The following is a 57,671-nucleotide window of genomic DNA, read 5'->3' as shown; positions in this document are numbered from 1 at the left end:
TCCAGCCTGCCGGGCACCGTGGCGAAGGTGCAGTAGTGGCAGCGGTCCCGACACAGCCGGGTCAGCGGGATGAACACCTTGCGCGAGTACGTGACCACGCCGGGGCGGCCGGCGTCGACCAGGCCGGCGTCGCGCACGGTCGACGCCGCCGCGAGCAGCGCGTCGAGATGCTCGCCGCGCGCGGCCAGCAGGACCGCGGCCTCGTTCACGTCGAGCACCGCGCCGTCCCGGGCGCGCCGCAGGGCGCGCCGGATCGCGGAGTCCGCGGGCGCCTTCTCGGCGGGGGCGGGTGGGACAGGCGCAGGGAGCGGCTCGGCCATCCGTCCAGACTAGGTCGGGTGTGGGCCCCGGTCGACCAGCGATCATCACGTCGATCCGGGGAATACTCTGCGACCGCCACGCGGGACACTGCTCCTGATGCGCCGACTCCTCCCGTTGCTGCTCCTCCTCGCCGCCTGTGCGCCCGCCCCGCCCGCGCCCGCCCCGCCCGCGCCCGCCCCGCCCGCGCCGGACCCGGGGAACACGGTCACGCTCACCCGTCCGGAGGGCGCGCGGCAGGCGATCGTGGTGCGGCCCTCGTCGGCGGGCGCGGGGGCCCCGCTCGTGCTGGTGCTGCACGGCAGCGGCGGCACGGCGCAGGAGATGCAGGGCCTCGGCTTCGATCCGCTCGCCGCCCGGGACGGGGTGGTCACGGCCTATCCGCAGGGACTCGACGGGACCTGGAACGCGGGCGGCTGCTGCGGCTCCGCGGTGCGGAACGGGGTCGACGACGTGGGCTACCTGACCGCGCTCGTGGCCGATCTGGTCGCGCGGGACGGCGTGGACCCGCACCGCGTCTACGCCGTCGGCTTCTCCAACGGCGCGATGATGAGCTACACGTGGGCCTGCGCGGGCGGCGCGCTCGCCGGGATCGGGCCGGTCGCGGGCGCGCTGACCGGCCCCTGCCCGAGCCCCGCCCCGGTCTCGGTCGTGGCGCTGGCGGGCACCGCGGACGACCGGGTGCGCATCGAGGGCCGCCCCGACCGGGGCTGGGCCTCGCTCGACGCCACCCTCGCCCCCTTCGTCGCCGGCTGCGACGCCCCCGGGACGCGGACCGCGATCACGTCCTGGGCCTGCCCCGGCGGACGCACCGTGACCCGGGAGATCCTCGACGGGCAGGGGCATTCCTGGCCGGACTCCGCGACCGCGTTCCTGTGGGAGCGGTTGATCATGGGCCACACTGGGTCCTGATGCGCCGCCTGCTCCCGCTGTTGTTGCTCCTCACCGCCTGCGCCCCCGCCGAGCAGGCCGCCGTGCCGCGTGCGGGCGAGCGATCGCTGAGCATCCCGACCCCCGACGGCACCCGCACCGCGACTGTCGTCCACCCGGCCGCCGCGGGCCCGGGCGCGCCGCTGGTCGTGGTGCTGCACGGGCACGGCGGCACCGCGTCGGCCATGCGGTCGCTCGGTTTCGACGACCTCGCCGCGCGCGACGGCGCCGTCGTCGCCTATCCCCAGGGCGTCGGCCGGAGCTGGAACGCGGGCCGCTGCTGCGGCACCGCCCGGTCCCAGGGGGTCGACGACCTCGGCTTCCTCGACACCCTGGTGGCCACCCTCGTGCGCGACGACGGCGTGGACCCCCGCCGCGTCTACGCCGTCGGCTTCTCGAACGGCGGGCACCTCAGCTACGCGTGGGCCTGCGCGGGCGGGGCGCTCGCCGGGATCGCGCCGGTCGCCGGGGCCCTGACCCGGGAGTGCCCGGACCCGACACCGGTGTCGGTCGTCGCCGTGGCGGGGACCGCCGACCGGACGGTGCCGGTGGCGGGCCTGGCGTCGCTGGGCAAGGCCTCGCTCGACGCGAGCATCGCCCCGTTCGTCCGGGTCGGCGCGTGCGGGAGCCCGGTGACCCGCGTCGACGGCGACGCCACCCTGACGACATGGGACTGCGCCGGCGGGCGGACCGTGACCAAGGACGTGATCACGGACCAGGAGCACGCCTGGCACCCCGGCACCCGAGACCTGCTGTGGGCGACCCTCCGCATCGGCGCCCCCGCCTGATGGGTGCTCGTGCCGGGGCGGGGCGCAGGGCGTCAGGGGCGCAGGGCGTCAGGGGCGCGGGGCGTCAGGGGCGCAGGGAATCGCAGTGCGATCGGCGGTCGTCGCGCTCGTCGACGGCCCTGGACCACCAGGCTCAGGTTCCTGACGGTCCAGGGCACCGACCATCCGAGCCCCCTCCGACCCGACACCGGCATCGCCGCGCGAAGCTCAGCTTCCTGACGGTCCAGCGGCCGCACTATCCGAGCCCCCTCCGACCCGGCTGCACCATCCCGGCACCACGCTCAGGATCCTGACGGTCTGGGGCCCCGACCGTCCGAGCACCCTCGGACCCGCGAACAGCGTCCCGGCACGGGGCCCAGGTTCCTGACCATCCCGCACCCGAACCGTCCTCGGCCGGATCGATGGACTGCCGGACCATCAGCAGCCTGAGCTTCACGCCGCCCCTCCACGAACCGACGCAGCGCCGGACGATCCGCCCCGCGGACCGTCAGGAACCTGAGCTCTTCGCGTGAAGCCGCCTCCGGATCGGCCCGCCACCGGACCACCAGCACCCTGGACCATCAGGACCCTGAGCTTCGCGCCACGACACCGCTGCCGGGTCGGACCGCACTCGGATGCTCGACACCCCGAACCGTCAGAAAGCTGAGCCACGCGCCGCCACCCGTCCGTCAGGTCGTCCCCCCTGCCGATCACCAGCACCCCGGACCATCAGAAAGCTGCGCAACGTGCCGCCACCAGGCACCCCACTCGAGCACAGCAGGGCGCGGCTCAGCGGGTCGTGCCCCGGCGTCCTCCGTCTAAGCGCGTCGGAAGCCGAACCAGGTCCGGCGCCGCTCGCCCGCCTCCTCCAGCTCGGCGAGCGCCTCCTGCACGGTCGGCGGCTCGGCGGAGCGCAGCCGGTCGACGAGGTCCGCGAACGGCGGCTCCAGCGCGGCGGTCCGGGCGAGGGTCTCGCCCAGGCCGCGCAGGTCGTCCGCGGCGCTCACGGGTCCGCCGGTCGGGTCGACGGCCAGCCGCGCCCGGGCGAGCCCGGTGTCGGTGAACGCGATCCGCCCGCCCTCGGCGAGCACGACCGCCGCGGGCCGGATCGCCCCGTGCACCAACCCGACCTCGTGGGCGCGACCGAGGGTGCCCAGCAGCCTGCGCGCGAGGTCCAGGGCGTCCTCGTAGGACAGCCGACCACCGGCGGAGGTGTGGTCCGAGAGCCGGACGCCGTCCGTGTACTCCGTGACGAGCAGGTCGAGCTCTCCGTCGGAGAGCACGTCGTGCACGGTGAGCAGGCCCGGGTCGCGCAGGGCGCCGACCAGCCGCGCCTCGCGAAGCAGGGCGTCCCGGAAGCGGGTGTGGTCGGCCGCGGTGGGGCGGCCGGGCAGGTGCAGCTCGCGGACGACGACCGGCCTGCCCGTGACCTTGTCCTGGGCCCGCCAGACGGGTCCCATGGCGCCGGCACCGAGGCCGTCGAGCACGAGGTAGCGACCGCCGACCAGGCGGGAGGGGATCATGCGAACGCGACCAGGACGGGGGCGTGGTCCGACCAGCGGGTGTCGTAGCTCGCGGCCCGCTCCACCCGCGCCTCGACGGGGGTCAGCCCGGGGGTGGCCAGGACGTGGTCGATGCGCCAGCCCGCGTCGTTGTCGAAGGCCCGGCCGCGGTAGGACCACCAGGTGTACGGGCCCTCGACGCCGGGGTGCAGGGCGCGCACGGTGTCCTGCCAGCCTGCGGCGTGCAGGTCGGCGAGCCAGGCGCGCTCGTGCGGGAGGAACCCGGAGTGGGCGAGGTTGCCCTTCCAGTTCCGGATGTCCGCCTCGGCGGGGGCGATGTTGAAGTCCCCCGCGACGACCGTGTGGCCGCTCGTACCCGCCAGGTGTTTGGCGAAGGAGGCGAGGAAGCGGTCCTTCTCCTCCTGCTTCGGCGTGCCCGCCGCACCCTTCGGCAGGTACAGCGACCCGACGGTGACCCCCGGCAGGTCCACCTCGACGTAGCGGCCCTGCTCGGCGAACTCCGGGTCACCGATCCCGGTGCGCACGGCCAGCGGCTCGTCCCGGCTGAGGATCGCGACGCCGTTGCGCCCCTTCGACAGCGCGCCCCGCGCGGGCTCCACCGTGAGGTGCCACCCGGCACCGGGGAAGTCCGCGGGCAGCTCGTCGGGCCGGGCCCGCACCTCCTGCAGGCAGACCACGGTGGCGGGCGTGGTGACGAGCCAGTCGAGGAACCCCTTGGCCGAGGCGGCTCGGACGCCGTTGACGTTCGCCGTGGCAAGAACCAACACGGTCTAGCAGGTGCTCCCCTCGGTCGCCGCCAGCCGCTCGTTGACCGCCCAGCGGTTGTCGCCGAGGAGCTTGCGGAACCCGTTCTCGATCAGTCCGGGCTCGGCGTCCACCCGGGCGCCCGGGGCCAGCTGGTCGACGGGCTCGAACTGGGTGCTGGCGCTGCGGTAGACGTCGAGCGGGGCGGCACCCTGGACGGCCATCACGCAGCCGGTCTCGTTCGTGGTGCCCGATCCCTGGGTGAACATCGCGACGACGGCGAGCACCGTGCCCGCGATCAGCACGAAGGTCCACCCCTTGAAGGACGACGCCTCCAGCTTGGGCACCGTGAACTTGGGCCGCAGCGCCATGATCGCCCCTCCCCGTGACACCGTGGGTCCCCACCGTAGCCCAGTGCGATGTCGGCGACCTCGGGATGAAACAGGACGCGCGTACGGTATAGCGTGGGCGCCGAGAGAAGTCGACGGAGTCTGCGGAGATTTGGAGCGGCGTGCAGTGAAGGTCATCTACACCTATACCGATGAGGCGCCTGCCCTGGCGACCCACTCCCTCCTCCCGGTCATCGAGGCCTACGCCGGAAAGGCGGGGATCGACGTCGAGACCCGGGACATCTCGCTCGCCGCCCGGATCCTCGCGCAGTTCCCGGACCTGCTGAGCGACTCGCAGCGGGTGTCCGACGCGCTCACCGAGCTGGGTGAGCTGGCCAAGACGCCCGAGGCCAACATCATCAAGCTGCCGAACGTCTCGGCCTCGATCCCCCAGCTCAAGGCCGCGATCGCCGAGCTGCAGGCGGCGGGCTACGCGGTGCCGGACTACCCGGAGAACCCGCAGTCCGAGGCCGAGAAGGCCGCCCGCGCCGCGTACGACGCCGTCAAGGGCTCCGCCGTCAACCCGGTGCTGCGCGAGGGCAACTCCGACCGCCGCGCGCCCGCCTCGGTGAAGAACTTCGCCAAGAAGCACCCGCACTCGATGGGCGCCTGGTCGCCGGAGTCGAAGTCCCACGTCTCGACCATGAGCGACGGGGACTTCCGGCACTCCGAGAAGTCCGTGACGCTCCCCGCGGCCACCACGCTGCGGATCGTGCACACCGCCGCCGACGGCACCGAGACCGTGCTCAAGGACGGGCTGAAGGTCCTCGAGGGCGAGGTCGTGGACGCCGCGGTCATGAGCGCGGCCGCGCTGAACACCTTCCTCGCCGAGCAGGTCGCGGACGCCGCCGAGCAGGGCGTGCTGTTCTCCGTGCACCTCAAGGCCACGATGATGAAGGTGTCCGACCCGATCCTGTTCGGGCACGCCGTGAAGGCGTACTTCAAGGACGTCTTCGCGCAGTACGGCGAGGACCTGGCCTCGGTCGGCGCGTCGCCGAACGACGGGCTCGCCTCCGTGCTGACCGCGCTGGACAAGCTCCCGGCCGACAAGAAGCAGGCCATCAGCGACGCGATCGAGGCCGGCTACAGCTCCGGCCCGCGCCTCGCGATGGTCGACTCCACGCGCGGGATCACCAACCTCCACGTGCCGTCCGACGTCATCATCGACGCCTCGATGCCGGCCGCCATCCGGTCGTCGGGCCAGATGTGGAACGCCGACGACGCCCAGCAGGACACCAAGTTCGTCATCCCGGACTCGTCCTACGCGCCGCTCTACGCCGAGACCGTCGACTTCTGCCGCGAGCACGGCGCCTTCGACCCGACGACCATGGGCACCACCCCCAACGTGGGCCTGATGGCGCAGAAGGCCGAGGAGTACGGCTCCCACGACAAGACCTTCGAGATCGAGACCGCGGGCACCGTCCGGGTCCTCGACGGGGACGACGTGCTGCTCGAGCACGCCGTCGAGCCGGGTGACATCTGGCGTGCCTGCCAGACCAAGGACGCGCCGATCCGCAACTGGGTGGAGCTGGCCGTCGGGCGGGCGCGGGCCACCGGCTGGCCCGCCGTGTTCTGGCTGGACGAGACCCGCGGGCACGACGCGGAGATCATCGAGAAGGTACGGGCCCAGCTCGCCGAGCTGGACACCGACGGCCTCACGATCGAGATCCTCCCGGTCGCCGAGGCCACCCGGTACACGCTGCAGCGCGCCAAGGCGGGCGAGGACACCATCTCGGTCACCGGCAACGTGCTGCGCGACTACCTCACCGACCTCTTCCCGATCCTCGAGCTGGGGACCTCGGCGAAGATGCTCTCGATCGTCCCGCTGATGAACGGTGGCGGCCTGTTCGAGACCGGCGCGGGCGGCTCGGCGCCGAAGCACGTGCAGCAGCTGGTCAAGGAGAACCACCTGCGCTGGGACTCCCTCGGTGAGTTCCTGGCGCTGGCGGTCTCGCTGGAGTTCCTGGCGGAGAAGACCGACAACGAGCGGGCGAAGATCCTCGGGGCCACGCTGGACGCCGCCACCGGCACGCTGCTCGAGACGGGCAAGTCGCCGTCGCGCAAGGTCGGCGAGCTCGACAACCGCGGCTCGCACTTCTACATCGCGCTGTACTGGGCGCAGGAGCTGGCGCGGCAGACCGCCGACCCGGAGCTCGCCGCGATCTTCGCTCCGCTGGCCGAGAAGCTGGCCGCGGACGAGTCGACCATCGTGGAGGAGCTGAACGCGGTCCAGGGCTCGCCCGTGGACCTCGGCGGCTACTACTACGTCGACAAGGCCAAGACCGACACGGTGATGAAGCCGAGCAAGACCCTGAACGAGGCGCTCTCCTCCTTCTGAGCCGCCGCTCCGCGGCCCGTGAGTGGTAAGTGGTGCCAGAGCACCACTTACCACTCACGAGCGCCGGAGGCGCCGCTCAGCCGACGGTGAGCGAGCCGCGGGTGATCGTGAGGGCGAGCAGCAGCACCGCGATCCCGAAGCCCGTGTAGCAGACGACGTCGACGATCCGGCCCCGGATCGCGAGCAGTCCCGCCCGCGGGGGCGGCAACACCCCGCGCAGCACCGCGGCGACCAGCAGCGACCCGCCCAGCAGGGCCGATCCCTGCCGCCAGTGCTCGGTGAGCACCTGCACCATGCCGAACGCGGCGATCAGCAGCACGATCAGCAGCGCGCCGTGGGTCTCCAGCCACGCCCGCGGCCCGACCCGGGTGGGCGTGGTCCGCGGCACGTCGGCGGAGTGCGGCCCGGCCGCCCCGAGGGTCGCCGCCTCCGGCGGCATGGGCGTACCGGTCCGCCGTTCGGCCGCGGACCGGACGACGGGGGTCGGCTGGGTCCGGGCACTCGGCCCGCCCGCCCCGACCTCCGGCATGACGGGCGACGGGTTCGGGGGCGGGCTCGGGACCCTCCACGGCGGACCGGCGGGCGGACCGGCCGCCTGGGCGGCGGGCCGCGCCGTGGGCGGGCCGGGCGGCGGGCCCGACGAGGCGTCGGGTCGGTCGGCGGGCGGGTCGACGGGCAGGGCGGCGGGCTGGGAGGCGGGCGCGGCGGCGGACTGCGCAGCCGGCCAGGGCCTGCGGGACCAGCCGGGACGGATCGCCGCGTCACCTCCGGAGGGGTGCGGCGCCGAGGACTGATCGCTCGCCGCCCGGCGGTCCCGCTCGGAACGGGCGGGCCAGGCGTCGGCCCGGTCGGGGCGGTCCGGCTGGTCGGGCTCCTCCTCGGCGCGGCTCACCGCGTCGCCCCCGCGGCGGCGGGCAGGGCGCACCGCGTCGCCGCCGTCCGTCTCGCCGTCACGGGGCCATCCTCGCAGAACCGCCGGGACCGGGCCGGGGCGCCGCCCGCGCACCCCGTTCACCGGGTCGTGGCTGCCCGAACGGTCAGCTCACCCCGCCGACCGAGACGGTTGCACCGAGAAAGTCGAGGTCGGGGTCTGCCCGTTCGTAGGGTCCGCCGAGTCTGTGACGCCGCGCACAATCGCTGCGCCGGCGCTGACGTCCCGTCTCCGGGGCAAGCCCTGCCGGCTGACTCGACGAGGAGCATTCATGACTGTCGAAAGCGACGTGCAGACCGGGGCGCATGCCGCACCAGAGGCCCCGGCGGCCCCCGCTCCGGCGGGCAACCCGGCGCTGCTGGGCCTGATCACCTTCCTCCCTTCGGGCGTCACGCTCGGCCTGTGGTTCCTCGGCTACCTGGACACGGCGGCCCTGCCGGGCGGCATGATCCCGATCGTCAGCCTGTCCGCGGGCCTGTTCCTGATGATCTCGGCGGTGTGGGCCGCGCGGCTGGCCGCCAACACCGTGGCCGCGATCTTCGGGGTGTTCTCGGCGTTCTGGCTCAGTTTCGGCGCGCTGCTGACCGGCCTGACCAGCGGCTGGTGGGGGGTCGCCGACGCCGCGGCCGTGGCGAACGTGCAGCGCACCTACCTACTGTCGTTCACCCTGGTGTTCATCCTGCTCACCCTGGCGACGCTGCGGCTGCCGATCGCGTTCACGGCCGGGTTCGTGTTCGTGGACATCACGTTCGTGCTGGCCTTCCTCGGCGTGAGCACGGGCAACGCCGGGCTGTTCCCGATCGCGGGCATCACGACCCTGGTCTTCTGCGCGATCTTCGCCTACATCCTGTTCGACGGGTTCGCCCAGGACCTGGGAGGGAAGGCGATGCCCCTGGGCAACGCCCTGGTGAAGTAGCCCCCGCACCCCGACGACGAGCCCGGGCACCCGCCCGGGTTCGTCGTCGTGTGTCAGATCGAGACAGCGGCACCGCCCGATGTGGACGTTAATACGTGTGACGGAGCACACAGCACACCCGCGCCCGTGCTCGCTCCGCGCTCGGATCAACGACGTCTGGAGCGTGTCATGACCACTGAGAGCCCCGCGAGCCCCGCGAGCACCGCGACCACGAGCCCGGTGGAGGCGCCACCCGCAGCGCCGACCGGCAATCCCGCCCTCCTCGGCCTGCCCGCCTTCCTCGTGGGCGGGATCGGCCTGACGCTCTACCTGTTCGGGTACCTGCCCGCGGCGGCGGTGGGCACGCTCGTCCCGATGACGCTCGTCGTCTCGGGTCTCGGCCTGCTGGTGGCGGGCTGGTGGGCGATCCGGATCGGGCAGGGCGCCGTGGGCGCGATCTTCACCGTGTTCGCGACCTTCTGGCTGAGCTACGCCTACCTCGTCCTCTCCCTGGTCAACGACTGGTTGAAGATCCCGGCGGACGACACGGCCACCGCGCAGGCGACCTTCCTGATCGGCTGGCTCGCCGTCTTCGCGGTGCTCACCCTGGCCACGCTGCGGCTGCCGCTGGCCTTCACCGCACTGTTCACCCTGGTCACGATCACGGTGGCGCTCGTCCTGGTGGCCACCCTGACCGGGAGCACGGGCCTGCTCACGATCGCGGGGATCGGCGCGGCGCTGTTCTGCCTCGTCGCCATCTACATCTTCGTGGACGGCATGACCCAGGAACTGGGCGGCCCGGCCCGTTCCATGGGCAACCCGCTCGTCCACTGAGGCTCGGGGCGCGGCCGGCCGCTCGAGCCCGGCCGCGTCCCGTCTCACCGGAAGTCCCGGGACTTCACCGCGACCGTCAGCGGGAGGCGCTGGAGGCGGTCCGCCAGCAGGTTGAGGACGCCCTCGGGGCTCCGCTCCAACCGTCCCCGCACCAGCAGCGCCGCGCTGCCCAACGCCACGGAGCGGTACCGGGCCCACAGCCCCTCGGAGCACGTGACGTTGAGCATCCCGCTCTCGTCCTCCAGGTTCACGAACGTGACCCCGCGGGCGGTCGCGGGCCGCTGCCGGTGCGTGACCAGCCCGCCGACCAGCACCCGCCGCGGCGGGCGATCCGGATCGTGCGGGTCCCCGCCCAACGGGTCGAGCCGGTCGATCCGGACGGCGCCGAGCCCGTCGAGCCTCTCCCGGAGGTGCTGCATCGGGTGGGAGTCCGGCGAGACCCCGGTGGCCCAGACGTCCGCCACCGTCTCCTCGACGTCCGTCATCCCCGGTAGGGCGGGCGCCGCCAGCCCGACGGCCGCCCCCGGCAGGTGCTCCGGGCGGACCCGCGCGACCACCCCGGCCGCCCACAACGCCGCGCGCCGGTCGATCCCGAAGCAGCCGAACGCCCCCGCCGTCGCGAGTGCCTCCGCCTGCGGTCCGGTGAGCTGGACCCGGCGGGCCAGGTCGGCGAGGTCGGCGTACGGGCCGCCCCGCACGCGCTCCTCCTCGATCCGCTCGGCGAGCTCGGTGCCGATCGTGCGGATCTCCCGCAGCCCGGTCCGGACCGCCCAGCCGCCGGCGCTCTCGGCGTCGGGTTCGAGGATCGCGGCCGCACCGCCGCGGTTGACGTCCGGACCGAAGGCCTTCACCCCGTGCCGCCGTGCGTCCGCGACCAGGGACTGCGGCGAGTAGAACCCCATCGGTTGGGAGTTGAGCAGCGCCGCGCAGAAGGCGGCGGGATGGTAGAGCTTGAACCAGGAGCTGGCGTAGACCAGCGAGGCGAAGCTGATCGAGTGGCTCTCCGGGAAGCCGAAGTTCGAGAAGGCCAGCATCTTCTGGAAGATCGTCTTCGCGACGTCCGGCGGGATCCCCTTGTCCGCCATGCCCGCGAAGAACCGCTCCCGCAGGTTCTCCATCCGCTCCGCGGACCGCTTGGAGCCCATGGCGCGGCGCAGCTCGTCCGCGTCCGACGCCGAGAAGCCCGCCACGTCCACGGCGATCTGCATCAGCTGCTCCTGGAACAGCGGCACGCCGAGGGTCTTCTCCAGCGCCCCGGCCAGCAGCGGGTGGTCGTACTCCCAGGTCTCCAGCCCGTTCCGGCGCCGGATGTAGGGGTGCACCGACCCGCCCTGGATCGGCCCCGGCCGGATCAGTGCCACCTCGACCACGAGGTCGTAGAACTCGCGGGGCTTCAGCCGCGGGAGCGTGGCCATCTGCGCCCGCGACTCCACCTGGAACACGCCCACGGAGTCCGCCCGCTGCAGCATCGCGTAGACGGCGGGATCGCTCTGGTCGAGATCGTGCAGCTCCACCTTCGTGCCGTCGTACCGCGCGACGAGGTCCTGCATCAGGTGCAGTGCCGTGAGCATCCCCAGCCCGAGCAGGTCGAACTTGACCAGCCCGGCCGCCGCACAGTCCTCCTTGTCCCACTGCACGACGGTCCGGTCCGCCATCCGCGCCCACTCCACCGGCACCACCTCGGACACCGGACGGTCGCAGATCACCATGCCGCCGGAGTGGATCCCGAGGTGGCGCGGGAACCCCAGCAGCTGCCCCGCCAGGTCCAGCACCGGCTGCGGCAGCCCCTCGTCTCCCGACAGCCCGCCCCAGCGCTCGATCCGCTTGCTCCACGCGTCCTGCTGGCCGGGCGAGAAGCCCAGCGCCTTCGCCATGTCCCGCACCGCCGAGCGGGGCCGGTAGGTGATCACGTTCGCCACCTGGGCGGCGTGGGTGCGCGCGTACCGCTCGTAGACGTACTGGATCACCTCCTCCCGCCGGCCGGACTCGATGTCCAGGTCGATGTCCGGGTAGCCGTCCCGGTCCGGGGACAGGAACCGCTCGAAGAGCAGACCGTGGCGCACCGCGTCGACGTGGGTGATGCCCAGCGCGTAGCAGACCGCGGAGTTCGCGGCGGAGCCCCGGCCCTGGCAGAGGATGTTCGCGCGGCGGCAGAACGCCACGATGTCCGCGACGATCAGGAAGTAGCCGGGGAAGTTCTTGCTCTCGATGATCTCCAGCTCGTGCTTCACCATGTCCGCGGCGAACCGGTTCTCCGCACCGCTGCCGTACCGCTGCATGACCCCCCGCCAGGTCAGCGCCCGCAGCCAGCTCGCCTCGGTCTCCCCGGGCGGGACGTCGAACGGGGGCAGGTCCGGCGCCACCAGCCGCAGCTCGAACGCCAGCTCCCGGCCCAGCACGGCCGCGCGTTCGACCGCCCCCGGGTAGCGGGCGAAGCGCCGCTCCATCTCGTCCCCGCCGCGCAGGTGCCCCGAGACCGCGGCGGGCAGCCAGGGGTCCGCGTCGTCCAGGCTGCGGCGGGCCCGCACCGCCGCCACCGCGCTCGCCAGCGGGAACCGCTCCCGCCGCGCGTAGTGCGCCGCCGTGGTCGCGACGACCGGGACGCCCTCCTCGGCGGCGAGCGCGGCCAGCAGGTCGTTCCGTTCGGTGTCCTCGGGCAGCGCCTGGTGGGTCAGCTCGACGACGACGTGCTCCCGGCCGAACCGGTCCACCAGACCCCGCAGCGCCTCCGCCCCCGCCCGGGGACCGCCGCGGCGCAGCGCCTGCTGCACCGTGCCCTTGCGGCACCCGGTGAGCGCGACGACCCGGCCCCGCACGTCCTCCACGACCTCCGCCGGGGCGTAGACCGGGCGGCCCTTCTCCGCCCCGCGCAGCTGCGCCGCACTGATCGTGCGGCACAGCGCCCCGTACCCCTCCGGGCCTCGGGCGAGCAGCAGCAGGTGGCTGCCCTCCGGATCGGGCACCCCGTTCTGCGGCGCGGACAGCCCCACGCTCAGCTCGGCGCCGAAGACCGTGCGCATCCCCAGCCCGCGCGCGGCCTCGGCGAAGCGGACCACGCCGTACATCCCGTCGTGGTCGGTGAGCGCGAGCGCCTCCAGACCCAGCTCGTGAGCCCGTTCGACGAGCTCCTCCGGATGGCTCGCCCCGTCGAGGAAGCTGAAGTTCGAGTGGCAGTGCAGCTCCGCGTAGGGCGTGGCGGACTCGCCCCGCTCCAGGGGTGGCGCCTCGTACGGCCCACGCCTGGCGGACCAGGCGGGCGAGTCCCCGCCGTCCCGCTCCGGGCCGCCCGTCAGGCTCGCCCCGGAGCGGCCCGAGAGGATCCCCTCCAGCTCGCGCCAGCTGACGTCCGGGTTGCTCCACCCCATCCCCCCACTCTACTCGAACAGATGTTCGATCAGGCGACCACCGGGAGGAACGGGTCCAGCCAGGATCGGAGCGCCGCCTTCGGCCGCGCACCCGTGACCTGTGCGACCACCGCACCGCCCCGGTACAGCGCGAGCGTGGGCATGCCCAGTACCCCCGCGGCGGCGGCGGTGCGCGGGTTCTCGTCGACGTCCAGCGCCACGATCTCGACCCGCCCCGCCAGCTCCTGCGCCAGCTCGGCGAGCACCGGCGCGATCATCCGGCAGGGCGGGCACCAGGTCGCCGTGAACTCCACCAGCACGGGCAGCGGCGACTCCAGCACCCGCGCCGCGAACCCCGCGTCCGTGACTTCCTCGATCATGTCTCTCCCCCGGTGAACTGGCAGCGGGCCTGTTCCAGCTGCCCCTCGAGCTCGGCGCGGATCGCCTGCAGCCGGGCCAGCGACGCATCGACCTCGGCGAGCTTCGCCCGGTAGACCGCGATCGAGTCCGGACAGCTCCCGCCGCTCGGGTGCCCCGCCCGCAGGCACTCGACGAACGGGCGCGTCTCCTCCAGCGACATGCCGAGATCCACCAGCGCCCGGATCTCCGCGACCGCCGCGACGTCCTCCGCGCCGTAGGCCCGGTAGCCGTTCGCCGCCCGCCGCGCGGGCAGCAGGCCCAACTCCTCGTAGTGCCGCAACGCCCGCGGGCTCACCCCCGCGCGCTCGGCCAGCTCCCCGATCCGCATGGGCGCGACGCTAGACCTTGCCCTCGACGAGAAGGCCAGCCCGAAAGGCGCGACGGCCGAGTCATCCACAGGTTCGGACGAGTGCCACCCGAACGGACCACCGCCGGGGACGTCCGCGCAGCGCACAGAGCTGACCGGATGACACCGGCCGGGCCGCTCCCCAGCCCCCGACCGGCGTCATCCGGTCCGACGGGGGGCGCGGACCCGGGGGCTCCCCAGCTACCGGTCGCGCTCACTCCCGATGCCCCTGATTCCACTCCCCCAGCCTGAGAGGAGCCTGTGCCGCAGCCGTGGAGCGTCCGTGGATACTCCGGCCCGGCACACGGCGCCCGAATGGCGGACACTGATCGAAACCGGACGAACGGGGTATCGATGCGCGGACGACTGGCGGGGCTCGTGGGGCTCGCGGCCCTCCTGGTGGGCTGCGGTGCAGCCCCGGCACCCGCCGCGGCGCCGGCGAGCGACCCGACGCTGCCCGCGCGACTCGTCGCGACCGCGAGCGGCGACCGCGCCCACGCCCACCTGGAGCGGCTCCAGGCGATCGCCGACGAGCACGGCGGCAACCGAGCCCTGGGCACCCCGGGCTACGACGCGAGCGTCGACTACGTGGCCGAGACGCTGCGGGCGGCGGGCTTCACCGTGGACACCCCGTCGTTCGACGTCCGGGCGTTCGCGCTCCAGGACAAGCGGCTGACCGTGGACGGCGCCCCGGTCGAGGCGGGGGCCATGGGTTTCTCCCCCGCGGGCGAGGTCAGCGCACCGCTGCACGTGGCGGGCACGCTCGGCTGCACACCGGAGGAGCTCGCCGGGACGCCCGCGGGCGCCGTCGTGCTCGTCCAGCGGGGGACCTGCCCGTTCGGGGTGAAGTCCCAGAACGCGCGCACGGCGGGGGCCGCCGCGTTGATCGTCTCCAACAGCGAGGACGGCCCGCTCGACGGCACCCTCGGCGACCTCGACGGCACGGTCCCGTCCCTGGGCGTCTCGAAGGCCGTCGGGGAGCAGCTCGCCACCCGCGCCGGGGCGCCGGTCACCCTGCTCGTCGCGGCCACGACCACCGAGACGACCAGCCGGAACGTCATCGCGCAGACCACCACCGGGAACCCGGACCGGGTCGTGATGGCCGGGGCGCACCTCGACTCCGTGCCGGAGGGACCCGGGATCAACGACAACGGCACCGGATCGGCCGCGCTGCTCGACGTCGCGCTCGCCCTGGGTCCCGCGCCCGCCGCCGAGCAGGCCGTGCGGTTCGCGTGGTGGGGCGCCGAGGAGGTCGGCCTGGTCGGCTCCACGCGGTACGTCGAAGGACTCTCGCCGGAGGATGCGGCGCGGATCGCGCTCTACCTGAACCTGGACATGGTCGGGTCGCCCAACCCCGGCTACCTCGTCTACGACGGCGACGACTCCGACCGCGAGGGCGAGGGCCCGGGCCCGGCGGGGTCGGCCGCCGTGGAGCAGGTGCTGCTCGAGCAGCTCGCCGCGGTCGGGGTGCAGGGCTCCGGCACGGACTTCGACGGCCGCTCGGACTACGGCCCCTTCATCGAGGCGGACATCCCTGCGGGCGGGCTGTTCACCGGCGCGGAGGAGGCGAAGACCCCCGAGCAGGCGACACAGTGGGGCGGCACGGCGGGCACCCCGTACGACGCCTGCTACCACCAGCCCTGCGACACCCTCGCCAACGTCGACCGCCAGGCCCTGGACCGCAACGTGGACGCCCTGGCGGGCACGATCGGCCGCTTCGCCCTCACCCTGAACGGCGTCCCGCCCCGCTGACCGCGAGTCCCCCACTCCCGACACGCGAGTCCCCCGGTCCGGACACGCGAGTCGGACATCGGCGGGCGAGCACCTCGGCCGACGGGTCCGGCGGCGCGACCCCTCCGGGCCCGGCTCAGTCATAGATCCCGACGACCCACCAGCGCTGCTCCCGGTACCGGAGCAGGAGGGCGACACCGTCGGACAGCTCGACCTGCAGCCGGGAACCCACCGCGCCCTCCGGCGACCACCAGCGCTGCACCACCGGCCACGGCCCCGCCCAGCCGCGGATCTCCCGGGGCGGGTGCGGCGGCAGCAGCAGGCGGTGCGGGTCGGCGCTGAGCAGGTCCGGTTCGGGCAGGTGGACGGGCTGGTCCGCAGCGTCTCGCAGCTCGACGGGCAGGGGTTCGGCGGGCACCGTCGCGGGCGAGGGCGCGGGTAACCGGCCGGGCCAGGCGGGCACCGGGTCCCGCGCCGCCGCGGCCGTGCGCACCGCCTGGGAGCGGGCGGGCCCGCGGGCCACGGGCTCCTTGTGGTTCGCGGGTGCGGTGCCGCGCAGCGCGGCCTCCGGAGCGTCCGGGGCGAACCCGCGCGGGGCGGCGCGCGCGAGGGGAGGCGGGGGCTGCGGCGCCGAGTCCGGCGTGGCGCCCGCCCCGACACCCGCGGGGGCATCACCCGAGACGTCCTCCCCAGCGCCGGTGTCCGACTCGCGAGCCTGCAGCGGAGGACTCGCGGGCTCGGTGAGGGGGACGCGCGTGTCCGGACCGAGGGGCTCGTGGGTCCGGTCCGGGGGACTCGCGGGTCCGGGGTGCGGGACTCGCGTGTCCGGGGTGCGGGACTCGCGTGTCCGAGGTGCGGGACTCGCGTGTCCGGAGTGGGGGACTCGCGGGGCCGGGGTGGGGGACTCACGGACGAGGTGGAGGGCCGGGGGTGTGCGGACGCCCAGCGCTCGGCCGGCGGGGTGGGCGAGCACGGACCGGCGCAGGGCGTCCGGGTAGGGGCCGTAGCCGGGGGTCGGTGCAGGGGCGGGCGGGCCCTCGAGCGGACCGGCGCCGCGGGTGCCCGCCTCGCGGTCGTCTCCCCACGGCACGAGCCGCACCCGCTCCCCGGGATCACGGCCGCCCGTCAGCACCGCCGTGACCACGGACTCCGGCCCGAGCAGGGCCTGCACCCGGACCAGGGCGCGGCCCGCGCGCTCGTCGGACTCCCCGACGTCTCCCCACAGCCCGAGCTGCAGCGCCCCCGCGGTGACCGTCTCCTCCGGGGTGAGCCGCAGCGCGACGACCGCGCCGGAGCCGCCGCGGGTGAGCCAGGCGTCGAGCTGCCAGCGGACCCGGTCGACCGTGCCCGAGGGGGTGAGCGGCTCCGCGCACCGCCACACCCGCACCAGTTCCTCGCCCTGCTCGGTGCGCGCCCACACCCCGAGCCGCGTGCACGACAGACCGTGCCCGGCCAGCGTGCGGTGCAGCCGCTCCGCGAGCGACCGGGCGGCGAACGCGGCCGCGTCCACCCGCTCCACCGGCGGGTCCAGCTCGACCTCGGCGGCCAGCTCCTCCGGCGGTCGACGACGGACGGGCGGGCGGGGGTCCAGGCCGCGGGCGAGCCGGTGGGCCAGCACCGCGTCGGCGCCGAAACGGGAGGCGACGTCCGCGGCCGCGAGCGCGCCGAACGCCCCCAGGCTCCGCAGACCCAGGCGGCGCAGCAGGTCGACGAGCTCGGCCCGGTCGACGTCCGGCTCCCGGTCGAGCTCCGCCACGCTCAGCGGGGCGAGGAACTCCGCGCTACGCCCGGCCTCGACGCCCACGCCGCGCCGCGCCGCGAGCACCGCCGCGAACAGCCCGTCCGCGAACCCGATCTGCACCTCGACGCCGGTCCGCGCGGCCACCTGGTCGACCAGCCGCTCGGCCGCGGCCCGCTCGCCGCCGAAGTACCCGACCGGGCCCTTCGCGGGCAGCACGAGCAACCCCGGCCGGACCACCTCCACGCCCGGCGCCAGCTCCTCCACCGCGACGACGACGGGCTCGAACGCCCGCGCGTCCCGCTCGGTGTCCGGGGTCAGGACCGCGATGTCGGGACACCGTGCCTGCGCCTCGCGCCGGCGCAACCCCCGGCGCACCCCCGAGGACCGGGCCCCCGCCGAGCACGCCACCACCCGGTTGGCCAGGAACACCGCCGCGGGCCGGTGGGGGGACACGTGCGCGGCCTTCATGGCCGCGACCACCGGCCAGTCCGGCGCCCACACCGCCACCACCCGCTCCGCGCTCATCGGGGCCCCCTGATCGCGGCCTGCGGTGCGCAGGTGCCGTATCCGGCACCTGCGCGCCGCGGACGGCGATCGTCGGCGCCGCCGCTCACGACACCGCCGCCGCGGCCGCCGGCTCCTCCGCGCCCGAGCCCGCGCCGGGCCACCCGGGATCGGCCGCACCGGGATCGGCCACGTGCCCCACCTCCGCGACCCCCCGCGCACCCGGCAGCAGCAGTTCCGCCTCCCGACCCGCGACCCCCGTGCCCCGGCCGCCGCAGTGCACCACCGCGCGGCGCGCGCGCAGCCTGCCCGCGCCCCGATCCGTCCCGCGCCAGCGCACGTCCCGACAGCCCAGGGTCAGGTCCGCGCCGGGCCAGGGACCCAGCGCGAGCAGCACCGACCCGCGTTGCCGGGCACGGGCGGCCAGCCGCTGCCGGTCCCCCGCCCGCACTCCGCGGGCACCGGCCAGCACCACGAGGTCCAGCCCGTCGAGCAGCGCGGACGCCACCGCCACCAGGTCCGCACCCGGCTGGGGCACGAGCGCGAGCCGCTCGAGCCGCACCCCGGCCTCCGCGGCGGCGACCGCACCGAGCCCGGGCACCCCGACCACCCCCGCCCACGCGCCCTCCGCCGACGCCTCGGCGAGCAGCGCGAACAGCAGGGACAGCGACCCGGGGCCACCCGCGACCGCCACCGTGCTCCCCCGCCGCAGCCCTCCCGCGGGCAGCAGCGGGGACAGCGCCGCCGCGACCGGGAGCACCCGGCCGTCCTCCCCCGGAGCGGGTGCGGGGCGCTCCGTCCCGGCGGTCCGCTCCTCCATCCGGCGCAGCAGCCCACGGGCGGCGGCGAGCCGGTCGGCGGCACTCTCCCCCGAGCGCGCCGCCGACCGCTCCGGGCCCGCGGACCGGCGGGCCTCCTCCGGGTGGCTCCCCGGCCCTCGCGCCGCACCGGGCGGACGGCCGCTCCCCACCACCGTGCCGCCCGGCTCCTGCTCGGGCCAGTCCGTCCACTCCGCGGGCGGCCACGGCTCCGCCGCCCTCACCGGTCCCCCGACCCGGCGTGACCACCACCGCGCTCCTCATCACCCTCTCGGGTGGTCTTCGCCGAGCGGATCTCACGCAGAGCACGCCCGCCCGCACTCTCCGACCACCCCGCACGGCCCGACCGGCGACCCGCACCGCCGACACACACCCCGCCGCGGACCCCTCCGGCGACGAGCCCGCCCAGCGACCGGGGAGACCCCTTCCCACCAGCAACGACCCGGACACCACGACGGCACACGGCGACACCTCTCCCACGCGACGAGCGACACCGCGGGGAGACGGTGTTCGAACTGACGTTCGAACTCTAACGCAGCCGCCCGGCTCGCTCAAGCCACGATCGGGTAGCCGAAGATCCGCGAAAAGACAAGATGGCCTTGAGGCTGTACGGCGCAGCAGGATTGAGCCTGATGGAGCACACACGGATCGTCGCGCTGGTCCCCGCGCACGACGAGGAACGCGCCCTGCCCGCGGCACTGGCGTCGCTGCGGGCGCAGCGCGTCGGCCCGGACCGGGTGGTCGTCGTGGCCGACGGGTGCACCGACGGGACCGCCGCGGTCGCCCTCGCACACGGCGCCGAGGTGCTCGAGACGGTCGACAACACCGATCGCAAGGCGGGCGCCCTGAACCAGGCCCTGCGCGTCCTGCTCCCCACCCTCGACGACGCCGACCTGCTCCTCGTCCTCGACGCCGACAGCGCCCTGAGCAGCGACTTCCTCGCGCTCGCGCGCGCCCACCTCGACGACCCGACCGTCGGCGCGATCGGCGGGATCTTCCACGGCCGCCCCGACGACGCGCACGGCCTGCTCGGCGAGCTCCGGCCCCGCGCGCTGCCGGGCGCCCTGCAGCGCAACGAGTACACCCGCTACGCCCGTGAGATCGCCCGCCGCGGCGGCCGCGCCCGCGTGCTCACGGGCACCGCAACCCTCTTCCGGGTGCGCACCCTGCGCCGCATCGCCGCCGAGCGCGGCACCGCGCTGCCCGGCCGCCCCGGCGACGTCTACGACTCCCGCGCGCTCACCGAGGACAACGAGATCACCCTGGCCGTGCGCACGCTCGGCCTGCGCGCCGTGTCGCCTGCCGGGTGCACCGTCGAGACCGAGGTCATGCCGACCTGGCGCGATCTCTGGCACCAGCGGATGCGCTGGCAGCGCGGTGCGCTGGAGAACCTGCGTGCCTACGGCTTCTCCCGGGTCACCGCGCCGTACTGGCTCCAGCAGGTCGGGATGTATCTCGGCATCCTCGCCGTGGTGCTGTTCCTGCTGGCCACGGCGCTGTTCGCGGCGTTGGGCGAGCTCGGGCCGCCGCGCGGTGTCTGGCTGCTGGTCACCGCGGTGTTCGTGGTCGAGCGGATCTGGACGGTCCGCCGCCGCGGGTGGCGCGGGATCCTGCTGGCCGCACCGATCGTCGTCGAGTTCGGCTACGACCTGTTCCAGCAGGCCGTCTACCTCGCCGCCGCGACCGCGCTGGCCCAGGGCCGCACGGCGCGCTGGCACCATCTCAGCCCGGCCCCGATCTGATGTACGGGAGGGCCGGTGACACCGCGCTCACGGCCGCGCCCGCGGGCGCCCTCGCCGTCGGCGGGCTCGACGTCCTGTGGTGGGTGGTCGCGATCAGCACCCTGATCGCGGCCACCCTGGCCCTGCTCCGGCTGCTGCCCCGCCGGGTCAGTGGGCGAAGTGCCGGGTCCCGGTCAGGTAGAGGGTCACGCCCGCGGCGGCCGCGGCGGCGGTGACCTCCTCGTCCCGGATCGACCCGCCCGGGTGCACGACGGCCCGCACGCCGCCGTCGATCAGCACCTGAAGGCCGTCGGGGAAGGGAAAGAAGGCGTCCGAGGCGGCGACCGAGCCCTGGGCGCGGTCCTCGGCGCGGGTCACCGCGAGCCGGCAGGAGTCGACCCGGTTGACCTGCCCCATCCCGACACCGACGGCCGCCCCGTCCCGCGCCAGCAGGATCGCGTTGGACTTCACCGCCCGGCAGGCCCGCCACGCGAACGCCAGGTCGGCGAGGGTCTGCTCGTCCGCGGCCTCGCCCGCGACGAGCTTCCAGGAGGTGGGGTCGTCGCCGGGGGCGTCGATCGCGTCCCGCTGCTGCAGGAGCAGCCCACCGCTGATCGGACGCATCTCGGCACCCGTCCGGACGACCTCGCCGGGCAGCCGCAGCAGCCGGATGTTCTTCTTGGTCTGCAGGATCTCCAGCGCCTCGGGGGCGAAGCCGGGGGCGAGCACGACCTCGGTGAAGATGTCCTTGACCTGCCGCGCCATCTCGGCCGACACCTCGCGGTTGGTGGCGATGACGCCGCCGTACGCGCTGACCGGGTCGGTGGCGTGGGCCTTGCGGTGCGCCTCGGCGACGTCCGCGCCCACCGCGATCCCGCACGGGTTGGCGTGCTTGATCACCGCGACGGTCGGCTGGTCGCCGTGGTCGTGGGCGGCCCGCCAGGCGGCGTCGGCGTCGACGTAGTTGTTGTAGGACATCTCCTTGCCGTGCAGCTGCTCGGCGGCGGCGAGGCCGGGCGTGCCGTTCGCGTACAGCGCCGCGGCCTGGTGCGGGTTCTCGCCGTAGCGCAGCGACGCCGTGCGGGTCCAGGTCGCGCCCGCCCACTCGGGGAAGGCACCGTCGCCGGGGGCCAGGACGCTGCCCATCCAGGAGGCGACCGCGACGTCGTAGGCGGCGGTGTGCCGGAACGCCTCGGCCGCGAGCGCCCGCCGGTCCGCCAGGGTGAACCCGCCCGCGCCGATCTGCTCCAGCACCCACCCGTAGCGCGTCGGGTCGGTGATCACGGCGAGGCTGTCGTGGTTCTTCGCCGACGCGCGGACCATCGCGGGCCCGCCGATGTCGATCTGCTCGACGCACTCGTCCGGCGTGGCGCCCGACGCCACCGTCTCGGTGAACGGGTAGAGGTTGGACACCAGCATGTCGAACGGCGCGATGCCGAGCTGCTCCAGCTGGGCGAGGTGCTCCGGCTTGCGGGTGTCCGCGAGCAGGCCGGCGTGGACACGCGGGTGGAGGGTCTTGACCCGGCCGTCGAGACACTCGGGGAACCCGGTCAGCTCCTCGACGGGGGTCACGGGCACGCCCGCGTCCGCGATGCGCTGGGCCGTGGACCCGGTGGAGACGATCTCGATCCCGGCGGCGTGCAGCCCGGTCGCGAGGTCGAGCAGACCGGCCTTGTCGTAGACGCTGATCAGGACCCGCTTGATGGGACGGCGCTCGCTCACTGGTCTCTCTCTCCGTTGCACAGCTCGGCGACGGTGGACAGCAGCAGCCGTCGCTCGGTGATCTTGATGCGGTCGTGGAGGGTGGCCTCGGTGTCCCCGGGCAGCACCGGGACGGCCTCCTGGGCGAGGATCGGGCCGGTGTCGACCCCGGCGTCCACCAGGTGCACGGTGCTCCCGGTGACCTTCACGCCGTGGGCCAGGGCGTCCCGGACCGCGTGCGCGCCGGGGAAGGCGGGCAGCAACGCGGGGTGGGTGTTGACGATCGGGCAACCGATGCCGTCGAGGAACGCGGCGCCCAGGATCCGCATGAACCCGGCGCAGACGACCAGGTCGGGGCGGTGCGGACGGGTCGCCTCCAGCAACGCGAGGTTCCAGGCGGCGCGGTCCGCGTGAGCCTTCGGGGGGACGGTGAACGTCGCCGTGCCCACGCGGTCCGCGCGGTCGAGGGCGTGGGCGTCCGCCCGGTCGGTGCCGACGGCGACGACCTCGCCGGGGAAGTCCGTGCCGGCGTCCAGCAGGGCCTGCAGCAGGGTGCCTGCTCCGGAGGCGAGGACGACGAGCCGGGCTCGGCCGGGTACGCGGGCCCCCGCGGTGGGGTCTGCGCTCGACGAGGCGGGCACCTGTCTCCTCGGGCCGGGTTCGGTACCCCACCAGCCTAAGCCGCGACGGCGGTCACAGCGCGGGGACCTGCCCTTTCGGGTCCGCCGACGCGCTCGGGCCCGCTCAGTCCTCGGCCGGACGTGCGGCCTCGGCCTGGCGTTTCCGCAGCGCGACGAGCTCGGCCACCGTCCGCGGGGCGGGCTCGGTCTCCTGGGCGGCGGGGGGCGTCCGGCCCGGTGGGTCCGTCTTCTCCCGGGGGTCGCGGCGGCGGAGCAGCCCGCGCCGTGCGGCGGGGGGTTGGTCGGGACCGGGCTGCTCGGTGCTCGAGTGTTCGGGGCTCGAGTGTTCGGTGCTCGAGTGTTCGGTGCTCGCGTGCTCAGGGCGGGGCTGCTCGGCATGGGGCCGGTCTGCGCGCGTCGACTCGGCGCGAGGCCCGTCGCTGCCGGACTGCTCGGCACCGGGCCCGTCGGCGCGCGGCTGCTCAGTGCGGGGTGGCCGGGAACGGGACTGCTCGGCACGGGGCCGGCCTGCGCGCTTCGTCTCGGCGCGAGGCCCGTCGCTGCCGGACTGCTCGGCACGGGGCCCCTCGGCGCTGAGGCCCTCGGCACGCGGCCGCTCGTCCGGCTCGGACCGCGGCGTCTCCACTGCGGCGCTGCGGGCCAGGCGGGCTTCGCGGCGGCGTCGGGCGGCGTCGACCGCTGCCGTCCGGTCGCCGCGGCGACCAGCGTGCCCCCGCGGGCCCGCGGGGGCCGAATGCCGCACGCGACCCGCGGACGTCGCACCACCCGTACGACTGTCCACCCCGTCGCCGTCGTCCTCCGGGGCCGGCACCGCGGCGGGGTCGCCGTCCTCCGACCCCTCCTCCGCGGCGGGGCCCTCGGTGTCGGGGCCGTCGGGGCCGTCGGGGCCGTCGGGGCCCGCCCGGTCGTCGCCGCCCGAAGGCCCGCCGGACTCGAGGTCCTCGACGGCGTCGGCCGCAGGCGACGCCTCCTCGCCCCGCTCGGCCTCGTCGTCCTCGACCAGCGGCTGATCCTCGGTGTAGCCGTCGCGGTACCAGGCCAGGTCCTCGTCCGCGGAGGCCGACCGGGCAGGCGGCCCGCCCCGCTGCACGAGCGCGACGACCGCCGCCGGGCCACCGACCCACACCAGCACCGCGAGGACCGTCAGGCCGGCAGGCATCGCCACGGGGTCGAAGTCGCCCGCGGAGAGCCGCCCACCGGCCGCGAGGGCGACCACTGCGGCACCGAGCGCCAGCACCCCCGTCGCGACTCCGACGGCACGCAGCCGGTCGGCGGCCGTCGCGCCGCCGAGGGCGGTGCGGCAGACCCCGCCGACCACGAGCCCGATCCCGACCGGCACCACCACGACGACCACCGCCCAGGCCGGGGACGGGACCGTCGGCAGGGCGGCGAGCAGCGGGAACGGCGGCACCGCATCGGGCGCGCCGCCGAAAGGCGTCCAGGCCCCCAGCCCGATGTCGACGCCCGGGCCGAGCAGCCAGGCGGCCCCGCCGACCACGGCGTTGGGGAGATAGGCGATACAGAGCAGGGTCAGGCCCAGCGCGCCGCCCCCGGTCGGGGTCAGGGACTCGAACATGTCGTGGGCACGGCTCGCGCCGAACACCAGCCCGACGACGAGCACGATCGACCCGGCGAACGCCAGCGCCGCACCCCCGACCACGGCCCCGGCCAGGCCCGCGGCGGGCCAGCCCTGCAGTCGGGCGCGCCAGCTCTCGGGGAGGGTGCACGCCCGCAGCACGCCGGCCCCGGCGCCGATGGCGGCGACCAGCCCGGCGCCGAGCATGGCCGCCCAGGGCGCGGCACCGACCTCGGCGGCGCTGGGCAGCAGCGCGCTGCCCAACACCGCGACGGCGGCGTGGGCCCCCGCCGAGGCGGCGACGACGGCACCGGCGTCGTGCCGGAAGCGGCCACCCAGCCTGCGCACGGCCCAGCGCGCCCCCACCGACACGATCGCGACGACGAGGAGCGCGGGCAGCAGCGGGAGCACGCTCAGGGGCTGGCCCTGCAGGTCCAGCGGGATCAGGTGCGCGGCGAGCCAGAGCGGGATGGCCGCGGCGAACGCGCCGTCCACCGAGCCGCCCCCGCCGCCCGCCAGCACCACGACCAACGCGGGCGGGACCAGCAATGCGTAGCTGACGAGCACCGTGCCCATCGCCGCGGCGAGGACGATCCGGAACCGGTCCAGCCCCTCGGGCGGTCGTGGCCCGCGTGCCTCGGCGGCCGTGCCGTCGGACTCGGCATCGGCGTCGGGGTCCGGGTCGCGGCCGACGCGCGAGGAGCCCGCCTCGGCGCGGGGTGCACGCAGCGATCGGGTCATCCCCCGAGCCTTACAGCGCGACCCCCGAGAGTCAGCCCGCCACGCCGCAGCAGCCTGTGGCGAGCCGGGTCGTCGAGCATCGACAACCGGGCGCAGCACCCGAGGCGAGCCGCACCCCGGCACCCCGGCACCCCACCGACCTGGCCATGATCCACAATCCGGGAGGGCAGCGGTCGATTCGCGACCGGACCGCTCCCCACGAATGGATCATCGCGGTCCGGGCGGTCGGCCGAGGTTCCTCACCGAGGGCCGCCGGCCCAGAGGTTGACGAGCACCCGGCAACCCGGCGGCCTGTGGACCGTCGCCCGAGCCTCAACCTCGTTGCCCGCCCCCTCGAGCGTCGCCATCCCGGCACGGGCCGACCCGCCGACCCGCCGACCCGCCGACCCGCCGACCCGCCGACCCGCCGACCCGCCGACCCGGCCATGATCCACGAGCCGGGAGCGCAGCGGTCGATTCGCGACCGGACCACTCCCCACACATGGATCATCGCGGTCCGGGCAGGCGGCCGAGGTCATCGCCGAGCGCCCCGGCCCCGAGGTCGACGAGCGCCCGCATCACCTCGGCGGCCTGCGGAACGTCGCCCAAGCCTCAACCTCGTTGCCCAACCACCTCGGGCGTCCGCCGAACCGCCGAACCTGCCATGATCCACAATCCGGGAGGGCAGCGGTCGATTTGCGACCGGACCGCTCCCTAAGAGCGGATCTTCTCGGCCTGGGTGAGCCGTAGAGACTCCTCACCGAGAGGCCGGCAGCACGGTCGACGGGTTCACTTGAGCCTGCGACTCGCGCACCTGAAGCGCGAAGCTCGCGGGGCTCAGACGTGGGGCTCGCGGGGCCGGACCGCAGCACTCGCGGGTCTCGAACGCGGGACTCGGGGAGCCGGACCGCGGCACTCGCGGAGCCGGACTGCGGGACTCGCGCGCCTCGAGCGCGCAACTCGCAGAGCCGAAACGCGAGTGACGCAGAACGGCGCGCGAGTCCGCGCTACCGGAGCGCGACTCGCTCAACCGGAATGCGCAGCTCCCTGAGCGTCAGGTGTCGCGGCGCTCCGGGTCGACCGCGATGGTGGTGGTCCGGTCGCTGTCGGGGACGCCGCCGGAGTGCCTGCCTTCGGCGGGCGGCTCGATGCGGGTCTGCTCTACCTCGGTGGGGGTGTGCTGACCCGCGGGCGGGGTGGGCGGGGCGGGTGGGGCCCCGTGCTGCGGTCCGGGCTGGGGGTGGGCACCCGGCTGGCCGTACGCACCCACCGGAGCCGGCTGTCCCGGCTGACTCTGCTGACCCGGCTGACCCGGCTGACTCTGCTGGCCCGGCTGACCTTGCTGCCCCGACCAGCCCGCGGCGGGCGGCTGGCCGTAGCCGGCCTGCGCCTCGGCCGGGCCGCCCCAGCCCTGCGGGGGGCCGTAACCGGGCTGCTGCGGGTAGCCACCGTAGGGCTGCTGCTGCGGCGGGTAGCCGTAGGAGTACGGGGTGGGCTGCTGCTGGTAGCCGCCGCCCTGGGGCGGCGGGTACTGCCCGCCGTAGTACGGCTGCGGCGGGGCGGCGGGCTTCGGGGCGGGCAGCGAGACGACGCCCGCCTCCAGCAGCACCGCGCCCACCAGCACGGCGGCCTCGAGGAACGCCAGCACCAGCGCGGCGATCTCGATGCCGCCGAGCGAGCCGCCCGCCAGCCCGGCGACCTGCGAGCCGAGCACCCCCAGCTGCACGAGCAGCAGGAACCCGACGGCGGCCAGCACCGCCGCGGGGATCAGGAAGCGGTCCGCCCGCGGGAGCAGCGCCACGGCGGCCAGCGCGCCACCGCCGAGCAGCAGCGCCGGCGCGACCTGCACGATCGGGAAGACCGAGAAGAAGCCGAGCAGCCACACGACCACCGCGAGCCCGGTGCCCGCCATGACCATCGTGCGTGCAGGGCCTGCCAGTGCGGCCCGTTCCGGGTTGGGACTCTCGCTCATCACCGCTCCTCGAAGACTGCCCCCGACGCTAACCCACCCGGATGAACGCGTGAGCCCCGGGAGGGTTCCCTCCCGGGGCTCACGTGACGATCGGACCTCAGAGCCGTGTCACAGCGCTGCGATGATCTCCTTCATCAGCGCGGCGGTCTCGGACGGCGTCTTGCCGACCTTGACCCCGGCGGCCTCGAGGGCCTCCTTCTTCGCCTGCGCGGTGCCCGCCGAGCCGGAGACGATGGCGCCGGCGTGGCCCATCGTCTTGCCCTCGGGGGCGGTGAAGCCCGCGACGTAGCCGACGACCGGCTTGGTCACGTTCTCCTTGATGTACGCGGCGGCGCGCTCCTCGGCGTCTCCGCCGATCTCGCCGATCATCACGATCGCCTTGGTCTCGGGGTCCGCCTGGAAGGCCTCGAGGGCGTCGATGTGCGTGGTGCCGATGATCGGGTCGCCGCCGATGCCGATGGCGGTGGAGAAGCCGAACTCCTTGAGCTCGTACATCATCTGGTAGGTCAGCGTGCCGGACTTGCTGACCAGGCCGATCGGGCCGGGGCCCGCGATGTCGGCCGGGATGATGCCGGCGTTGGACTTGCTCGGCGAGATGATGCCGGGGCAGTTCGGCCCGATGATCCGGGTCTGGTTGCCCTTCGCCACGGCGTGCGCCCAGAAGTAGGCGGAGTCGTGGACCGGGATGCCCTCGGTGATCACCACGGCGAGCGGGATCGCGGCGTCGATGGCCTCGATCACGGCGTCCTTGGCGAACTTCGGCGGCACGAAGATGACCGAGACGTCCGCGCCGGTCTCCTTCATGGCCTCCTCGACGGTGCCGAAGACCTTCAGGTCCTTGCCGCCGATCGTGACCGTGGTGCCGGCCTTGCGCGCGTTCACGCCGCCGACGATGTTGGTGCCCGCCGCCAGCATCTTGGTGGCGTGCTTGGTGCCCTCCGAGCCGGTGAGGCCCTGGACGATCACCTTGGAGTTCTCGTTCAGAAAGATCGACATGTCAGGTTCCCTCAGACCGCAGCGGCGAGCTCGGCGGCCTTGTCGGCCGCGTCGTCCATGGTGCCCACGACGGTCACCAGGGGGTGGTTCGCGTCGGCCAGGATCTGGCGACCCTCGACGACGTTGTTGCCGTCCAGCCGGACGACGAGCGGCTTGGTGGCGCCGTCACCCAGGATCTTCAGGGCCTCGACGATGCCGTTGGCGACCGCGTCGCACGCGGTGATGCCGCCGAACACGTTGACGAACACGGACTTGACGTCCGGGTCGCCCAGGATGACGTCCAGCCCGTCCGCCATGACCTGCGCCGACGCACCGCCGCCGATGTCGAGGAAGTTGGCGGGCTTCTGGCCGCCGTGCTTCTCGCCCGCGTAGGCGACGACGTCCAGGGTGCTCATGACCAGGCCCGCGCCGTTGCCGATGATGCCGACGGTGCCGCCGTCGAGCTTGACGTAGTTCAGGCCCTTGGCCTTGGCCTTCGCCTCGAGCGCGTTCTCGGTGCGCTCGTCGACGAGCTCGGCGTGCGCCGGGTGCCGGAAGCCGGCGTTCTCGTCGAGGGTCACCTTGCCGTCGAGGGCGATGACCTTGTCCTCGGGGTCGCGCACCAGCGGGTTGACCTCGACGAGGGTGGCGTCCTCGGCGACGAAGGTCTCCCACAGCTTCACGATGACGTCCGCGGCCTGCTCGGCCACCACGGCGGGGATCTTGCCCGCGGCGACGATCTCGTCCGCCTTCGCCTTGTCCACACCCGCGATCGCGTCGATCGGGATGCGCGCCAGCGCGTCCGGCCGCTCGACGGCCAGCTGCTCGATCTCCATGCCGCCCTCGGCCGAGCACATGGCCAGGAAGGTGCGGTTGGACCGGTCGAGCAGGAAGGAGAAGTAGTACTCCTCCGCGATGTCGCTGGCCGTGGTCACCAGCACCTGGTGCACGGTGTGGCCCTTGATGTCCAGGCCGAGGATGGCGGTCGCCTTCTCCTTGGCCTCGGCCGGCGACTCGGCCAGCTTGACGCCGCCCGCCTTGCCCCGGCCACCCGTCTTGACCTGGGCCTTCACCACGACGGCGGTGCCCAGCTCGGCGGCGGCGGCCTCGGCGGCCTCGGCCGTGTCCACCGTCTTGCCCGGAAGCACCGGGACTCCGTGGGCGGCGAAGAGGTCCTTCGCCTGGTACTCGTACAGGTCCACTCGGCTCTCCCGATTCAACACGTCGCTGTGCCGGCTGCGCGGGGAACGATGCGCCCGCGCGAATGCCCGCACGTCAGAGACCTACTCCGGTCCAGGACCCTAGCCATGCGGGTCGGCCCACATGACATCCGCCCAGGTGAGCTGCCTCACCGCCACCGTGCGTGCACGTCCCGTGCCAGGCAGAGCGGGTCGGTGGGGGCCGCCGGTGTGACCAAGGCGTCGTCCGGTCGACACGTCCTCGTCACAGAGAGCGAGGAGAACAGGACACTCGGATGTTTCGCGCGCGTTTCCGCCCGAGACCGACGCGGCCCGGTTACTCTTGGGTATGGCGACGGTCCGGGCCGGACTGCACCGCCTGGCCACGGCGGCCGGCGGTGGGTTCTCCGCTGTCTCCTACGCCGCCCGCGCCCTCGCCTCCCCCGCCGGGGTCCGCGGCATCGCCCTCGAATGGGCCTGGCTGAGCGCACACGTGGCGCTGTACCCGGTCGGCCTGGCGGGCGAGAAGATCGCGCCGCGGGACCTGTACCGCACCGACGACCTGGACCCGGTGCAGCGCAGCCTCGTCTGCGCCGACCCGCACACCGCGGGCACGCCGATCCTGCTGATCCACGGGATCATGGACAACCGCTCCGTGTTCACCGTCTTCCGCAGGGCGCTGCGCCGCCGCGGCTTCGGGCTGGTGCACGCCGTCAACTACAGCCTGTTCACCGGCGACCTGCGGTCGGCGGCCCGCGAGGTGGCCGAGCACGTCGCGCGGCTGCGCGAGGCGACCGGCGCGGACCGGGTCCACATCGTCGGGCACTCGCTGGGCGGCGTGATCGCCCGCTACTACGTGCAGTGCCTCGGCGGGGCGGAGTCGGTGGACACGCTCGTCACGCTCGGCAGCCCCCACACCGGCACGAACACCGCCTACCTGCTGCCGACCCCGCTGGCCCGGCAGCTGCGGCCGGGGTCGGACGTCATGGCCGAGCTCGCCGCCCCCGCCCCGGACTGCCCGACCCGGTTCGTGGTCGTCTGGAGCCGGATCGACGAGATGATCGTCCCGCAGCGCAACGCCCGACTGCGCCATCCGGACCTCCTGGTGGAGGAGCTCGAGGTCGACGACGTCGGGCACCTGGCCATGCCCGTCGACCCGCGGGTGGTGCACGGAGTGGTCTCCCGGCTGGCGCACGGCGCACTCCCGCTGCACCTCGCGCGCAGGCTGCGCAACCGTTCGTCGACGGAGAACGCGCGCTCCTCGCCCGCCTAGTGACCGGAGCGTGATCGGGTCGCGACACACCGCACCCCGGGTTGGACGGCCGCCGGACGGCCCGCTACCTTTGCTCCGTTCGTGTCACAGCGCGATCACGACGACGCGGCGCCGACCCCGAATCGGCACCGGACGGGCCTCCCCAGCCCACGCCGTCACGCGAGGTGGTGCGGACCCGACAAGAAGGGCAGGTCGTGGCGCGCCACCGCTCCCCAAGCGGCGCTCCCGGACCGGTCCCGCAGGCGACCGCATACCCCCGTGCGGCCCGACCGGCGGGAGGACACCGGCTCCCGGCGCCCCCCAAGACGTCGCTGCGCGTGCGCGCGACCGTCGCCGCCTGTGCGGGCGGCGCGCTGGTCGCCGCAGGTCAGACGGTGTTGACCGCGCTCGCCGGGCCCGCCGTCGCCGCCGACCCCTACGAGCGGCTCGCGGCCAACGCGATGCTCCCGGTCGTCGACGACATCGCCGCCACGACCTCCCCCTCCGCCGATCCCACGACCGCCGTCGCCCGCCCCATCGGCGCCGACCAGCTCACCGCCGCGACCCCCCAGGCCGTTCCGGTGCTCGACGAGCACTCCGAGGTCGAGGTCGCGAGCCTGACGAAGGCCGCGGCGATCGGCGAGCAGATCGCCCAGACCGCACAGGCGATCCGCGCCGCGCTCGCGGGCGGCGCCCCGCAGGCGGTGCTGTCGAAGGGCGAGGCCTACGTGCTGCCCACCCTGGGCCGCTTCACCTCCGGCTTCGGTGCCCGCTGGGGCGTCACCCACTACGGCATCGACCTGGCCGCCCCCATCGGCACGCCGATCTTCGCGTTCACCGACGGCGTGGTCGAGGAGTCCGGGCCTGCCAGCGGCTTCGGCATGTGGGTGGTGCTGCGCCACCCGGACGGCACCCGGACCGTCTACGGGCACATCAACCGCTCGCTGGTCTCGGTCGGCCAGACCGTGCAGGCGGGCCAGGAGATCGCCGAGGTCGGCAACCGCGGCCAGTCCACCGGCCCGCACCTGCACTTCGAGATCTGGGACGCGAGCGAGAACAAGATGAACCCGCTCCCGATCCTCACCCGCCTGGGCCTGTCGGTCACCGGCGACGGCGGCGAAGCGCCCAGCGCCACCTACTGACCCCGGTACCGGGGCTCCCGGCGCTACAGCTTCTGCAGCGGGACGCCGCCGATCAGCATCAGGCGGACGGTGCCCGCGCTGCCGAAGTCGATCGTGACGGTGGCGCGGTTGCCCACCCCGTCGGACGCCGTGACCGTGCCCAGGCCGTACTTGTCGTGGCTGACCCGGTCGCCCACCTCGAGGTGGATCTCCGCGTTCATGGTGCGCTGGGGCACCTTCCAGTCCCCGCGGTCGGTCGCGGTGGACCGGCGGCCGAAGCCGAAGCGCCCCACGGGCGCGGACGGGCGCTCGGGCTCGGAGCGCTCCCACTCGACGAGCTCGGCCGGGATCTCGTCGAGGAACCTCGACGCCGGGTTGGTGCTCGGCTGCCCGAACGCGGACCGGACGATCGCGCGGGACAGGTACAGCCGCTGCTGCGCGCGGGTGATGCCCACGTAGGCCAGCCTGCGCTCCTCCGCCATCTCGTCGGGGTCCCCCAGGGTGCGCATGTGGGGGAAGATCCCGTCCTCCCAGCCGGTGAGGAACACGACCGGGAACTCCAGGCCCTTCGCGGTGTGCAGGGTCATCAGGGTGACCATGCCCTGGTCGTCGTCCGGGATGGAGTCCGCGTCCGCGACGAGCGCGACCCGCTCGAGGAAGGCGGCCAGCGAGCCGGGCGGCGGGGCGCCGACCTCCACGTCCGAGTCGTCCAGGTCCGCGACGGCCGCGTCCCCGGCGAACTCCCGGGCGACCGTGACGAGCTCGGCGAGGTTCTCCAGCCGGGTGCCGTCCTGCGGGTCCTCGCTGGCCTCCAGGGCCTCGGTGTAGCCGGTGCGGCCGTAGACGTTCTCCAGGATGTCCGCGGTCTCGTCCCCGCGCTCCACGCCCTCGCGCAGGTCGTCCAGCATCCGCTGGAACCCGGCGATGTTCCGCTGGGACCGGGTCGCCAGCTCGGGCAGCCGCGAGGGCTCCTCGGCCGCGACGCGCAGGGCCTGGCTGAACGAGATGCGCTCCCGCTCGGCGTAGTCCGCGACCAGCCCCTCGGCGCGGTCCCCGATGCCGCGCTTGGGCACGTTGAGGATCCGGCGCAGGCTGACGGTGTCCTCCGGGTTGGAGAGCACGCGCAGGTAGGCCAGCGCGTCCCGGATCTCCTTGCGCTCGTAGAACCGCACCCCGCCGACGACCTTGTACGGCAGCCCGATCCGGAGGAACACGTCCTCGAACACGCGGGACTGCGCGTTGGTCCGGTAGAAGACGGCGATGTCGGAGTTGCGGAACTCGCCCGAGTCGACGAGCCGGTCGACGGTCTGCCCGACGAAGCTCGCCTCGTCGTGCTCGTTGTCCGCGACGTAGCCGACGATCTTCGCCCCGTCCCCCTGTTCGGACCACAGCCGCTTGTCCCGCCGGTTGGGGTTGCGGGCGATGACCCGGTTCGCGGCGGTGAGGATGGTCTGGGTGGAGCGGTAGTTCTGCTCGAGCAGGATCGTGTGCGCGTCCGGGAAGTCCTGCTCGAACTCCACGATGTTGCGGATGTTCGCGCCGCGGAAGGCGTAGATCGACTGGTCGGAGTCGCCCACGACGCAGAGCTCGGCGGGCTGCGCCCCCGCCGTGGCGGGCGCGACGAGCTCACGGACCAGCACGTACTGGGCGTGGTTGGTGTCCTGGTACTCGTCGACCAGGACGTGCCGGAAGCGGCGGCGGTAGTACTCGGCGACGGCGGGCATCCGCTGCAGCAGCGAGACCGTCTCCATGATCAGGTCGTCGAAGTCGAACGCGTTCGCCTGGCGCAGCCGCTCCTGGTAGGTGGCGTAGACGGCGGCGATCCGGCGCTCGTGCTCGTTCGAGGCGCGCGCGGCGAAGTCCTCGGCGTCGATCAGCTCGTTCTTGAGGTTCGAGATCTGGGCCGCGAGCGCGCGGGGCGCGAACTTCTTCGGGTCCAGCTCCTGGTCGCGCGCGACGATCCCGATGAGCCTGCGGGTGTCGTCCGCGTCGTACACCGAGAAGGCGCTGCGCACGCCGAGGTGCTTGGCCTCGCGCCGCAGGATCCGCACGCACATGGAGTGGAACGTGGACACCCACATGGCCATCGAGCGGCGCCCGACCAGCGCGTCCACCCGCTCCTTCATCTCGGCCGCGGCCTTGTTGGTGAAGGTGATCGACATGATCTCGCCGGGGTGCACGCCCCGCTCGGCCAGCAGCCAGCCGATCCGGTGGGTGAGGACGCGGGTCTTGCCCGATCCCGCGCCCGCGACGATGAGCAGCGGGCTCCCCGCGTGGGTGACGGCCTCGCGCTGTTTGGGGTTGAGCCCCTCGAGCAGCGCGGCACCGCGCTTGGTCTTCGGCTCACGCACAGCCATGCCGGGAAGTTCGAACAGAGCGCTCATCGTGTCGAACACGGTACCGCCGACCCCCGACAGAGTGTGGCAGACTGTCCGTCGTGCACCGCGAGCAGCGATTTCTCTACGGGTACCGGATTCCGGCACCCGTGGACGGCACCTGACGCGCTGCAGACCACGAACCCCGGAGTCCACCGGACCCGGGGTTCTCGCACGACCGGCCGGTGGACTCCACTCACCGAGGAGTAGCTCGATGTCCGTTCCCACCGACGCCCCCACCGACGCCGAGATCGCCGAGCTCCGCGTCGAGATCGACCGGCTGGACGCCGAGATCCTGGCCGCCGTGCAGCGGCGCTCCGAGGTCTCGCAGCGGATCGGCCGCGCCCGGATGGCCGCGGGCGGGCCGCGGATCGTCTACAGCCGCGAGATGAAGGTGCTCTCCCGCTTCCGCGAGCTCGGTCCCGAGGGCCGGGAGCTCGCCATGCTGCTGCTGCGCTTGGGACGAGGGCGGCTCGGCGCCGAGCGATCCTGAGGAATCCCCGGGGGAATCCCCCGCACGGAGCACCGTGCGCGTGGCACTGTGGTGGGCATGGGGATAGTCTTCACGCTGGTCGCGCTCGTCGGGCTGCTGGCCGCACTCGGACATGTCGGTTACGTCGCGATGTTGAACAACGCGGCCAAGAAGAAGGGCGCCGCGGGCGCCGAGATCGCGGCCTACTCGAAGAGCAGGCTGCCGGTCGCGGGCGGCGCGGCGGGTGTGGCGCTGCTGGGCCTGCTGTTCACCAGCGGCGGCTTCGGCATGGACGTGATCGGCGTGATCCTCGCCCTGGGCGGCGGGTTCGTCGGTTACCGCGGGCTGCAGCAGGAGCGCGCCAAGTACCCGACCGGCGGCTGATTCGTCCGAATTGATCACTTCACGCTGAGTGCACCGCGACGGGGCTGCGATCACCGTGCGTGAACGAGCCATTCTCCCCGTGACAACGGCCTGACCTGCAGGTATGGCCGGTCCCCCCAGGGTGCGGGCGGCGAGCGGTACCAGGGGTCCGACGAGCGGGTCGTCCCCCGAACGTGTTACCGGCGGTGAACGGGCGAATGACACTTGGTGAGGGCTTCCGACTCGGGTACACCTGATCGGGTCGCTGTCCACCCACTAGGAGGTCGTCGGTCCGTGGCCACGAACGAACACCGCGTCGGCAACCCGGTGCCGCCGCAGCACCCCGTGACGGTGGCCGAGCTGCTGCGCCGCAGCGCTCCGGCCCAGCGCACCGCCGCGGACCGGCCGACGGACACGGACCGGGTCGGGGGCGACCATCGGCGACTGCCCCGGATCCCCGACCCGCGACCCGCCCCCGAGCAGGCCGCGGTGGCCGAGCCCGCGCACACCCACGCGGCCCCGGAGCCCGGCGAGTCGCTGACCGGCCAGATCATCTCCGTCGGCGCCCTGCTGCGCCGCGAGGGCCGGGCCCCGCACGCGCTGGACCGGCCGATCCAGCCCCGGCCCGCCCAGCTCGGCAAGCGCTCCCCCGCGGCCGCCCGCCGGGCCGCCGTCGCGGCGGGAGCCCTGGTTGCCACCGGCAGCGTGCTCGCCGCCGCGGTCCTGACGAACGCCTCCGACGGCAGCTCCGACGCGCACTCCACGGCGGACGGCAGCTTCCCCGGCATGCGTCTGCCCGACGGGTCGAGTGTCCTCGCCGCGGACGCGCTCGACGCGGGCCTCCCCGCGCCCACGGCGTGGGCGAACGTCGCCTTCCCCGCCGCTCTGCTCGACCCGGTCGCCCCCGCGGTCGGGGGAGCACCCGCCGCCGCAGCCGCCCCCGTGCAGGGTCCGCGGCTGCCCGGGGCGGCCGCGCCGGTCGCCCCCGTCGCGCAGGCCCCGGGCGCCCCGGCACCCGCGGGAGGTGCGGGCACCCCCGGCACCGGCACGCCTCCGAACCTGCTCACCCCGGCCTTCGGCGGCTCCGGCTCCCCGGCCGGGCAACCCCCGACCAGCGTGGTCGGCGGCGCGGTCCAGGCGGTCGGCGGCGCGGCCGGTTCCGTCCTCGGCGGGGTGACCGGCCCGGTGGGCGCCGCGGTCACCCCGATCACCCAGGGTGCGGCGAACGGGCTGGCCCCGGTCGTCGGTGCCGTCGGCGGCGCGGCGGGCGGCCTCACCGAGGGTCTCGGCGGCACCGTCGGGGCGGTGGACCGGGCCACCGCGCCCGCGCTCGTCCCGGTCGTGAACACCGTCACCGGTGCCACCGAGGCGGTCACCCGGACCGCGGCCCCCGCCCTGGCCCCGGTCACCGGCGCCCTCGCGGGTGTCGGTCAGGCGGTGCAGCCGGTGGTCGCGCCGGTCGCGGGCGTCGTCACCGGCACGGTGAGCGAGGTCGGTGGCGGGGTGGCGCAGGCCGTCGCGCCCGCGGTGGCCCCGCTGGCCGCGGCCGCGGCGCCGCTCACCACCCCCGTCGCCGAGCAGGTCGTGGCCCCCGTGGTGACGAACGTCGTCGCGCCGGTCGCCGAGGCCGTCAAGCCCGCGGTCACGCCGGTGGCGGACCTCCTCGCCCCGGTCACCACGCCGGTCCTCAAGGCCGCGGCCCCGCTGACCGCGCCCGTGCTGAAGGCCACCGAGCCGGTCACCGGCCCGGTCCTCGACGCGCTGTCCCCGGTCACCGGCCTGCTGGACACCTCGTCCGGCGGCAACGCCGCGACCGGCGAGTCCACGCCGTCGGACAAGGGGTCCGAGGAGAAGAGCACGAACAGCACCGACGGCGAGTCCAGCACCGAGAGCACGGTCGGCGCGGTCGGCGACGGCGTCGGCAAGACGCTGGAGCCCGTCCAGGAGACCCTGGCGCCGGTGACGAACGCCGTCGGCGGCCTGCTCGGCGGCAAGTAGCGGAAGGATCCCGCATCCGGTGTCACCCGAGACACCGGATGCGGGATCGTGCGCTCAGACGAGGCGGCGGTCGCTCGCCCAGCGGCTGAGCTCGTAGCGGTTCGACAGCTGGGTCTTCCTGAGCACGCTGCTCACGTGGGTCTCGACCGTCTTCACGCTGATGAACAGCTCGCCCGCGATCTCCTTGTAGGCGTAGCCGCGGGCCAGCAGCCGCAGGACGTCCCGCTCCCGCTTGGTCAGCAGGTCCAGCTCCGGGTCGACGGCGGGGGCGGCGCCGGGGCGGTCGGAGAACGCGTCGAGCACGAACCCGGCCAGGCGCGGGGAGAACACCGGGTCCCCGGCCTCGACGCGGCGCACGGCGTCCCCGAGCTCCCGCGCGGAGATCGTCTTCGTGACGTAGCCGCGGGCGCCGCCGCGGATCACGGCGATGACGTCCTCGGCGGCGTCGGACACCGAGAGCGCCAGGAACACGACGTCCGGCTGCGCGGGGCGCACGCGGGCGAGCACGGCCGCGCCGCCGCCGTCGGGCATGTGGACGTCCAGCAGCACGACGTCCGGCTTCAGGTGCGCGATGCCGGCGACGGCCTCGTCGACCGACCCCGCCTCGCCCACGATCTCCAGCGGCGGGTCCCCGGCGGCGCCGCGTTCCAGCTCGGCCCGGACGCCCGCGCGGAAGAGCCCGTGGTCGTCCACCAGGAAGACCTTGATCGTCATGCCTTCTCCTCCTGGAGGACGGGGATCGCCAGGTGCACCTCGGTGCCCTCGCCGGGTGTGCTGCGCAACCGGACCGTACCGCCGTGGCGGCCCATCCGGCCGTGGACGGAGTCGGCGAGCCCGTGGCGGTCCGCGGGCACGTCCTCGGGATCGAAGCCCTTTCCCCGGTCCCGGACGAACACGTTCACCTCGTCCGGCTCGACCTCGGCGTACACGCTGACCTCGTCGACCTGCGCGTGCTTGGCCGCGTTGACCATCGCCTCGCGGGCGGCCAGGACGAGCGCCCGCAGCCCGTCGTCGAGCGGGTGGTCGCCGACAATCACGGGGTTCACGGTGATCGCGTAGGTGTCCTCGATCTCCGCCGCGGCCACCTGCAGCGCGGAGGCGAGGCTCTCGTCGAGGGCGGGGGTGCTGCCGCCCCGGCCGTAGCCCTGCGGGCCGTAGAGCCAGTGCCGCAGCTCGCGCTCCTGGCCGCGGGCCAGGCGCTGCACCTCGCGCGGGTCGTGCGACTGCTTCTGGATCAGGGCGAGGGTCTGCAGCACGGAGTCGTGCAGGTGGGCGGCGATCTCGGCGCGTTCCGCGGTCACGATCCGGGCCCGGCGCTCCTCGCCGAAGTCCCGGGCCAGCCGCACCCACCAGGGCACGGTCAGCACCCCGATGCCGACGACCGTCGTCAGCACCACGAGCACGCCGAACTGCACCTGGCCGAGGTTGAGGTTGCCCAGCAGGAACACCGCGATGCCCGCGGCCACGAACACCCCGCCCGCGACGACCCGCAGCACCGCGTTGCGGCCGCCGCCCAGGAAGCCGCTGCGAGCGCCGGTGGTCCACCGCCGCCGTTGGGCCTCGTCGGCCTCCCGCCAGACGACGGCGGCGCCGACCGCCGCGACCCCCAGCGGCCCGACGATCCAGCCCACGATCTGGTTCTGCAGCGCGGCCCCGACCAGGCCGATGCCGATCCCGAGCGCCGCCAGCCCCATCGCCTGCTGGCGTTCCTTGGCCGACACCTCGCGGGTGACGTCCGCGGCCTCCTGCCGCACGAACACCCAGAGCAGGCCGTAGGCGAGCATGCCCGCCCCGTTGACCGCCGCCAGCACGACGAACGCGGCCCGCACCCAGAGGACGTTGACGCCGAGGTGGTCGGCCACCCCGCCCGCCACCCCGGCGACGAGCCGCCCGGAGCGGCGCCGCACGAGCGGCTCACGGGTGGGCACAGCCGGGCTGGTCATGGCTCCATGGTCACACGCGCGCACCCCGGGGACACCGGGGTCGATCTCCGGGGCTTCTCGGGGTCGGCCCCGATACCGTGGGTGGGACGCGCGAGGGAGGGTCGGTGGCATGAGCAAACTCGACACCGCCGACGTCGGCTCGACGTTGCGGGACATGTGGGAGACGCGTCCCGCGCGGCCGCGCCGGGACCGGAAGGTCGCGGGTGTGGCCGCGGCGATCGCGCGGCGCTACGACATCGACCCCGTGCTGGTGCGCGTCGGGTTCGCGGTCGCGGCGGTGTACGGGATCGGGATCGCGTTCTACGTCGCGGGCTGGCTGCTGCTGCCCTCGGCGGAGGAGGACGACCCGCTCGACGGCGCGGGCACCCGTTCCGCGGGCCACAGCATCGGCCCGGCGGCGTGGATCGCCGCCTGCGTGGTGCTGGTGGCCACCGGCGGGATCTTCTGGGGGGACAACGGCGGGTTCGTGCTCCCGGTCCTCGCCGTGCTGGTCCTGTTGTTCCTGCTGCACCGCAGCCGCGGCTCCCGGGGGCTGCCGCAGACCGATCCGGCGACGGGTGCGGTGGGCGGATCCGCGGGCCGCACTGGCAGCGGATCCGCTGCCAGTGCGGCGGGGGGCGGATCCGCGGGCAGTGCGGTGGGCGGATCCGCGGGCAGTGCGGCAGGGGGCGCATCCGCTGCCAGTGCGGCAGGGGGCGCATCCGCAGCCAGTGCGGCAGGGGGCGCATCCGCAGCCAGTGCGGCAGGGGGCGCATCCGCAGCCAGTGCGGCAGGGGGCGTATCCGCTGCCAGTGCAAAGGACGCGGCCGACACCGCCGTCCCCGTCGACCCGGACGCCCCCACCGCGCACCTCGGCGTCGGCGCGCCCGAGGTCCACGCCGATCCCCTCGACCGCGGCACCCCGCCCGGGTGGGACCCGCTCGGCGCGGCCCCCTTCGCCTGGGACCTGCCCGAGCCCGCGCAGCCCGAGCCCGCTCCCGAGCCCGTGCGCCGCCGGTCCCGCCTCACCCCGATCACCCTCGCGCTGGCGCTGCTGGGCGGCGGTGTCGCGGGCGTGCTGGTGATGCTCACCTCCGGCCTGATGGGCCTGCCGATCGTCTTCGCGACGGCGCTGACGATCGTGGGCTTCGGGTTGGTGGTCGGCTCGTTCGCCCGCACCGGCCGCGGCCTGATCCCGTTCGCCCTGATCCTGGCCCTGCTGACCTGGGGTGCGGTCGAGACCCGTGGGATCCTGCCGACGCTCGGGCGAGACGTCGGGGACATCAGCGTGGCGCCGACCGACCCCGCCGCGCTGGCCCCGCGCTACGACCGGGGCGCCGGGACCATCACCCTCGACCTGTCCCGGCTGGACACCACGGTGCCCGCCGGCACGGACGCCACGCCGATCCGCACGGCGGCGAGCGTCGGGCTGGGCGAGATCGTGGTGACCGTCCCGCCCGACGCGGACCTGACCGTCCGCGCCCACGCGGACCTGGGGGACGTCTCGTACGGCACGACCGACCAGGGCGGCACCGACGCCCAGCTGTCCGTGGTGGACGACCTGGGAGCGGACGGCGTCCGCTCCGGGCGACCGATCGAGCTCGACCTGCAGGCGGGTCTGGGCCAGGTGGAGGTGCGTCGTGGCTGAGCAGCGGCCCGCTCGGACCCGGCGGATGCCGGACCTGTTCACCCTGCTCCTCGGGCTGGTGGCGCTGGGGGTCGCGGCCTCGGGGTTCGTCGGCCGCACCCCGGCGGACTTCGGGGTCGACGGCCGCTGGCTCCTCGCCGGGGGCGCGATCGCCCTCGGCCTGGTGCTGCTGGCCGCCAGCGTCAGCCGGCGCTGAGCCCCGCGCTCACTCCCACTCGATGGTGCCCGGCGGCTTGCTCGTGACGTCGAGGACCACCCGGTTCACCTCGGCCACCTCGTTGGTGATCCGGGTGGAGATCCGCTCCAGCACGTCGTAGGGCAGGCGCGTCCAGTCCGCGGTCATCGCGTCCTCGGAGCTCACCGGCCGCAGGACGACCGGGTGGCCGTAGGTGCGGCCGTCGCCCTGCACGCCGACGGACCGGACGTCCGCCAGCAGCACCACGGGGCACTGCCAGATCGAGCGGTCGAGGCCCGCGAGCGTGAGCTCCTCGCGGGCGATCGCGTCCGCCGCCCGCAGCGTCTCGAGGCGCTGCTTGTCGACCGCGCCGATGATCCGGATCCCGAGCCCGGGGCCGGGGAAGGGCTGGCGGGCGACGATGACCTCGGGCAGGCCGAGCTGGGCGCCGACCGCGCGGACCTCGTCCTTGAACAGCGCCCGCAGCGGCTCGACCAGGGCGAACTCGATGTCGTCCGGCAGGCCTCCGACGTTGTGGTGGCTCTTGATCGTGGCGGTGCCGGTGCCCCCGCCGGACTCGACGACGTCCGGGTAGAGCGTCCCCTGCACCAGAAAGTCGACGGTGTGCCCAGCGGGGTGGTCGGCTCCGTTGTTCGCGATCACGTCCGCGGTCGCCGCCTCGAAGACCCGGATGAACTCCCGGCCGATGATCTTGCGCTTCTCCTCGGGGTCGGTGACCCCGGCGAGCGCGGCCAGGAACCGCGCCTCGACGTCCACCGTGTGCAGCGTGGCCCCGGTCGCGGCGACGAAGTCCTTCTCGACCTGCTCGCGCTCCCCGGCCCGCAGCAGCCCGTGGTCGACGAACACGCAGGTCAGCCGGTCGCCGATGGCCCGCTGGACGAGCGCGGCGGCCACCGCGGAGTCCACCCCGCCGGACAGCCCGCAGATCGCGTGCCCGTCCCCGACCTGCTCCCGGATCGCCGCGACGGTCTCGTCGATGATCGAGGCGGTGGTCCACGACGGGCGGATGCCCGCGATCTCGTGCAGGAAGCGGCGCAGCACCTCCTGGCCGTGCGGGGAGTGCCCGACCTCGGGGTGGTACTGCACGCCGGCGAGCCTGCGCTCGGTGTCCTCGAAGCCCGCCACCGCCACGCGGTCCGTCGACGCGGTCACGGTGAAGCCCTCGGGCGCGCGGGTCACGGAGTCACCGTGCGACATCCACACCGGGTGCTCGGCGGGCAGGCCCGCGTGCAGCACCCCGGAGGCCTCGACGTGGACGGACGTGCGCCCGTACTCGCGGGTCCCGTCCGGCGCGACCTCGCCGCCGAGGGCCTGTGCCATGGCCTGGAAGCCGTAGCACATGCCGAAGACCGGGATCCCGGCCTCGAAGAGGGCGGGATCGACCGGCGGCGCCCCCTCGGCGTAGACCGAGGACGGCCCGCCCGAGAGGATCACCGCGGCCGGTCTCCTGGCGATGATCTCGGCGACGGGCGTCGACGACGGCACGATCTCCGAGTAGACCTGCGCCTCTCGCACCCGACGGGCGATGAGCTGCGCATACTGGGCGCCGAAGTCCACGACGAGCACGGTGGGTGTGTCCACCCCACCAGGGTAAACGGCGACCGCCGTCACTCCGCCCCGGCGGGTTCCCCCCTGTGATCTGTCACCTGTGCGCAACGTCCGACGGGCCCGGACCGGGAACAATCCACCCACGTGAGCATCCGCGTGGCCCTCGAGCACCGCACGCACTACGCGTTCGACCGTCCGGTGAAGATCGGGCCGCACACCGTGCGCCTGCGTCCCGCGCCGCACTGTCGCACGCCGGTCGAGAGCTACTCGCTCACGGTCGAGCCGTCGCCGCACTTCGTGAACTGGCAGCAGGACGCGCACTCCAACCAGCTGGCCCGGGTGGTGTTCCCGGAGCCCGCCACGAGCCTCACGTTCACCGTCGACCTCGTCGCGGACATGACGGTGATCAACCCGTTCGACTTCTTCCTCGAGGAGTACGCCGAGCGCTTCGGCTTCGCCTACCCGGCCGAGCTCGGCGCGGACCTGGAGCCGTACCTGCGCCGCGTCGAGCACGGCGCGCCCCTGCAGGCGCTGCTCGGCCGCATCCCCCGGTCCGACGCCCCGATCGTGTCCTTCCTGGTCGACGTCAACCGCGCGGTGCGTGACGTCGTGGACTACTCGGTCCGCATGGAGCCGGGTGTCCAGACCCCGGACGAGACCCTGACCAGGGGCATCGGGTCGTGCCGCGACTCGGCGTGGCTGCTCGTCGCGCTGCTGCGCGATCTCGGCCTGGCCGCCCGGTTCGTGTCCGGCTACCTCGTCCAGCTCGCGCCCGACGCGGTGCCCGGGGTGCCCGCGCCCACCTTCCACCAGGACTTCACCGACCTGCACGCCTGGGCCGAGGTGTTCGTCCCGGGCGCCGGGTGGATCGGGCTCGACGCGACGTCCGGGCTGCTGGCCGGCGAGGGCCACATCCCGCTCGCCGCCACCCCGTCCCCCCGGCACGCGGCCCCCATCTCCGGGCTGATCGACCCGTGTGTGTCCACCCTGGACTTCTCCAACACGGTCACCCGGATCCACGAGGACCCACGGGTCACGGCGCCCTACTCGGAGCCACAGCGCGAGCGCATCGCGGTGCTGGGCGGCCGGATCGACGACCTCCTCGAGGCGGGGGACGTCCGGCTGACCATGGGCGGCGAGCCGACCTTCGTCTCGACGACCGACATGGCCAGTCCGCAGTGGACCGTCGCGGCGGACGGCGAGGACAAGCGCCGCATGGCGGACGCGCTCGCGGCGAGGCTCAAGGCCCACTACGCCCCCGACGGCGTGGTCCACCGCGGACAGGGGAAGTGGTACCCGGGCGAGCCGCTGCCGCGCTGGCAGACCGCGCTGATCTGGCGGGCGGACGGCGAGCCGCTCTGGGGCGACCAGTCCCTGCTGGCGACCCCGTCCGAGCCGGGCACGGCCACCGCGGCGGACGCCGCCCGCGTCGCCGCGGGCAGCGCGGAGCTGCTGGGGATCGAGCCGGAGCACGTCCACCCGCTCTACGAGGACCGGCTGCACGAGGTCGTCGCCGAGGCGCGGCTGCCCGACGGCGAGCCGCCCGCCGCGGACGTCGACCCGGAGGAGCCGCTGGACCGGGACGCGCGCCTGGCGATCGTCGACCGGCTCGACGCCGCCACCCCGGAGCCGGTGGCCTGGGCGGTCCCGCTGCACCGCACCGAGGAGGACACCTGGGGCACGACGACCTGGACCACCCGTCGCGGCCGGGTCACCCTGGTCCCCGGCGACTCCCCCGCGGGCCTGCGCATGCCGATCGCGGCCCTGGCCTGGACCCCGGCGCCGGGGCAGCCGGACCCGTCGAGCTTCCGCGTGCGCCCGCCGCTCCCGACCACGTCCCTCGGCGCCGCCGCCCCCGCCACGGTGGTCCCGCGCGAGGAGGCCCCGACGACCGCACTGGTCGTCGAGGAGCGGGGCGGGCACGTCCACGTCTTCCTGCCCCCGCTGACCGAGGCCGCGCACGCCGTCGAGCTCCTCGGGGTGGTCGAGCACGCCGCCCGCGAGGCCGGCGTGCCGGTGGTGCTGGAGGGCTACGCCCCGCCCGGCGACCCCCGCACCCGCACCCTCACGGTGACCCCGGACCCCGGCGTCATCGAGGTGAACGTGCACCCGACCGGCAGCTGGCCGGAGCTCACCGAGCTGACCGGCACGCTGCACCGGCTGGCGCACGAGGTCGGGCTCGGGGCGGAGTCCTTCGCCCTCGACGGCCGCCACACCGGCACCGGCGGCGGCAACCACATCACCCTCGGCGGGCCCACCCCGGCGGACAGCCCGCTGCTGCGCAGGCCGGACCTGCTCGTCTCGATGCTCACCTACTGGCAGCAACACCCGAGCCTGTCCTACCTGTTCAGCGGCACGTTCATCGGCCCCACCAGCCAGGCGCCGCGGGTCGACGAGGGCCGCCACGAGACCCTCTACGAGCTGGAGATCGCGTTCGCCGAGCTCGACCGGTTGCGTGACGAGATCCGGCCCTGGCACGTCGACCGCGCCCTGCGCCACCTGCTCACCGACATCACCGGCAACACCCACCGCGCCGAGTTCTGCATCGACAAGCTGTTCAGCCCCGACTCCGAGCGCGGCAGGCTGGGTCTGCTCGAGCTGCGCGGCTTCGAGATGCCGCCGCACCCGGACATGGCGCTGGTCCAGGCGCTCCTCGTGCGGGCCCTCGTCGCGCGGTTCTGGGCGGAGCCCTACCGCGGGAAGCTCGTCCGCTGGGGCACCCGCCTGCACGACGCGTTCCTGCTCCCGGCGTTCGTCGAGGCGGACGTCGCCGAGGTGGTCGCGGACCTGAACGAGCACGGCATCGCGTTCGAGAAGAGCTGGCTGGACCCCTTCCTGGAGTTCCGCTTCCCGCGGCTGGGCCGGGTCGAGGTGGCCGGCACCACGCTGGAGCTGCGCAGCGCGATCGAGCCGTGGCACGTGCTGGGCGAGGAGATGTCCTCCGGCGGCGTCGCGCGGTACGTGGACTCCTCCGTCGAGCGGGTGCAGATCGAGGTCACCGGGGCGCTGTCGGAGCGCTACGTCGTGACCTGCAACGGGGTGCCGGTGCCGCTGCACCCCGCCGCGACCTCCGACGGCCGGGTGGCGGGCATCCGCTACCGGGCGTGGGCCCCGCCGTCCGCGCTGCACCCGACGATCGGCGTGCACTCGCCGCTGGTCTTCGACCTGGTCGACACCTGGAACGAGCGCTCGCTGGGCGGCTGCACCTACCACGTCGTCCATCCCGGCGGCCGCGCCTACGAGCACTACCCGGTCAACGCGAACGAGGCCGAGGCCCGCCGCAACGCCCGATTCACGCCGTACGGGCACTCGCCGGGCCCCGTCGACACCAGCCTGTGGAAGGCTGACCCGACCGGCGAGTACCCCCGAACCCTCGATCTCCGCCGCCACAACCAGAGGTGACCGTGCACGACGAGATGCGGGACGGCACCGGCGCCGTCCGGCCTCTCTGGGCCGGGCTCGCCGGGGTGCTCGACGGCGCGGGTCCGGACGGCCTGGCGGCCCGCCGGGCGGACACCCGGCGGCTGCTGGCGGACGACGGCGTCGCCTACCACCCGCCCGGCGCCGAGACCGAGCAGCTCTGGGAGCTCGACCCGCTGCCGCTGATCATCGACGGTGCCGAGTGGGCGGGCCTCGAACGCGGCGTGGCCCAGCGGGCCGAGCTGTTCGACCGGCTCCTGCGAGACCTCTACGGCCCCCGCTCGGTGATCACCCGCGGGCTGCTGCCGGTGGAGGTCGTCGACGGGCACCCCGGCTACCTGCACGCGTGGCGCCGCCCCGCCGGGGCCCCCGCGCGCCGAGAGCTGTTCCTGTCCGCGGTGGACCTGGGCCGCTCCCCCGACGGCTGGGTGGTGCTCGACGACCGCGTCCAGGCCCCGTCCGGCGCCGGGTACGCGATGGCGAACCGCCGGGTCGTCGCGCGGGTGCTCTCGGCGCTGCACCGTCGCTCCGGGATCCGGAGGCTGGGCCCGTTCTTCGAGGCCATGCGCACGGGCCTGCGCGGCGGGCGGGATCCCGAGGACCAGCGGGTCGTGCTGCTCAACCCCGGCCCGGACTCCGAGACCGCCTACGAGCAGGCCCTGCTGTCCGCGCTGCTCGGCGTGCCGCTGGTGCTCGGCTCCGAGCTCACGGTCCGCGAGGGCAGGCTCTGGCAGCACACGCTGGGCAGGCTGGACCCCGTGGACGTCGTGCTGCGCAGGCTCGACGCCGAGTGGTGCGACCCCCTCGACCTGCGCCCGGACTCCCGGCTCGGGGTCCCCGGGCTGGTCGAGACCGCGCGGCTCGGCACGGTCTCGGTGCTCAACGGCCTCGGCGCGGGCGTCGCGGAGAACCCCGGCCTGGTCCCGTTCCTGCCCGCGCTCTGCCGCGCCCTGCTCGGCGAGGAGCTGCTGCTGCCCGGGACGCCCACCTGGTGGTGCGGCGACCCGCGGGCGTTCGCCCACGTCCGCGCCCGTCTCGACGAGCTGGTGCTCACCCCGGTCGTCCGCGGCGGGCAGGCCGTCCGCGGCGCCGGGCTCTCCGCCGCGCAGCGCGAGGACCTGCTCGCCCGGATCGCCGCCGAGCCGCACGCCTGGGCCGCACAGCGCGAGCCCGTCCTGTCCACGGCGCCCACGATCACCGACGCGGGTGCCGCGGACCGGCCGGTCGCGCTGCGGACCTTCACCGTCGCCTCCGGCACCGGCTGGGAGGTGCTCGACGGCGGCCTGGGCTCGGTCCCGGCGGGCACCCTGCTCCGCGACGGGGTCGCGACGCCCGCCAAGGACGTCTGGGTGGTCGGCGAGCGCGCCGAGCCCACCGGGCGGCCGGTGTTCGGCACCGACGAGGCGGTGCCCGCGCCCGCGCCCGGCGGGGTGTCCCCGCGCGTCGCCGAGGACCTGTTCTGGCTGGGCCGCTACTCGGAGCGGGCCGAGGACACCGCGCGGCTGCTGCGCGCGGTCACCGACCGCTGGGCGGACTTCCAGTCCACCCCGGATCCCGCGGGTGCCAACGCACTGCGCGCCCTGCTGACGGCCACCACGGCGACCACCCGCACGGCGCCGGGCTTCGGCCCGCTGCTCGCCGACGCCCACCGGGTGGCCCCGGACGGCCCGGCCGCGATCAGCGCCGAGCTGCGGTCCCTGCTCCGCGACCGGGACCGCGCGGGCACCCTCGGGTTCGCCGTGCACCGGCTCACCCGCGCCGCGCAGGCCGTCCGCGAGCTGCTGTCCACCGACACCTGGCTGGTCCTGGGCCGGCTGGACGCCGTGCTCGCCGACATCACCACCGAGGACGCCTCGGACGGGCTCAACCGTGTCCTGGAGGGGCTGCTCGCGCTCGCGGGCATCGCCGCGGAGTCGCTGGTCCGGGACGCCGGGTGGCGGCTGCTCGACGCGGGACGCCGGATCGAGCGCGCCCAGCACGTCGTCGCGCTGCTGCGGGCGACGCTGTGCGACGCGCCCCGCGGCCCGGCGGACCGGCTCGTCGTGGAGTCGGTGACGATCGCCGCCGAGTCCGTGATCACCCACCGGCGGCGCAACGCGGGCCGACCCGGCGTCGCCCCCCTGCTCGCGCTGCTGCTCACCGACGGGGAGAACCCGCGCGCGGTCGCCTACCAGCTCGCCCGGCTCACCGACGACCTCGCGCACCTGCCCGGCACGGTCCCGGAGGCGCTCGACGCCGCGGTCCGCGCCCTCGCCGAGGCCGATCTCGTCGCCGTCACGGCCCGGGACTCGGCCAGCGGCACCCGCCCCGCGCTGCGCGCCCTGCTCACCGGCCTCGGCGCCGACCTCGACCGGCTCGCGGACGAGATCGCCGCCGCGCACTTCGCCCCCGTCCGCGGGCCGCGGCCCTACGACCCGCTGGTGGCGGTGGCCTCGTGACGACCTACCGGGTCACCCACCGGACCACCTACACCTACGACGACGACGTCACGACCAGCTTCGGGCGCGCCCACCTGCTCCCCCGCACCCAGCCCGACCAGCGGTGTGCCGACGCCCGGGTGCGCCTGGACCCGGAGCCGGACGAGCTGCGCGAGCACACGGACGCCTTCGGCAACCGCTCCACGTACTTCTGCGTGCGCCGCCCGCACCGCGAGCTGACCGTCCTCGCCCAGAGCACCGTCACCGTGGACCGGGCGGTGGTGCCGCCCGCGCTGCGGCCGTGGGAGGAGGTGCGCGCGGCCGTGCCCGTCGAGGCCAGGCCGTTCGTCCTGCCGAGCCCCCGGCTGCCGGTGCAGGTGGGCGTCGCCGCGTACGCCGCGCCGTCCTTCCCGCCCGGGCGCCCGCTCGGGGAGGCCGCCGCGGACCTGTGCCGCCGCATCCACGACGACTTCGACTACGTCTCCGGGTCGACCACCGTCCGGTCCACGGTCACCGACCTGCTGACCGGCGGCGAGGGCGTCTGCCAGGACTTCGCGCACCTCGCGGTGGCCGGGCTGCGCAGCCGCGGGCTGCCCGCCCGCTACGTCAGCGGGTACCTGGAGACCCTGCCGCCGCCCGGAAAGCCGAAGCTGCGCGGCGTCGACGCCTCCCACGCGTGGTTCTCGGTGTGGACCGGGGACGGCTGGCTCGATCTCGACCCCACGAACGACCGGGTGGTCGACGAGCAGTTCGTGGTGCTCGCCCACGGCCGCGACTACGGCGACGTGCCCCCGCTCAAGGGCGTGATCTTCACGGACTCGGCCGAGAGTGTGATGGCGGTGTCCGTGGACATGGAACGGGTCGAGGAGGGGTAAGAAGCGCCGTGCGCGCCTTCTCCTGCCCGAACTGTTCCTCGCTCGTCTATTTCGAGAACTCCGTCTGTCTGCACTGCTCCACGGAGATCGGCTACTCCCGCCCGGCCCGGGCGATGGTCCGCACGAGCGAGGGCACGCCGTGCGCGAACGCGGTCGCCGCGACCTGCAACTGGCTCGCCGACCACGGCCCGCTCTGCGACTCCTGCGCGCTGACCCGGACCCGCCCCGCGGACGACGACGCGGACGGCATGGCCGCCTTCGCCCTCACCGAGCGGGCCAAGCGCCGCCTGGTCTACCAGCTCGACGACCTGGGCCTCCCGCTCGCCGACCGGGTGACGGACCCCGTCGGGGGCCTGGCCTTCGACCTGCTGTCCAGCGCTCGGGAGCCGGTGACGACGGGGCACGCGTCGGGCGTGGTGACCCTCGACCTGGCCGAGGGGGACGCCGGGCACCGCGAGCAGATGCGCGTGCAGCTCGCCGAGCCCTACCGGACCCTGCTCGGGCACCTGCGGCACGAGACCGGGCACTGGTACTGGGAGGTGCTCGTCGGCAGGGGTGGTCCGCTCACGGAGTTCCGCTCCCTGTTCGGCGACGAGACCTACTCCTACGCCGAGGCGCTCGAGAAGCACTACAACTCCACCCCGACCGGCTGGGAGGACACCCACGTCTCCGCCTACGCCACCATGCACCCGTGGGAGGACTGGGCCGAGACCTTCGCCCACTACCTGCACATCCGGGACACCTCGCAGACCGCCGCGGCCTTCGGCATCAGCGTCGACGGCCCGCTCTCCGCCGAGCCCGAGGAGTCCGAGAGGGACTTCGACGCGATCGTCGCCGCCTGGCTGCCGCTCACCACGGCGCTGAACATGGTCAACCGGTCGATGGGCTACGAGGACCTCTACCCGTTCGTCCTCGCCCCGGCGGTGCTGGACAAGCTCCGGTTCGTCCACGACCTCGTGGTCGCCCGCCCCGCCTACCCCCCCGCCTGAACGAGCCGCTCCACGCCGTCGAGGAACAGGGAGAGGCCGAACTCCCAGGACGCGTCGGCGTACTCGTCGTCGAACCCGCCCCCCTCCCAGATCCAGGCCATGGTCGGGAAGCGCTCGACGGAGAAGTAGGTGCTCCAGAAGCCCATGCGGGAGGCCCAGTAGTCGTCCTGGCTCACCCCGGTGCGCGCGGAGACGCTGGTGTCGGTGATCGCGGAGCGCGCCGCGCCGAACACCTGTGACTCGACCAGCCCGGCGACCTGCGCCACCCGCTTCTGCGGCAGCCCGGTCAGCGCGACGGCGCGGTAGAGGTCCTCCTGCGCGTCGAGCACGTGCGGGCCCAGCGGCGTGCGCCAGAGGTTGGAGCGCACGAGCCAGGGGTGGGTCTGGTACATGCGCCAGGCCTCCTGCGCATGGAACTCCACCTGCGCGCGCCAGGGCAGCGCCCGGTCGGGCATGACCCGGTCCGCAGAGGCGCGGTCGATCATCAGCTCGAACAGCTCGTCCCGGCCGGGGACGTAGGTGTAGAGGCTCATCGCCCCCACGCCGAGGTGCTGGGCGACCTTGCGCATGGACAGCTCGTCGACGCCGAGCTCGGCGGCCACCGCCATCCCGGCCTCCACGACCTGGTCGAGCGTGAGCTTCTGCTTCGGCCCGCGGGTGGGAGCGGGCGGCGGGTCCCAGAGCAACCTGATCATCGCCTGGCCCTCGGGCGTACCCCGCTGTTCCTCCACCACCGACCACTCCCTTGCGCCGAACTCCGTACGGTGTACCTTATCTCAGGCCAACACGGTACGCCGTACGAAATGAGGGGATCCGTGATCCATACCGACGCACTCGCCCGCACCTTCACGGTCGGGAAGGAGCGGGTCGAGGCCGTCCGCGGCATCGACCTCGACGTGGCGGAGGGCGAGCTCGTCGCGTTCCTCGGCCCCAACGGCGCGGGGAAGTCGACCACCCTGCGCATGCTGACCAGCCTGCTCCCACCCACGTCGGGCACGGCGCAGGTGGCGGGGATCGACGTCGTGGCCGAGCCCGCCGAGGTCCGTCGCCGGATCGGCTACATCGGCCAGAAGGACGGCGCGGGCCACAACTACCGGGTCTGGGACGAGCTGCTCATGCAGGGCCGCTTCTACGGCATGAGCAAGGCCGACGCAGTGGCGTCCGGCTCGGAGCTCCTCGCGTCGCTGGACCTGGAGGGGCTGCGGACGCGCAAGGTCAGCTCGCTGTCCGGGGGCCAGAAGCGGCGGCTGGACATCGCGCTGGGCCTGATCCACAAGCCGGGCCTGCTCTTCCTCGACGAGCCCAGCACCGGCATGGATCCGCAGAACCGGGCGAACCTGTGGGAGCACATCCTGCGGATCCGCGAGGAGCGCGGCACCACGATCCTGCTCACCACGCACTACCTCGACGAGGCCGACCAGATGGCCGAGCGGGTGGTGATCGTCGACCACGGCCGGATCATCGCCGACGACACGGCGGACGCCCTCAAGCGCAAGCAGGCGGGCGACCGACTGACCGTCGTCGTACGCCCGGACCAGGCCGACACCGCGCAGACGCTGCTGGCCACCGAGGGCGCCGAGCCCGCGTCCCGACCGGACGCCGACGGCGTCGCGCTGTCCGTGCGGGTCGAGGCCGCGTCGCACGCCATGCCCGGGGTGCTCGAGCGGCTCCGGGCGGCGGGGGTGGACGTGGTCGCCGCATCCGCCCACCGCCCCACCCTCGACGACGTCTTCCTCAACCTGACCGGCCGATCGCTGCGCGAAGGAGAATGACCGACATGTCCATGGCGATCGCACTGGATGTCCGCAACGTCTGGTGGCGAGAGACGCTGACGATCGTGCGGGACCCGTTCTCGCTGATCTTCTCGCTGCTCCAGCCGCTGGTCTTCCTGGGCCTGTTCGGCCCGCTACTGTCCGGGCTGGCCGGGAACGGCGAGCTGTTCGGCGGGTCGTCGCTGCAGTGGTTCCTGCCGGGCGTCGTCGTGATGATCACGATGTTCGGCACCTCGATGACCGGGGCGAACCTGCAGTTCGAGATCATGACCGGCGCGTTCGAGCGGATGCTCGCGACCCCGCTGTCGCGGACCTCGCTGATGGTCGGGCGGGCGCTCAAGGAGCTCACCCCGCTGGTCGTCCAGGCGCTGATCGTCACGCTGGTCGCGATCCCGTTCGGGTTCGTGTTGTACCCGCTGCACGTGCTGGTGGGCCTGCTGATGCTGGGGATCTTCGGGGTGGGTGTGGGCGCGCTGTCCTACGCGCTGGCGATCGCCGCCCGCAAGACCGAGTGGATCTTCTGGGCGGTGCAGCAGTCGCTGCTGTTCCCGCTGCTGATCCTGTCCGGGATGATGCTGCCGCTGGAGACCGGCCCCGGCTGGATGCAGGTGGCGTCGAAGGTCAACCCGCTGACCTACATCGTCGACGCCGAGCGGGTGCTGTTCAGCGGCACCCTCGCCAGTCCGACGGTGGCGTGGGGCTTCGTGGCCGCGGTGGTCACCGCAGCCGTGGGCCTGTTCGTCGGGATCCGCAGCATCCGGACCGCGACCATCTGATCCGCGGCTCCGCCGCCCGTGCGTGGTAAGTGGTGCCAGAGCACCACTTACCACTCACGGGCGGCGGAGCCGCATACTCACGCTCGTGACCCATCCGCTGGATCCGCTGTCCGCCGACGAGATCCGCGCCGCCGCCGCGATCCTGCGCGCGGAGGGCGTCGCCCGGCCGGACTGGCGGATCGCGACGATCGCGCTCGTCGAGCCGCGCAAGGACGTGGTCGCCGGGCACCGGCCCGGGCACTCCGTGCTGCGCGAGGCCGCGGTGACCGCGTGGAACCTGCGGGAGGGGACCGTGATCCGCGCCGTCGTGTCGCTGACCGGCGGGTCCGTCCTCGACTGGGCGATCGTGCCCGGGGTGCAGCCGAACGTCACGGTGGACGAGTGGCACGAGTGCGACGCGGCGATGCGGGCCCACCCCGACGTGGTCGCCGCGCTGCGCGGGCGCGGGATCGACGATCCGTCGCTGACCCTGGTCGACGTCTGGACCTACGGCGCGGACGCCCCCTACCCGGGCCGCGTCGGCTGGTGCGACGTCTGGCTGCGCGCGGCCCCCGGCGCCAACCCGTACGCGCACCCCGTGGCCGGCCTGAAGCTGATCGTCGACCTGAACACCATGGAGCTGCGCGAGATCGTCGACCGCGGCGACCCGGGGCGTCCGGAGGTCACCGGCGAGTACACCGCCGATCACACCGACCTCCCGACCAGGGAGCCGCTGCGGCCCCTGCACATCCACCAGCCGGACGGCCCGTCGTTCGCCCTCGACGGATATGGGCTGACCTGGGCGAACTGGAACCTGCGCGTCGGCTTCACCCCGCGCGAGGGGCTGGTGCTGCACCAGCTGCGCTGGGACGAGAGGCCCGTCGCCCACCGGCTCGGCTTCGCCGAGATGGTCGTCCCCTACCGCGACCCGACCCCCGAGCACGCCGACCGCACCGCCTTCGACATCGGCGAGTGGGGCCTCGGCTTCATGACGACCTCGCTCACCCTGGGCTGCGACTGCCTCGGCGAGATCCGCTACCTCGACGCCTGCGTCAACGACTCGGCGGGCGAGCCCGTCGAGATCCCGAATGCGATCTGCCTCCACGAGGAGGACGACGGCGTGCTGTGGAAGCACGTGGACGGCGAGCGGGGCGCGGAGGTCCGCCGGTCCCGGCGGCTGGTGATCTCCTCGCACGTCACCGTGGCGAACTACGACTACCTGATCTACTGGCGCCTGTACCTCGACGGCCGCATCGAGTGCGAGGTCCGCGCCACGGGGATCATGGTGACCACGCCGTTCGTCGGGGAGGCACCCGAGTACGGCACGGTCGTCGACACCCGCACCTACGCGCCGATCCACCAGCACTTCATCGTCGCGCGGCTGGACCTGGACGTCGACGGCGAGCGGAACACCGTCGTCATGAGCGAGACCGAGCTCGTGCCGGACGACCCCACCGGCATGGGGCTGCGGCAGCGCCGCGTCCCGCTGCGCACGGAGCAGGAGGGGATCCAGGACGTGTCCTGGGCGACCCAGCGCACGTGGAAGGTCGTCAACCCGGAGCGTGGGACCGCGTACACCCTGGTCCCGGGCGCGGCGATCCCGCCGCTCCTGCCCGAGCACGCCCCCGTCCTGCGCCGGGCCCGGGCCATCGCCCACCAGCTCTGGGTGACCCCCTTCGCGCGCGACGAGCAGTGGCCCTGCGGCGAGTTCGTGGTGCAGTCCGCGGAGGACACGGGCCTGCCCGAGTGGACGGCGGAGGACCGCGGGATCGAGAACGAGGACGTCGTGCTCTGGTACGTCTTCGGCATCCACCACGTCCCCCGGCCGGAGGACTGGCCGGTGATGCCCGTGGACACGGTGCGCTTCGACCTCAAACCGACGGGCTTCTTCCGCAGCAACCCGGCCCTCGACCTCCCCGGCTGACCTGCGCATCATCGAGCCGTCATGCGGTCCTCGCGGAGCGCCCAGGGCGAGCCGTAGGCCGTCAGCAGGTCGAGGAACGGGCGCGCGTCGAAGGACTCGGGGCCGCGGACCCCGGCGCCCGCCCACGCCCCGGTCGCGATCAGCTCCAGCGCCACCACCGGGTTGACGCCGGTCTGCCACACCACCGCCTGGCAGCCGTACTCCCGCATCGACCACTCGTTGTCGACGACGTGGTGCAGGTAGACCGCGCGGGGCGCGCCGTCGGGTCCGAGCCCGGTCACCCGCACGCCGGCGCAGGTCGTGCCGGTCATCTCCAGCGTCGCCGGGTCCGGGAGGCAGGCGGCGACCACCTCGCGCGGGCTGACCTCGGCGTACCCGTCGCCCGCGCGGACCTTCACCGGCGTGGTCGCGTCGAGGCCCAGCTCGTGCAGCATCCGCAGCACCCCGATCACCTCGGCGCCGAGGCCGTACTTGAACGTGACCCGCTGCGCGTCGAGCCACCGCGGGATCAGCAGCACCTCCTCGTGCTCGACGTTCACGCACTCCAGCGGCCCGATCCCGGCCGGGAAGTCGAACACCTCGGGCTCGGAGAACGGCTCGGTGGTGAACCAGCCGCGCCCGCGCTCCCAGACGACCGGCGGGTTCAGGCACTCCTCGATCAGTGTCCAGATCGAGAAGGGCGGGGCGAAGCCGCGGCCGGGCACGGCGAGGTTCGCGCCGTCCCGGACGTCGAACGTGTGCACCTCGGAGAACAGGTGGTCGGCGGCGTAGCGGGCGAAGACGTCCGACAGCCCGGGCTCCACCCCCATGCCCACCAGCGCCAGCACGCCCGCCTCGGCGAACGACTCGGCCAGCGCGAACTGCTCCTCCCCGAGCATCCGACCCGACGCGGCGTCCGACATGGACATCGCCATGTCCAGATAGGTCACCCGGGTGGCGAGGCAGGCCCGGAACAGCGGCATCACGAAGCGGGGGTCGCAGGCGTTCAGCACGGCGTCGACCCGGTGCGCCCGGATCAGCTCCTCGACGGCGCCCCGGTCCGCGGCGTCGACCCGCGCGGCGACGAACCGGGGATCACCCACCTTCGCGACGACGGCCTCGGCCCGGCCGAGCTCGTAGTCGGCCACCACCATCGCCTCGACGAACCCCCGGCGGGCCGCCACCGCGGCGCTCGCACCCCCGACCCCGCCCGCGCCGACCAGAAGGATCCGCATGCCTGCGGATCGTGGCGGGCCGTTCCCGATCCGGTCAATGCTCGCCAACCAGACGTAACCCACCGACACTTGTGGGAGACACGGTCGTGCGGCCCAATGGTCCGATGACGACCGCACCCCCGGACCAGGCGGAGCTGAAGCCGGGCGCCATCACGTTCCTCGACGCGCTGGTCATCGGGCTCGCGTCGACGAGCCCCGCCTACTCGCTGGCGGCGGTGATCGGGCCGGTCGTCGCGCTCGTCGGGGTCTACGCGCCCGGCGTGCTGCTGGCCTCGTTCGTCCCGATGCTGTTGATCGCCTCGGCCTTCTTCTACCTGAACAAGGTGGACCAGGACTGCGGCACCACGTTCTCCTGGGTCACCCGGGCCCTCGGGCCGTGGCTCGGGTGGATCGGCGGCTGGGCCATCGCGATGACCGGGGTGCTGGTCGTCGGGTCGCTGGCGGACGTCGCGGTGCGGTTCGGCCTGCTCACGGTGGGTCTCGACGCCTGGACCGAGAGCACGCCGCTCGTCGTCACGCTGAGCTGCGTGGTCATCCTGATCATGACCGCGGTGTGCGTGCTGGGCACCGAGATCTCGGCGCGGTTCCAGAACGTCCTGATCCTCGCCCAGATGGTCTCGCTCCTGGTCTTCGCCGGGGTGGCGCTGGGGCGGGCCGTCGCCGGGGACGCGTCGGAGGACGCGCTGACGCCGTCGCTGTCCTGGCTGAACCCGTTCGGCGAGGGCGGGTCCGCGCTGACGGCGGGCCTGCTGCTCGGGGTGTTCGTGTACTGGGGCTGGGAGTCCGCGGTCAACCTCACCGAGGAGACCGAGGACTCCGCCACCGCGCCCGGCCGGGCGGGCATCTTCTCGACGATCGTGCTGCTGGTGACCTACCTGGCCGTCGCCTACGCCGTCGTCGCGTTCGCGGGGACCACGTTCCTGGCCGACAACGCGGGCGAGGAGGAGCAGATCTTCGCCGTGCTCGGCGAGCAGGTGCTCGGCGGGTGGGACTGGGTCCTGCTGCTCTCGGTGGCGACCTCGGCGCTGGCCTCGACCCAGACGACGATCATCCCGGCGTCGAGGACCGGGCTGTCGATGGCGCGTCGGGCCGCCCTGCCCCGCCGCCTCGCCCACATCAGCCCGCGCTTCCGCACCCCCGACGTCTCGACCTGGGTCGTCGCCGCCATCGCCATCGGCTGGTACGTGCTGGCCAACATCATCAGCGAGAACGCGCTGTTCGACTCGCTCACCGCGTTGTCGCTGCTCATCGCGTTCTACTACTCGCTCACCGGCATCGCCTGCGCGGTGTACCACCGCAAGCAGCTCTTCCGCAGCGTCAAGAACCTCCTGCTCATCGGGCTCGGCCCGGCGGTGGGCGCGGGCCTGCTGATCTGGCTGCTCGTCCGCTCCGTCTCCGACCTCAACGACCCCGAGGCCAGCTCCAGCGGCACCACCTGGTTCGGGCTGGGGCCGCCGCTGGTCATCGGCATCGTGATCTTCCTGATCGGTATCGTCGTGATGGTCGGCTGGCGGCTGCGGGACCGCACGTTCTGGCAGGAACGACCCGGCGTCGCGCCGGAGGAGGTCTCGTCGTGAGCGCGATCGTGCTGGGTTACGACTCGTCCCCCGGGGCGGCGCGGGCGCTGGACCTCGCGGTCGAGCTGGCCTCGTCGCTCGGGGCCCCGCTCGTCCTGGTCCACGGGGTGGCGCCACCCGGGCAGGTCGGCGAGGAGGCGGGTGAGGCGCGGCACGCGCTCGAGTCGCTCGCTGAGGAGATCCTGGCCCCGGCGGTCGAGACCGCGCGGGCCGCGGGCGTCCCGGTCACCACCGAGCTCGTCGCCGACCAGCCCGCCGCCGCACTGGTGAAGGTGGCCGACGCGCACGACGCGCGGGTCATCGTCGTCGGGACCTGGAACGAGAGCCCCTGGCGCGGGGCGCTGTTCGGCTCGGTCGCCCACAAGCTGCTGCAGGTCTCCGACCGCCCCGTCCTCTGCGTGCCCGCTGCCGGCTGACCCGCCGACCCCGGTTGCGGAGCCCGGGCGAGCGCCGCAGGGTGGCGCCGTGCGCCTGCTCCTCGTCCTGCTCGCGGTGGGGCTGCTCGCCGGGTGCACGGCGGCCCCCGAGCCCGGGCTCACCTGGGAACCCTGTGCCGGGCGGCCCGACTCGCGGTGCGCCGACCTGCGGGTCCCGCTGGACTACGCGGGCCCCGACGGCCCGACGACCGCGCGGTGTCGGCGAGAGCTCCCCGATCTCCTGCGGCCTCACCCCCGAGGAGGTGGGTCGGGCCGGGGTCGACGACGCGGCCGGCCCGGATGCCGAATCCCTCGCCGCGTCCACGGCACGGGCCTGCACGGCCAACGCGCCCGACCTGG

General features: G+C 74.3%; 45 protein-coding genes and 1 pseudogene (2 of these 46 only partly in view). 24 read left to right on the top strand and 22 right to left on the bottom strand.

All coding sequences use genetic code 11. The features are described 5' to 3' along the window. A protein-coding gene (locus BLS43_RS04845) for a bifunctional FO biosynthesis protein CofGH (RefSeq protein ID WP_093077250.1) crosses the window boundary here: on the bottom strand, positions 1 to 320 show its start. Its footprint begins 2,266 nt before the window's first position; the window shows 320 of its 2,586 coding nt (coding positions 1–320); it begins with the start codon at positions 318 to 320; its stop codon lies off the left edge, out of view. Positions 321 to 417: 97 nt separating this feature from the next. Here BLS43_RS04845 and BLS43_RS04840 point away from each other — a divergent pair, with 97 nt between their 5' ends. Next, positions 418 to 1,230: a CE1 family esterase gene (locus BLS43_RS04840; protein WP_093077248.1), complete on the top strand. Its 813-nt coding sequence runs from the start codon at positions 418 to 420 to the stop codon at positions 1,228 to 1,230. Further along, entirely contained in the window at positions 1,230 to 2,036 is an 807-nt protein-coding gene (locus BLS43_RS04835; RefSeq protein ID WP_093077245.1) for a CE1 family esterase, read from the top strand. The genes BLS43_RS04840 and BLS43_RS04835 overlap by 1 nt, the downstream gene beginning before the upstream one ends. A gap of 797 nt (positions 2,037 to 2,833) precedes the next feature. On the opposite strand, the gene BLS43_RS04830 is transcribed toward BLS43_RS04835, so the two are convergent. From BLS43_RS04830 to BLS43_RS04820, 3 genes are read right to left on the bottom strand one after another with little or no spacing between them, the layout of a single operon-like run. Further along, entirely contained in the window at positions 2,834 to 3,538 is a 705-nt protein-coding gene (locus BLS43_RS04830) for a protein kinase domain-containing protein (RefSeq protein ID WP_093077242.1), read from the bottom strand. Beyond that, the gene (locus BLS43_RS04825) at positions 3,535 to 4,305 is read right to left on the bottom strand and encodes an exodeoxyribonuclease III (RefSeq protein WP_093077239.1); all 771 of its coding nucleotides are present in this window, start codon (positions 4,303 to 4,305) and stop codon (positions 3,535 to 3,537) included. The genes BLS43_RS04830 and BLS43_RS04825 overlap by 4 nt, the downstream gene beginning before the upstream one ends. Before the next feature lie 3 nt (positions 4,306 to 4,308). Beyond that, positions 4,309 to 4,653, bottom strand: coding sequence for a hypothetical protein (locus BLS43_RS04820; RefSeq protein ID WP_093077236.1), 345 nt, complete (start codon positions 4,651 to 4,653; stop codon positions 4,309 to 4,311). 145 nt (positions 4,654 to 4,798) lie between these two features. Here BLS43_RS04820 and BLS43_RS04815 point away from each other — a divergent pair, with 145 nt between their 5' ends. Then, on the top strand, positions 4,799 to 7,009 hold the full coding sequence (locus BLS43_RS04815) for an NADP-dependent isocitrate dehydrogenase (protein ID WP_218129702.1): 2,211 nt from the start codon (positions 4,799 to 4,801) through the stop codon (positions 7,007 to 7,009). Between the two features lie 76 nt (positions 7,010 to 7,085). On the opposite strand, the gene BLS43_RS31610 is transcribed toward BLS43_RS04815, so the two are convergent. Then, a complete protein-coding gene (locus BLS43_RS31610) occupies positions 7,086 to 7,901 on the bottom strand; it encodes a DUF3017 domain-containing protein (RefSeq protein ID WP_281245809.1) in 816 nt (271 codons plus the stop codon). A 310-nt stretch (positions 7,902 to 8,211) separates the two neighbouring features. Between BLS43_RS31610 and BLS43_RS04805 the strand changes: the two genes are divergently transcribed. Both BLS43_RS04805 and BLS43_RS04800 read left to right on the top strand, forming a co-directional pair. After that, positions 8,212 to 8,856, top strand: coding sequence for a GPR1/FUN34/YaaH family transporter (locus BLS43_RS04805; protein ID WP_093077233.1), 645 nt, complete (start codon positions 8,212 to 8,214; stop codon positions 8,854 to 8,856). A gap of 168 nt (positions 8,857 to 9,024) precedes the next feature. Then, positions 9,025 to 9,669, top strand: coding sequence for an acetate uptake transporter family protein (locus BLS43_RS04800; protein ID WP_093077230.1), 645 nt, complete (start codon positions 9,025 to 9,027; stop codon positions 9,667 to 9,669). Between the two features lie 44 nt (positions 9,670 to 9,713). On the opposite strand, the gene BLS43_RS04795 is transcribed toward BLS43_RS04800, so the two are convergent. The 3 genes from BLS43_RS04795 to BLS43_RS04785 are packed head-to-tail and all read right to left on the bottom strand — an operon-like array spanning position 9,714 to position 13,761. Further along, on the bottom strand, positions 9,714 to 13,034 hold the full coding sequence (locus BLS43_RS04795; RefSeq protein WP_093077227.1) for an error-prone DNA polymerase: 3,321 nt from the start codon (positions 13,032 to 13,034) through the stop codon (positions 9,714 to 9,716). 29 nt (positions 13,035 to 13,063) lie between these two features. Beyond that, the gene (trxA, locus tag BLS43_RS04790) at positions 13,064 to 13,393 is read right to left on the bottom strand and encodes a thioredoxin (RefSeq protein ID WP_093077224.1); all 330 of its coding nucleotides are present in this window, start codon (positions 13,391 to 13,393) and stop codon (positions 13,064 to 13,066) included. Continuing rightward, positions 13,390 to 13,761 (bottom strand): MerR family transcriptional regulator, encoded by a 372-nt coding sequence (locus BLS43_RS04785; protein WP_093077221.1) that lies wholly within the window; start codon positions 13,759 to 13,761, stop codon positions 13,390 to 13,392. Before BLS43_RS04785 ends, trxA begins: the two co-directional genes overlap by 4 nt. A 372-nt stretch (positions 13,762 to 14,133) precedes the next feature. On the opposite strand from BLS43_RS04785, the gene BLS43_RS04780 reads away from it, so the two are divergent. Next, positions 14,134 to 15,531 (top strand): M28 family peptidase, encoded by a 1,398-nt coding sequence (locus BLS43_RS04780; protein ID WP_093077218.1) that lies wholly within the window; start codon positions 14,134 to 14,136, stop codon positions 15,529 to 15,531. Between the two features lie 970 nt (positions 15,532 to 16,501). On the opposite strand, the pseudogene BLS43_RS30420 reads toward BLS43_RS04780, so the two are convergent. Further along, positions 16,502 to 17,776, bottom strand: a pseudogene (locus BLS43_RS30420) (DNA polymerase Y family protein); the annotation flags it as partial. Between the two features lie 85 nt (positions 17,777 to 17,861). After that, on the bottom strand, positions 17,862 to 18,797 hold the full coding sequence (locus BLS43_RS29820; protein WP_176921162.1) for a hypothetical protein: 936 nt from the start codon (positions 18,795 to 18,797) through the stop codon (positions 17,862 to 17,864). Between the two features lie 408 nt (positions 18,798 to 19,205). Between BLS43_RS29820 and BLS43_RS04765 the strand changes: the two genes are divergently transcribed. Beyond that, positions 19,206 to 20,315 carry a glycosyltransferase family 2 protein gene (locus tag BLS43_RS04765; RefSeq protein WP_245707292.1) on the top strand — a complete coding sequence of 370 codons (1,110 nt, stop codon included), beginning with the start codon at positions 19,206 to 19,208 and terminating at the stop codon, positions 20,313 to 20,315. A gap of 147 nt (positions 20,316 to 20,462) precedes the next feature. Here BLS43_RS04765 and purH read toward each other — a convergent pair whose 3' ends face one another. The 6 genes from purH to sucC all read right to left on the bottom strand — a co-directional run bounded on the left by purH (position 20,463) and on the right by sucC (position 29,081). Further along, a complete protein-coding gene (purH, locus tag BLS43_RS04760) occupies positions 20,463 to 22,016 on the bottom strand; it encodes a bifunctional phosphoribosylaminoimidazolecarboxamide formyltransferase/IMP cyclohydrolase (protein ID WP_093077210.1) in 1,554 nt (517 codons plus the stop codon). Beyond that, positions 22,013 to 22,636, bottom strand: coding sequence for a phosphoribosylglycinamide formyltransferase (gene purN, locus BLS43_RS30885; RefSeq protein WP_245707291.1), 624 nt, complete (start codon positions 22,634 to 22,636; stop codon positions 22,013 to 22,015). The genes purH and purN overlap by 4 nt, the downstream gene beginning before the upstream one ends. A 103-nt stretch (positions 22,637 to 22,739) precedes the next feature. Further along, entirely contained in the window at positions 22,740 to 24,953 is a 2,214-nt protein-coding gene (locus BLS43_RS30880) for a cell division protein PerM (RefSeq protein WP_245707290.1), read from the bottom strand. Between the two features lie 1,033 nt (positions 24,954 to 25,986). Continuing rightward, positions 25,987 to 26,904 carry a DUF5336 domain-containing protein gene (locus BLS43_RS04750; RefSeq protein ID WP_143029941.1) on the bottom strand — a complete coding sequence of 306 codons (918 nt, stop codon included), beginning with the start codon at positions 26,902 to 26,904 and terminating at the stop codon, positions 25,987 to 25,989. A gap of 108 nt (positions 26,905 to 27,012) precedes the next feature. Next, the gene (sucD, locus tag BLS43_RS04745; protein ID WP_093077201.1) at positions 27,013 to 27,900 is read right to left on the bottom strand and encodes a succinate--CoA ligase subunit alpha; all 888 of its coding nucleotides are present in this window, start codon (positions 27,898 to 27,900) and stop codon (positions 27,013 to 27,015) included. 11 nt (positions 27,901 to 27,911) lie between these two features. Further along, positions 27,912 to 29,081, bottom strand: coding sequence for an ADP-forming succinate--CoA ligase subunit beta (gene sucC, locus BLS43_RS04740; RefSeq protein ID WP_093077198.1), 1,170 nt, complete (start codon positions 29,079 to 29,081; stop codon positions 27,912 to 27,914). Between the two features lie 325 nt (positions 29,082 to 29,406). Here sucC and BLS43_RS04735 point away from each other — a divergent pair, with 325 nt between their 5' ends. Further along, the gene (locus tag BLS43_RS04735; protein WP_093077195.1) at positions 29,407 to 30,330 is read left to right on the top strand and encodes an esterase/lipase family protein; all 924 of its coding nucleotides are present in this window, start codon (positions 29,407 to 29,409) and stop codon (positions 30,328 to 30,330) included. A 317-nt stretch (positions 30,331 to 30,647) separates the two neighbouring features. Next, positions 30,648 to 31,451: a M23 family metallopeptidase gene (locus tag BLS43_RS04730; protein WP_245707289.1), complete on the top strand. Its 804-nt coding sequence runs from the start codon at positions 30,648 to 30,650 to the stop codon at positions 31,449 to 31,451. A gap of 23 nt (positions 31,452 to 31,474) precedes the next feature. On the opposite strand, the gene pcrA is transcribed toward BLS43_RS04730, so the two are convergent. Continuing rightward, positions 31,475 to 33,814: a DNA helicase PcrA gene (gene pcrA, locus BLS43_RS04725; protein ID WP_093077490.1), complete on the bottom strand. Its 2,340-nt coding sequence runs from the start codon at positions 33,812 to 33,814 to the stop codon at positions 31,475 to 31,477. Positions 33,815 to 34,019: 205 nt separating this feature from the next. Between pcrA and BLS43_RS04720 the strand changes: the two genes are divergently transcribed. The 3 genes from BLS43_RS04720 to BLS43_RS04710 all read left to right on the top strand — a co-directional run bounded on the left by BLS43_RS04720 (position 34,020) and on the right by BLS43_RS04710 (position 36,638). Further along, positions 34,020 to 34,298, top strand: coding sequence for a chorismate mutase (locus BLS43_RS04720; RefSeq protein WP_093077192.1), 279 nt, complete (start codon positions 34,020 to 34,022; stop codon positions 34,296 to 34,298). A gap of 57 nt (positions 34,299 to 34,355) precedes the next feature. Next, entirely contained in the window at positions 34,356 to 34,661 is a 306-nt protein-coding gene (locus BLS43_RS04715; RefSeq protein WP_237196748.1) for a hypothetical protein, read from the top strand. A gap of 273 nt (positions 34,662 to 34,934) precedes the next feature. Next, positions 34,935 to 36,638, top strand: coding sequence for a hypothetical protein (locus tag BLS43_RS04710; RefSeq protein WP_093077190.1), 1,704 nt, complete (start codon positions 34,935 to 34,937; stop codon positions 36,636 to 36,638). Between the two features lie 54 nt (positions 36,639 to 36,692). Here BLS43_RS04710 and BLS43_RS04705 read toward each other — a convergent pair whose 3' ends face one another. Both BLS43_RS04705 and BLS43_RS04700 read right to left on the bottom strand, forming a co-directional pair. Continuing rightward, a complete protein-coding gene (locus BLS43_RS04705; RefSeq protein ID WP_093077187.1) occupies positions 36,693 to 37,352 on the bottom strand; it encodes a response regulator in 660 nt (219 codons plus the stop codon). Further along, positions 37,349 to 38,581, bottom strand: coding sequence for an ATP-binding protein (locus BLS43_RS04700; RefSeq protein ID WP_093077185.1), 1,233 nt, complete (start codon positions 38,579 to 38,581; stop codon positions 37,349 to 37,351). Before BLS43_RS04700 ends, BLS43_RS04705 begins: the two co-directional genes overlap by 4 nt. A gap of 109 nt (positions 38,582 to 38,690) precedes the next feature. Between BLS43_RS04700 and BLS43_RS04695 the strand changes: the two genes are divergently transcribed. Continuing rightward, entirely contained in the window at positions 38,691 to 40,208 is a 1,518-nt protein-coding gene (locus BLS43_RS04695) for a PspC domain-containing protein (RefSeq protein ID WP_176921161.1), read from the top strand. Then, complete coding sequence (locus BLS43_RS04690) at positions 40,201 to 40,404, top strand: hypothetical protein (RefSeq protein ID WP_093077179.1); 204 nt, start codon at positions 40,201 to 40,203, stop codon at positions 40,402 to 40,404. Before BLS43_RS04695 ends, BLS43_RS04690 begins: the two co-directional genes overlap by 8 nt. A 9-nt stretch (positions 40,405 to 40,413) precedes the next feature. Here BLS43_RS04690 and guaA read toward each other — a convergent pair whose 3' ends face one another. Next, entirely contained in the window at positions 40,414 to 41,985 is a 1,572-nt protein-coding gene (gene guaA / locus BLS43_RS04685) for a glutamine-hydrolyzing GMP synthase (protein ID WP_093077176.1), read from the bottom strand. Positions 41,986 to 42,096: 111 nt separating this feature from the next. On the opposite strand from guaA, the gene BLS43_RS04680 reads away from it, so the two are divergent. Genes BLS43_RS04680 through BLS43_RS04665 form a run of 4 tightly spaced genes read left to right on the top strand, consistent with a single transcriptional unit; the run spans position 42,097 to position 49,653 of the window. Further along, complete coding sequence (locus BLS43_RS04680; RefSeq protein WP_093077173.1) at positions 42,097 to 45,354, top strand: transglutaminase family protein; 3,258 nt, start codon at positions 42,097 to 42,099, stop codon at positions 45,352 to 45,354. After that, positions 45,351 to 47,810 carry a circularly permuted type 2 ATP-grasp protein gene (locus tag BLS43_RS04675; protein WP_093077171.1) on the top strand — a complete coding sequence of 820 codons (2,460 nt, stop codon included), beginning with the start codon at positions 45,351 to 45,353 and terminating at the stop codon, positions 47,808 to 47,810. The genes BLS43_RS04680 and BLS43_RS04675 overlap by 4 nt, the downstream gene beginning before the upstream one ends. Next, positions 47,807 to 48,664, top strand: a complete 858-nt coding sequence (locus BLS43_RS04670; protein ID WP_093077168.1) for a transglutaminase family protein — start codon at positions 47,807 to 47,809, stop codon at positions 48,662 to 48,664. The genes BLS43_RS04675 and BLS43_RS04670 overlap by 4 nt, the downstream gene beginning before the upstream one ends. An 8-nt stretch (positions 48,665 to 48,672) precedes the next feature. Then, positions 48,673 to 49,653: a zinc-binding metallopeptidase family protein gene (locus tag BLS43_RS04665; RefSeq protein WP_093077165.1), complete on the top strand. Its 981-nt coding sequence runs from the start codon at positions 48,673 to 48,675 to the stop codon at positions 49,651 to 49,653. Here BLS43_RS04665 and BLS43_RS04660 read toward each other — a convergent pair. Then, a complete protein-coding gene (locus BLS43_RS04660; RefSeq protein ID WP_245707288.1) occupies positions 49,638 to 50,387 on the bottom strand; it encodes a TetR/AcrR family transcriptional regulator in 750 nt (249 codons plus the stop codon). The two genes, BLS43_RS04665 and BLS43_RS04660, sit on opposite strands and share 16 nt — an antisense overlap. 81 nt (positions 50,388 to 50,468) lie before the next feature. Between BLS43_RS04660 and BLS43_RS04655 the strand changes: the two genes are divergently transcribed. The 3 genes from BLS43_RS04655 (at position 50,469) to BLS43_RS04645 (ending at position 54,104) form a co-directional block, all read left to right on the top strand. Next, positions 50,469 to 51,425, top strand: a complete 957-nt coding sequence (locus BLS43_RS04655) for an ATP-binding cassette domain-containing protein (protein ID WP_176921160.1) — start codon at positions 50,469 to 50,471, stop codon at positions 51,423 to 51,425. A 5-nt stretch (positions 51,426 to 51,430) separates the two neighbouring features. After that, positions 51,431 to 52,201: an ABC transporter permease gene (locus tag BLS43_RS04650; RefSeq protein WP_245707287.1), complete on the top strand. Its 771-nt coding sequence runs from the start codon at positions 51,431 to 51,433 to the stop codon at positions 52,199 to 52,201. Between the two features lie 85 nt (positions 52,202 to 52,286). Then, entirely contained in the window at positions 52,287 to 54,104 is a 1,818-nt protein-coding gene (locus BLS43_RS04645; protein ID WP_093077156.1) for a primary-amine oxidase, read from the top strand. Between the two features lie 8 nt (positions 54,105 to 54,112). Here the strand turns inward: BLS43_RS04645 and BLS43_RS04640 are convergent, their stop codons facing one another. Beyond that, on the bottom strand, positions 54,113 to 55,318 hold the full coding sequence (locus BLS43_RS04640) for a saccharopine dehydrogenase family protein (RefSeq protein WP_093077152.1): 1,206 nt from the start codon (positions 55,316 to 55,318) through the stop codon (positions 54,113 to 54,115). A 104-nt stretch (positions 55,319 to 55,422) separates the two neighbouring features. On the opposite strand from BLS43_RS04640, the gene BLS43_RS04635 reads away from it, so the two are divergent. The 3 genes in view from BLS43_RS04635 to BLS43_RS04625 are tightly spaced (at most 41 nt apart) and all read left to right on the top strand, a layout consistent with a single transcriptional unit that may run on beyond the window. After that, on the top strand, positions 55,423 to 56,895 hold the full coding sequence (locus BLS43_RS04635) for an APC family permease (protein WP_093077149.1): 1,473 nt from the start codon (positions 55,423 to 55,425) through the stop codon (positions 56,893 to 56,895). Next, positions 56,892 to 57,311: a universal stress protein gene (locus BLS43_RS04630; protein WP_093077146.1), complete on the top strand. Its 420-nt coding sequence runs from the start codon at positions 56,892 to 56,894 to the stop codon at positions 57,309 to 57,311. Before BLS43_RS04635 ends, BLS43_RS04630 begins: the two co-directional genes overlap by 4 nt. A gap of 41 nt (positions 57,312 to 57,352) precedes the next feature. Further along, positions 57,353 to 57,671, top strand: the 5' portion of a protein-coding gene (locus BLS43_RS04625) for an alpha/beta fold hydrolase (protein WP_342741131.1). Its footprint extends 902 nt past the window's final position; the window shows 319 of its 1,221 coding nt (coding positions 1–319); the start codon lies at positions 57,353 to 57,355; the stop codon falls past the right edge of the window.

This window comes from Pseudonocardia oroxyli, assembly GCF_900102195.1.
Classification (GTDB): Bacteria; Actinomycetota; Actinomycetes; order Mycobacteriales; family Pseudonocardiaceae; genus Pseudonocardia; species Pseudonocardia oroxyli.
This window is presented reverse-complemented; position numbering and strand designations above follow the sequence as displayed.

Coding starts and splice junctions, on each gene's coding strand:
- BLS43_RS04840 (WP_093077248.1), top strand. CDS start 418: ATGCGCCGACTCCTCCCGTTGCTGCTCCTCCTCGCCGCCTGTGCGCCC.
- BLS43_RS04835 (WP_093077245.1), top strand. CDS start 1,230: ATGCGCCGCCTGCTCCCGCTGTTGTTGCTCCTCACCGCCTGCGCCCCC.
- BLS43_RS04830 (WP_093077242.1), bottom strand. CDS start 3,538: ATGATCCCCTCCCGCCTGGTCGGCGGTCGCTACCTCGTGCTCGACGGC.
- BLS43_RS04820 (WP_093077236.1), bottom strand. CDS start 4,653: ATGGCGCTGCGGCCCAAGTTCACGGTGCCCAAGCTGGAGGCGTCGTCC.
- BLS43_RS04805 (WP_093077233.1), top strand. CDS start 8,212: ATGACTGTCGAAAGCGACGTGCAGACCGGGGCGCATGCCGCACCAGAG.
- BLS43_RS04800 (WP_093077230.1), top strand. CDS start 9,025: ATGACCACTGAGAGCCCCGCGAGCCCCGCGAGCACCGCGACCACGAGC.
- BLS43_RS04795 (WP_093077227.1), bottom strand. CDS start 13,034: ATGGGGTGGAGCAACCCGGACGTCAGCTGGCGCGAGCTGGAGGGGATC.
- trxA (WP_093077224.1), bottom strand. CDS start 13,393: ATGATCGAGGAAGTCACGGACGCGGGGTTCGCGGCGCGGGTGCTGGAG.
- BLS43_RS04785 (WP_093077221.1), bottom strand. CDS start 13,761: ATGCGGATCGGGGAGCTGGCCGAGCGCGCGGGGGTGAGCCCGCGGGCG.
- BLS43_RS04780 (WP_093077218.1), top strand. CDS start 14,134: ATGCGCGGACGACTGGCGGGGCTCGTGGGGCTCGCGGCCCTCCTGGTG.
- BLS43_RS04765 (WP_245707292.1), top strand. CDS start 19,206: ATGGAGCACACACGGATCGTCGCGCTGGTCCCCGCGCACGACGAGGAA.
- BLS43_RS30880 (WP_245707290.1), bottom strand. CDS start 24,953: ATGACCCGATCGCTGCGTGCACCCCGCGCCGAGGCGGGCTCCTCGCGC.
- BLS43_RS04750 (WP_143029941.1), bottom strand. CDS start 26,904: ATGAGCGAGAGTCCCAACCCGGAACGGGCCGCACTGGCAGGCCCTGCA.
- sucD (WP_093077201.1), bottom strand. CDS start 27,900: ATGTCGATCTTTCTGAACGAGAACTCCAAGGTGATCGTCCAGGGCCTC.
- BLS43_RS04735 (WP_093077195.1), top strand. CDS start 29,407: ATGGCGACGGTCCGGGCCGGACTGCACCGCCTGGCCACGGCGGCCGGC.
- pcrA (WP_093077490.1), bottom strand. CDS start 33,814: ATGAGCGCTCTGTTCGAACTTCCCGGCATGGCTGTGCGTGAGCCGAAG.
- BLS43_RS04720 (WP_093077192.1), top strand. CDS start 34,020: ATGTCCGTTCCCACCGACGCCCCCACCGACGCCGAGATCGCCGAGCTC.
- BLS43_RS04715 (WP_237196748.1), top strand. CDS start 34,356: ATGGGGATAGTCTTCACGCTGGTCGCGCTCGTCGGGCTGCTGGCCGCA.
- BLS43_RS04705 (WP_093077187.1), bottom strand. CDS start 37,352: ATGACGATCAAGGTCTTCCTGGTGGACGACCACGGGCTCTTCCGCGCG.
- BLS43_RS04700 (WP_093077185.1), bottom strand. CDS start 38,581: ATGACCAGCCCGGCTGTGCCCACCCGTGAGCCGCTCGTGCGGCGCCGC.
- BLS43_RS04695 (WP_176921161.1), top strand. CDS start 38,691: ATGAGCAAACTCGACACCGCCGACGTCGGCTCGACGTTGCGGGACATG.
- BLS43_RS04650 (WP_245707287.1), top strand. CDS start 51,431: ATGTCCATGGCGATCGCACTGGATGTCCGCAACGTCTGGTGGCGAGAG.
- BLS43_RS04640 (WP_093077152.1), bottom strand. CDS start 55,318: ATGCGGATCCTTCTGGTCGGCGCGGGCGGGGTCGGGGGTGCGAGCGCC.
- BLS43_RS04635 (WP_093077149.1), top strand. CDS start 55,423: ATGACGACCGCACCCCCGGACCAGGCGGAGCTGAAGCCGGGCGCCATC.